The organism is Nonomuraea sp. NPDC052634, from assembly GCF_040678535.1.
GTDB classification, from domain to species: Bacteria; Actinomycetota; Actinomycetes; order Streptosporangiales; family Streptosporangiaceae; genus Nonomuraea; species Nonomuraea fastidiosa.
Genome location: NZ_JBFATY010000002.1, coordinates 307018 through 363165, shown reverse-complemented (window position 1 = coordinate 363165; position 56148 = coordinate 307018). Strand labels below are relative to the sequence as shown.

50 protein-coding genes, 1 tRNA gene, 2 pseudogenes and 1 riboswitch (2 of these 54 cut by a window edge) are annotated in these 56148 nt (G+C 71.6%); of the genes and pseudogenes, 20 read left to right on the top strand and 33 right to left on the bottom strand.

What is annotated here, in order from left to right; all coding sequences use genetic code 11:
• Window positions 1-414, bottom strand: the 5' portion of a protein-coding gene (locus AB0K67_RS14275; RefSeq protein ID WP_364058555.1) for an ABC transporter permease. Its footprint begins 444 nt before the window's first position; the window shows 414 of its 858 coding nt (coding positions 1-414); it begins with the start codon at window positions 412-414; its stop codon lies off the left edge, out of view.
• Entirely contained in the window at window positions 404-1366 is a 963-nt protein-coding gene (locus tag AB0K67_RS14270) for an ABC transporter ATP-binding protein (RefSeq protein WP_364058552.1), read from the bottom strand. The genes AB0K67_RS14275 and AB0K67_RS14270 overlap by 11 nt, the downstream gene beginning before the upstream one ends.
• Window positions 1367-1571: 205 nt before the next feature.
• Here AB0K67_RS14270 and AB0K67_RS14265 point away from each other — a divergent pair, with 205 nt between their 5' ends.
• Complete coding sequence (locus AB0K67_RS14265; RefSeq protein ID WP_364058549.1) at window positions 1572-2624, top strand: hypothetical protein; 1053 nt, start codon at window positions 1572-1574, stop codon at window positions 2622-2624.
• Window positions 2625-2634: 10 nt separating this feature from the next.
• Here AB0K67_RS14265 and AB0K67_RS14260 read toward each other — a convergent pair whose 3' ends face one another.
• Window positions 2635-3129 (bottom strand): PadR family transcriptional regulator, encoded by a 495-nt coding sequence (locus tag AB0K67_RS14260; protein ID WP_364058546.1) that lies wholly within the window; start codon window positions 3127-3129, stop codon window positions 2635-2637.
• Window positions 3130-3185: 56 nt separating this feature from the next.
• Here AB0K67_RS14260 and AB0K67_RS14255 point away from each other — a divergent pair, with 56 nt between their 5' ends.
• The 4 genes and pseudogenes from AB0K67_RS14255 to AB0K67_RS14240 all read left to right on the top strand — a co-directional run bounded on the left by AB0K67_RS14255 (window position 3186) and on the right by AB0K67_RS14240 (window position 7079).
• On the top strand, window positions 3186-4643 hold the full coding sequence (locus AB0K67_RS14255) for an MDR family MFS transporter (RefSeq protein ID WP_364058543.1): 1458 nt from the start codon (window positions 3186-3188) through the stop codon (window positions 4641-4643).
• A 36-nt stretch (window positions 4644-4679) separates the two neighbouring features.
• On the top strand, window positions 4680-4892 hold the full coding sequence (locus AB0K67_RS14250; protein WP_364058540.1) for a DUF5302 domain-containing protein: 213 nt from the start codon (window positions 4680-4682) through the stop codon (window positions 4890-4892).
• Window positions 4893-5060: 168 nt separating this feature from the next.
• Window positions 5061-5202: riboswitch (cyclic di-AMP (ydaO/yuaA leader) on the top strand.
• Between the two features lie 253 nt (window positions 5203-5455).
• Window positions 5456-5872 (top strand): annotated as a pseudogene (locus AB0K67_RS14245) (hypothetical protein); the annotation flags it as partial.
• 361 nt (window positions 5873-6233) lie between these two features.
• A complete protein-coding gene (locus AB0K67_RS14240) occupies window positions 6234-7079 on the top strand; it encodes an alpha/beta fold hydrolase (protein WP_364058537.1) in 846 nt (281 codons plus the stop codon).
• A gap of 152 nt (window positions 7080-7231) precedes the next feature.
• On the opposite strand, the gene AB0K67_RS14235 is transcribed toward AB0K67_RS14240, so the two are convergent.
• Window positions 7232-7600 carry a helix-turn-helix domain-containing protein gene (locus AB0K67_RS14235; protein WP_364058534.1) on the bottom strand — a complete coding sequence of 123 codons (369 nt, stop codon included), beginning with the start codon at window positions 7598-7600 and terminating at the stop codon, window positions 7232-7234.
• Window positions 7601-7654: 54 nt separating this feature from the next.
• Between AB0K67_RS14235 and AB0K67_RS14230 the strand changes: the two genes are divergently transcribed.
• Entirely contained in the window at window positions 7655-8272 is a 618-nt protein-coding gene (locus tag AB0K67_RS14230; RefSeq protein WP_364058531.1) for an NAD(P)H-binding protein, read from the top strand.
• 192 nt (window positions 8273-8464) lie between these two features.
• On the opposite strand, the gene AB0K67_RS14225 is transcribed toward AB0K67_RS14230, so the two are convergent.
• On the bottom strand, window positions 8465-9820 hold the full coding sequence (locus tag AB0K67_RS14225; RefSeq protein ID WP_364058528.1) for a DUF4032 domain-containing protein: 1356 nt from the start codon (window positions 9818-9820) through the stop codon (window positions 8465-8467).
• Between the two features lie 22 nt (window positions 9821-9842).
• On the opposite strand from AB0K67_RS14225, the gene AB0K67_RS14220 reads away from it, so the two are divergent.
• Window positions 9843-11411, top strand: coding sequence for a DUF885 domain-containing protein (locus AB0K67_RS14220; RefSeq protein WP_364058525.1), 1569 nt, complete (start codon window positions 9843-9845; stop codon window positions 11409-11411).
• 137 nt (window positions 11412-11548) lie between these two features.
• Here AB0K67_RS14220 and AB0K67_RS14215 read toward each other — a convergent pair whose 3' ends face one another.
• The gene (locus AB0K67_RS14215) at window positions 11549-12181 is read right to left on the bottom strand and encodes a class II aldolase/adducin family protein (RefSeq protein WP_364058522.1); all 633 of its coding nucleotides are present in this window, start codon (window positions 12179-12181) and stop codon (window positions 11549-11551) included.
• Between the two features lie 19 nt (window positions 12182-12200).
• On the bottom strand, window positions 12201-12887 hold the full coding sequence (locus AB0K67_RS14210) for a TetR/AcrR family transcriptional regulator (protein ID WP_364058519.1): 687 nt from the start codon (window positions 12885-12887) through the stop codon (window positions 12201-12203).
• A gap of 46 nt (window positions 12888-12933) precedes the next feature.
• On the opposite strand from AB0K67_RS14210, the gene AB0K67_RS14205 reads away from it, so the two are divergent.
• The 4 genes from AB0K67_RS14205 (at window position 12934) to AB0K67_RS14190 (ending at window position 16083) form a co-directional block, all read left to right on the top strand.
• Entirely contained in the window at window positions 12934-13866 is a 933-nt protein-coding gene (locus AB0K67_RS14205) for a carbohydrate kinase family protein (protein ID WP_364058516.1), read from the top strand.
• A gap of 29 nt (window positions 13867-13895) precedes the next feature.
• A complete protein-coding gene (locus AB0K67_RS14200; protein WP_364058513.1) occupies window positions 13896-15110 on the top strand; it encodes an aminotransferase class III-fold pyridoxal phosphate-dependent enzyme in 1215 nt (404 codons plus the stop codon).
• A 51-nt stretch (window positions 15111-15161) separates the two neighbouring features.
• A complete protein-coding gene (locus AB0K67_RS14195) occupies window positions 15162-15446 on the top strand; it encodes a 4a-hydroxytetrahydrobiopterin dehydratase (RefSeq protein WP_364058510.1) in 285 nt (94 codons plus the stop codon).
• Window positions 15447-15519: 73 nt separating this feature from the next.
• On the top strand, window positions 15520-16083 hold the full coding sequence (locus tag AB0K67_RS14190; protein ID WP_364058507.1) for a hypothetical protein: 564 nt from the start codon (window positions 15520-15522) through the stop codon (window positions 16081-16083).
• A 142-nt stretch (window positions 16084-16225) separates the two neighbouring features.
• Here the strand turns inward: AB0K67_RS14190 and AB0K67_RS14185 are convergent, their stop codons facing one another.
• Window positions 16226-17569, bottom strand: a complete 1344-nt coding sequence (locus AB0K67_RS14185) for a serine hydrolase (RefSeq protein ID WP_364058504.1) — start codon at window positions 17567-17569, stop codon at window positions 16226-16228.
• A 164-nt stretch (window positions 17570-17733) separates the two neighbouring features.
• On the opposite strand from AB0K67_RS14185, the gene AB0K67_RS14180 reads away from it, so the two are divergent.
• Together AB0K67_RS14180 and AB0K67_RS14175 are read left to right on the top strand one after the other, a co-directional pair.
• Window positions 17734-19485, top strand: coding sequence for a sensor histidine kinase (locus AB0K67_RS14180; protein ID WP_364058501.1), 1752 nt, complete (start codon window positions 17734-17736; stop codon window positions 19483-19485).
• On the top strand, window positions 19478-20158 hold the full coding sequence (locus AB0K67_RS14175) for a response regulator transcription factor (RefSeq protein ID WP_364058498.1): 681 nt from the start codon (window positions 19478-19480) through the stop codon (window positions 20156-20158). Before AB0K67_RS14180 ends, AB0K67_RS14175 begins: the two co-directional genes overlap by 8 nt.
• A 10-nt stretch (window positions 20159-20168) precedes the next feature.
• Here AB0K67_RS14175 and AB0K67_RS14170 read toward each other — a convergent pair whose 3' ends face one another.
• From AB0K67_RS14170 to AB0K67_RS14145, 6 genes are all read right to left on the bottom strand, one after another.
• Window positions 20169-21329: a DUF418 domain-containing protein gene (locus tag AB0K67_RS14170; RefSeq protein WP_364058495.1), complete on the bottom strand. Its 1161-nt coding sequence runs from the start codon at window positions 21327-21329 to the stop codon at window positions 20169-20171.
• 35 nt (window positions 21330-21364) lie between these two features.
• Complete coding sequence (locus AB0K67_RS14165) at window positions 21365-22015, bottom strand: GPP34 family phosphoprotein (protein WP_364058492.1); 651 nt, start codon at window positions 22013-22015, stop codon at window positions 21365-21367.
• Window positions 21993-22241, bottom strand: coding sequence for a hypothetical protein (locus AB0K67_RS14160; RefSeq protein WP_364058489.1), 249 nt, complete (start codon window positions 22239-22241; stop codon window positions 21993-21995). Before AB0K67_RS14160 ends, AB0K67_RS14165 begins: the two co-directional genes overlap by 23 nt.
• 3 nt (window positions 22242-22244) lie before the next feature.
• The gene (locus AB0K67_RS14155) at window positions 22245-23195 is read right to left on the bottom strand and encodes an SPFH domain-containing protein (RefSeq protein WP_364058486.1); all 951 of its coding nucleotides are present in this window, start codon (window positions 23193-23195) and stop codon (window positions 22245-22247) included.
• 298 nt (window positions 23196-23493) lie between these two features.
• Window positions 23494-24045, bottom strand: coding sequence for a hypothetical protein (locus AB0K67_RS14150; RefSeq protein WP_364058483.1), 552 nt, complete (start codon window positions 24043-24045; stop codon window positions 23494-23496).
• 89 nt (window positions 24046-24134) lie between these two features.
• A complete protein-coding gene (locus AB0K67_RS14145; RefSeq protein ID WP_364058481.1) occupies window positions 24135-24980 on the bottom strand; it encodes a fused MFS/spermidine synthase in 846 nt (281 codons plus the stop codon).
• Window positions 24981-25006: 26 nt separating this feature from the next.
• On the opposite strand from AB0K67_RS14145, the gene AB0K67_RS14140 reads away from it, so the two are divergent.
• The 3 genes from AB0K67_RS14140 (at window position 25007) to AB0K67_RS14130 (ending at window position 28636) form a co-directional block, all read left to right on the top strand.
• Complete coding sequence (locus AB0K67_RS14140; protein ID WP_364058479.1) at window positions 25007-26539, top strand: penicillin-binding transpeptidase domain-containing protein; 1533 nt, start codon at window positions 25007-25009, stop codon at window positions 26537-26539.
• Between the two features lie 111 nt (window positions 26540-26650).
• The gene (locus AB0K67_RS14135) at window positions 26651-27298 is read left to right on the top strand and encodes a hemolysin III family protein (RefSeq protein WP_364058477.1); all 648 of its coding nucleotides are present in this window, start codon (window positions 26651-26653) and stop codon (window positions 27296-27298) included.
• A 117-nt stretch (window positions 27299-27415) separates the two neighbouring features.
• Window positions 27416-28636: an NAD(P)/FAD-dependent oxidoreductase gene (locus tag AB0K67_RS14130; protein ID WP_364058475.1), complete on the top strand. Its 1221-nt coding sequence runs from the start codon at window positions 27416-27418 to the stop codon at window positions 28634-28636.
• A gap of 128 nt (window positions 28637-28764) precedes the next feature.
• Here AB0K67_RS14130 and lat read toward each other — a convergent pair whose 3' ends face one another.
• The 10 genes and pseudogenes from lat to AB0K67_RS14080 all read right to left on the bottom strand — a co-directional run bounded on the left by lat (window position 28765) and on the right by AB0K67_RS14080 (window position 40400).
• Window positions 28765-30033 (bottom strand): L-lysine 6-transaminase, encoded by a 1269-nt coding sequence (lat, locus tag AB0K67_RS14125; protein ID WP_364058473.1) that lies wholly within the window; start codon window positions 30031-30033, stop codon window positions 28765-28767.
• A 58-nt stretch (window positions 30034-30091) separates the two neighbouring features.
• Window positions 30092-30634, bottom strand: coding sequence for an HdeD family acid-resistance protein (locus tag AB0K67_RS14120; RefSeq protein WP_364058470.1), 543 nt, complete (start codon window positions 30632-30634; stop codon window positions 30092-30094).
• Window positions 30635-31194: 560 nt separating this feature from the next.
• Window positions 31195-31377, bottom strand: a pseudogene (locus AB0K67_RS14115) (LuxR C-terminal-related transcriptional regulator); the annotation flags it as partial.
• 347 nt (window positions 31378-31724) lie between these two features.
• Window positions 31725-31800 (bottom strand) — tRNA-His (locus tag AB0K67_RS14110).
• A gap of 68 nt (window positions 31801-31868) precedes the next feature.
• Complete coding sequence (gene orn / locus AB0K67_RS14105; RefSeq protein WP_364058467.1) at window positions 31869-32462, bottom strand: oligoribonuclease; 594 nt, start codon at window positions 32460-32462, stop codon at window positions 31869-31871.
• A gap of 69 nt (window positions 32463-32531) precedes the next feature.
• Window positions 32532-33626 (bottom strand): DUF2510 domain-containing protein, encoded by a 1095-nt coding sequence (locus AB0K67_RS14100; protein ID WP_364058464.1) that lies wholly within the window; start codon window positions 33624-33626, stop codon window positions 32532-32534.
• Between the two features lie 19 nt (window positions 33627-33645).
• Window positions 33646-35142, bottom strand: a complete 1497-nt coding sequence (locus AB0K67_RS14095) for a hypothetical protein (protein WP_364058461.1) — start codon at window positions 35140-35142, stop codon at window positions 33646-33648.
• Between the two features lie 110 nt (window positions 35143-35252).
• Window positions 35253-36902 (bottom strand): protein kinase, encoded by a 1650-nt coding sequence (locus tag AB0K67_RS14090; protein ID WP_364058458.1) that lies wholly within the window; start codon window positions 36900-36902, stop codon window positions 35253-35255.
• Window positions 36903-37098: 196 nt separating this feature from the next.
• Window positions 37099-39675, bottom strand: coding sequence for a protein kinase (locus AB0K67_RS14085; RefSeq protein ID WP_364058455.1), 2577 nt, complete (start codon window positions 39673-39675; stop codon window positions 37099-37101).
• 86 nt (window positions 39676-39761) lie between these two features.
• Window positions 39762-40400: a pyridoxamine 5'-phosphate oxidase family protein gene (locus AB0K67_RS14080; RefSeq protein WP_364058452.1), complete on the bottom strand. Its 639-nt coding sequence runs from the start codon at window positions 40398-40400 to the stop codon at window positions 39762-39764.
• A gap of 71 nt (window positions 40401-40471) precedes the next feature.
• Between AB0K67_RS14080 and AB0K67_RS14075 the strand changes: the two genes are divergently transcribed.
• A complete protein-coding gene (locus AB0K67_RS14075) occupies window positions 40472-41869 on the top strand; it encodes a PLP-dependent aminotransferase family protein (RefSeq protein WP_364058449.1) in 1398 nt (465 codons plus the stop codon).
• 65 nt (window positions 41870-41934) lie between these two features.
• On the opposite strand, the gene AB0K67_RS14070 is transcribed toward AB0K67_RS14075, so the two are convergent.
• The gene (locus tag AB0K67_RS14070; RefSeq protein ID WP_364058446.1) at window positions 41935-43059 is read right to left on the bottom strand and encodes a DegT/DnrJ/EryC1/StrS family aminotransferase; all 1125 of its coding nucleotides are present in this window, start codon (window positions 43057-43059) and stop codon (window positions 41935-41937) included.
• Window positions 43056-43997: a GNAT family N-acetyltransferase gene (locus AB0K67_RS14065; RefSeq protein ID WP_364058443.1), complete on the bottom strand. Its 942-nt coding sequence runs from the start codon at window positions 43995-43997 to the stop codon at window positions 43056-43058. The genes AB0K67_RS14070 and AB0K67_RS14065 overlap by 4 nt, the downstream gene beginning before the upstream one ends.
• Window positions 43998-44295: 298 nt before the next feature.
• Between AB0K67_RS14065 and AB0K67_RS14060 the strand changes: the two genes are divergently transcribed.
• The 3 genes from AB0K67_RS14060 to AB0K67_RS14050 all read left to right on the top strand — a co-directional run bounded on the left by AB0K67_RS14060 (window position 44296) and on the right by AB0K67_RS14050 (window position 47634).
• A complete protein-coding gene (locus tag AB0K67_RS14060) occupies window positions 44296-45333 on the top strand; it encodes a phosphotransferase family protein (protein WP_364058440.1) in 1038 nt (345 codons plus the stop codon).
• A gap of 27 nt (window positions 45334-45360) precedes the next feature.
• Window positions 45361-46113 carry an SDR family oxidoreductase gene (locus AB0K67_RS14055; RefSeq protein ID WP_364058437.1) on the top strand — a complete coding sequence of 251 codons (753 nt, stop codon included), beginning with the start codon at window positions 45361-45363 and terminating at the stop codon, window positions 46111-46113.
• A 132-nt stretch (window positions 46114-46245) separates the two neighbouring features.
• Window positions 46246-47634 carry a xylan 1,4-beta-xylosidase gene (locus AB0K67_RS14050; protein ID WP_364058434.1) on the top strand — a complete coding sequence of 463 codons (1389 nt, stop codon included), beginning with the start codon at window positions 46246-46248 and terminating at the stop codon, window positions 47632-47634.
• A gap of 4 nt (window positions 47635-47638) precedes the next feature.
• On the opposite strand, the gene AB0K67_RS14045 is transcribed toward AB0K67_RS14050, so the two are convergent.
• The 7 genes from AB0K67_RS14045 to AB0K67_RS14015 form a co-directional block, all read right to left on the bottom strand.
• Window positions 47639-48790, bottom strand: a complete 1152-nt coding sequence (locus AB0K67_RS14045) for an acyltransferase (RefSeq protein WP_364058431.1) — start codon at window positions 48788-48790, stop codon at window positions 47639-47641.
• Complete coding sequence (locus AB0K67_RS14040) at window positions 48783-49679, bottom strand: alpha/beta hydrolase (protein WP_364058428.1); 897 nt, start codon at window positions 49677-49679, stop codon at window positions 48783-48785. The genes AB0K67_RS14045 and AB0K67_RS14040 overlap by 8 nt, the downstream gene beginning before the upstream one ends.
• A 106-nt stretch (window positions 49680-49785) precedes the next feature.
• A complete protein-coding gene (locus AB0K67_RS14035) occupies window positions 49786-52788 on the bottom strand; it encodes a hypothetical protein (protein ID WP_364058425.1) in 3003 nt (1000 codons plus the stop codon).
• A gap of 8 nt (window positions 52789-52796) precedes the next feature.
• Window positions 52797-54113 (bottom strand): hypothetical protein, encoded by a 1317-nt coding sequence (locus tag AB0K67_RS14030; RefSeq protein WP_364058422.1) that lies wholly within the window; start codon window positions 54111-54113, stop codon window positions 52797-52799.
• Complete coding sequence (locus AB0K67_RS14025; protein ID WP_364058419.1) at window positions 54106-54909, bottom strand: polysaccharide deacetylase family protein; 804 nt, start codon at window positions 54907-54909, stop codon at window positions 54106-54108. The genes AB0K67_RS14030 and AB0K67_RS14025 overlap by 8 nt, the downstream gene beginning before the upstream one ends.
• Window positions 54906-55907 carry a glycosyltransferase family 2 protein gene (locus AB0K67_RS14020; RefSeq protein ID WP_364058416.1) on the bottom strand — a complete coding sequence of 334 codons (1002 nt, stop codon included), beginning with the start codon at window positions 55905-55907 and terminating at the stop codon, window positions 54906-54908. Before AB0K67_RS14020 ends, AB0K67_RS14025 begins: the two co-directional genes overlap by 4 nt.
• Window positions 55908-55916: 9 nt before the next feature.
• Window positions 55917-56148, bottom strand: the 3' end of a protein-coding gene (locus AB0K67_RS14015) for a glycosyltransferase family 2 protein (protein WP_364058413.1). The gene runs 602 nt beyond the window's last position; 232 of the gene's 834 nt are visible here — the last part of the coding sequence; the start codon falls outside the window, past its right edge; its stop codon occupies window positions 55917-55919.

Here is a 56148-nt window from a genome sequence, read left to right as displayed (position 1 = left end):
GAGCACCGCCGTCTGCGCGACGTAGACCAGGGTGGTGGCCAGGCCGCTGCCGGCGAAGATCGCCGCCTCCGACAGGACGCTGCCGCGCATCCGCTTGAGTACGAGCTCCTCGCGCCGGACGGTGAACACGGTCGTCAGGTGCATGAACGTGACGAAGAATCCGGCCAGGGCGAGCATCCCGGTCAGCGTGTACAGGCCGGTCGAGACGCCGGAGACGTACCCGCTGCGCAGCAGCAGCGCCACGCTGCCCAGCAGCAGCGGGAAGGCGATGGCGGTGAAGAACGCCATCCGGTTGCGAAACAGCAGCGTCAGGTCGAGCCTGGCCAGCCGCCAGGTGTGGCTGAGCAGCAGCGACGGCTGCAGGCCGCGCAGGGACGACGACAGGGACAGCGACGGGAACGTGTCAAGCGCCATGAGCCACCTCCAGGAAGACGTCCTCCAGGGAGGCGCTGCGCACCTCGAGCCGGGTCAGGACGAGATGGTGATCGCAGGCCCAGGCCAGCAGGCGGGCCAGGGCTTGCTGGGTGCCGACGGGGTCGGGGCCGAGCCGGTACTCGACCGTGCCGCCCTCCACCTGGGGCCGCACGCCGCCCAGCTCGGGCAGGTGGTGGGCGGCCACCTGGGCGGGGTGCTGGAAGCGGATGCTGTGGCCGTGGGCGGCCACCACCTCGGCGACGGTGCCCGAGAGCTCGATCCGGCCGGCGTGCATGATGGCCAGCCGGTCGGCGAGCTGCTCGGCCTCTTCCAGGTAGTGGGTGGTCAGCAGGACCGTGGTGCCGGAGCCGACCAGGTCCCGGATGACGGCCCAGGTGTTGCGGCGCGCCTCGGGGTCCATGCCGGTGGTGGGCTCGTCCAGGAACAGCACCTCGGGCCGGGCCAGCGTGGCCAGGGCCAGGTCCAGGCGGCGCTTCTGCCCGCCCGAGAGCTGCCGGACCCGCACCTCCGCCTTGTCGGCCAGCTCGACCCGTTCCATGATCTCCAGGGCCGAGTACGGCTTGCGCGGCGAGACGTCCCGCCAGAAGCGGACGGTCTCGGCCACGGTCAGGTCGCCGAAGAACCCGCCCTCCTGCAGCATCAGTCCGGTGCGGGAGCGGACCTCGGCCCGCTCGGCGTACGGGTCGTGGCCCAGCACCCTGACCGAGCCGGCGGTCGGCGGGGAGAACCCCTCCAGGACCTCGATGGTGGTGGTCTTGCCGGCACCGTTGGTGCCCAGCAGCGCGAACAGCTCTCCGGGCTGGACCTGGAAGGAGATGCCGCGTACGGCCTCGAAGTCACCGTAGCTCCGCCGCAGGCCGCTCACCTCGATGGCGGGCGCGCCCCGGACGCCGTGTGAGATCGGCGACGCTGAAACCTCGTGTGTGATCATCGGTCTCCGCCTTACCTGTGGGTGGGGGTTGCTGTCGGCCGACGGGCAGGCGATCGCACACTAGGCCGCGCACCCTCCTGCGGTGGAGGGAGAAGCTGCCGGATGGCAGCAACAGGCACCTCGATCGGCACCTGGATGTCCGTCATGGACGGTGTTACAGTGCCCGCGCTGATCACTGTCGGGCCTGGAGCTCAGCGGGGGACTCGTGACGGACGCGCCACGGACCACAGAGCACGACGACGGCGCCGCGGCCGAGATGGGGGACCTGCTCGGCGGGCTGCTCCCCGAACGGCTCGCCGCCGGCTACGCGGCCTTCCTCAGCCGGGGCGAGTGCCCGGAGGAGGAGGCGGCCGGGCGTGCCGGATCCCGCGCGGTGCTGGACGAGCTGATCGCCCGCGGCCTCGTCCACCGGGTCGTCTACGCGTCCTCGGCCGCCATCCGGCCCACCGACCCCGCCCTGGCCTTCCGCGACATCATCCACGATCTGCAGCGGCGGCTGATCGAATCGAGCGACCGCCTCGCCGCCGCCTACGGCCGGCTCAACGACGTCCAGCGGATCTTCGCCCGGCGGGCCATCGAGCAGGCCCCCGAGGAGGCCATCAGGATCGTGACCGACAAGGAGGAGATCCACTCCCTGTCGCTGTCGATCATCAACTCGGCGCAGTCCGACTTCCTCGGCCTGCACACCTGGCGCTTCGAGAGGCCGCTGCGCAAGGAGAGCTCGGCCCCGCCGCCGCGCGGCGTGATCTCCCGCGACGTCCGCTGCCGGTCGATCTACTCCACGGAGTACTTCGAGAACGAGGTCGGCCACCACGTGATCCAGAGCTCCATCGCCGAGGGCGAGGAGGTGCGGATCATCCGCAGGCTGCCGATGAAGATGAAGCTCGTCGATGAAGAGGTCGCGATGCTCCCGCTGACGCCCACGGGCGCCGACGGGATCGCCCTGGTCAAGGCCCCCGTCATCGTCAAAGCGCTGCGGCAGTACTTCGAGCTGCTGTGGGACAGGGCCACGCCCGTCGCCGCGCCAGGCGGGGCCGGGGCCGTCCCCGTGCCCTCGGCCCGCGGCGGGCCCACCGAGCTGCAGCTCCGCCTGGTCGGGATGATGGCGCTCGGGCTCAAGGACGAGTCGATCGCCAACCGCACCGGCATGAGCCTGCGCACCGTACGCCGCCACATCTCCACGATCATGGAGATGCTCTCGGCGGAGACCCGCTTCGCCGCCGGCGTCATGGCCGCCAAGCGCGGCTGGATCAAGTGAGCGGGCCGGGTCAGGTTTTCCCGAGGTCGGTGAGGGTGTCGTCGGCCCATTGGAGGCCGGCGCGGGCCAGGGCGAGGCCCAAAGCGTGGGCGTGGCGGCCGAACCGGCCGGGCCGCAGGGCCTCCAGCTTCTCCAGCTGCGCCTGGTAGCGGGCCCTGATGCGCTCGACGACGGCGATCGCCTGATCGCGCTCCATCAGGTGGAGGAGGAACGCCTGGAGCGCGATCTCGCTGCGTGCGGGCAGCACGGGGTGGTGCTCCTCCATCCACGTGCGCAGCTCGCGCTCACCTTCGGGCGTGATCGCGTAGATCTTGCGCCCTCTCGCGCCCTCCGCCTCGACGGTCACGAGCCCGTCGGCGGCCATCTTCACCAGCTCGGGATAGATCTGCGTGTGCCCCGCCTGCCAGACGTGGTTGAGCGAGCCGTCGAACGTCTTGGCCAGGTCGTAGCCGCTGGCGGGGCCGACGGTCGAGAGCAGTCCGAGCAGCGCGATCCGTAGGGACATGGCCGCCAGCATATCGAAGGCTTGACATGTAAAGACTTACATATCACTCTTCACATGTGAGCAATGACAAAAAGGGTGACGGCATCCTCCTGTTCGCCGTCCTCGGCGGCATGTTCCTGGCGATGCTGGACCAGACGATCGTGGGTACGGCGCTGCCGCGCATCGTGGCCGAGCTGGGCGGCGGCACGCTCTACACGTGGGCGGTGACCGCCTACCTGCTGACCTCCACGGTCACCGTGCCGCTGTACGGCAGGCTGTCGGACCAGCACGGCAGGAAGCCGCTGCTGCTGACCGGCATGGTGGTGTTCCTGATCGGTTCGGCGCTGTGCGGGGCCGCGCAGGACATGACGCAGCTCATCGTCTTCCGCGCGCTCCAGGGGCTCGGCGCGGGAGCGCTGATGCCGCTGTCCCTGGCGCTGGTGATGGAGATGTTCCCGCCCGCGTCCGGCGGCGCCCGCGTCCAGGGGGCCATCGGCGCCGTGATGGGGCTGACGTACCTGGCGGGGCCGTTCCTCGGCGGGATCTTCACCGACCAGGCGAGCTGGCGCTGGGCCTTCTACGTGAACGTGCCGATCGGCGTCGTGCTGGTGGCGATCATCGTGCTGCGGCTGCCGTACCGGCCGGGCACCGGCGGCGGCCGGCCCGACTACGCCGGCATCGCGGTCTTCACCCTGGCGGTCACCTCGCTGCTGCTGGGCCTGACCGAGAAGGGGCTGGACGGCCACACCTGGACCGACGCCGCGGTGGCCGGGCCGATCCTGCTGGCGCTCGCGCTGCTGGCCGTCTTCGTGGCGGTCGAGCGGCGGGCGGCGAGCCCCATCATGCCGCTGGAGCTGTTCGCCAACCGCTCGTACACGCTGGTCAACCTCACCTCGTTCGTCACGGCCTTCTCCATGTACGCGGGCGTCGTCTTCCTGCCCCGTTACTTCCAGGAGGCGCTAGGCGCCAGCGCCACCGCCTCGGGCCTGCGCATCTACCCGCTGACGCTGGGCATGGCCGCGGGCAGCGTGCTCATGGGCGCGCTGATGTCGAAGAGCGGCCGGTACAAGCCGTGGCTGCTGGTCTCGCCGTTCCTGCTGGCCGCGGGCGCGCTGCTGTGCCTCAACCTCTCCGTGGACAGCGCGGGCGTGGCGGTCGCCCTGTGGATGCTGCCTCTGGGGCTCGGCATGGGGCCGATGCTGTCCGGGCTGACGGTGGCCGCGCAGCAGTCGGTGGAGCCGCGGCACCTCGGTACCGCCTCGGCGAACCTGACCTTCTTCCGGCAGATCGGCGGCTCGGTGGCGCTGGCCATCGGCGGCACGCTGTATTCGGCGGAGTTCGCCGCGAGCGTACCCGTGGCGGGCGAGGCCGCCGCGCACGCCTCCGCCGCCGCACTGGTCGTGCCGTCACTCGGCGTGACGGGCGCGGTGATCGCACTGGTCGCGCTGGCCGCCCTGCCGGACCGGCGGCTCACCCGCCCGGGAGCGCCTGCCCGGCCGCAGGAGAGCGCGGTGGAGGCCGGTTTCGCGTCATGAACGGCACCATGCGAAGCTGTCAGTATCCCCAACACCATGGAGGTCCTCATGGCGGATACACCGGAGCCGGAAGTCAGCGAGACTCCCGAGGACGAGATGAAGCGCAAGTTCCGCGAGGCGCTCGAACGCAAGCGCAATCAGCAGGCGGGCTCAGGCGCGGGTGGCAGGGGCTTCGATCCATCGAAGATTCACGGGACGCACGGTCCGGCCGCCAGCAAGAGATCGTTCAGGCGTAAGAGCGGCGGCTGAGAAAGCGAAATCCCAAGGGGCACGGCATGCCGTGCCCCTTTCGCATTTCATTCCCGCCGAAGGTAGATCTTTTGTCCGATTCGTGGTGAAACGTTTGCGGGTGTCCGATCCCGTCGTTAGAGTGTTCGCCATTACCAGCCGGTGACCTAGTCCTTACCCAAGACGGACGACCGGCTGGCGCCGAATCCCGAACCTTTCGGGAACCGGGGAACCACCCTCCCCTTGGGGTGAATCCGGCCCCCGTGGCCGGTAGGGCAACTCCACCGCCCGAACCCGTCAGCTAACCCGGTAGGCGTGATGGAGAGGATTGCGTATCACATGTGTCACCAGCGTGTCGTACTCGCGGACCGCTTCGTGTTGACGGCCGCCTGCTGAGCGGCCCCCTTCCCCAGGCTCATCATTTGCGCCGCGCGTAGCGCGCGGGTGCTCTGCCCCGCTGCGCCCATTTCCCCCGAGAGCCCGGCGTAACTCCCCCTGTCCCCTCGTGAAGGGTTAGCTGCTTCATGTCTGCCCGTTTTGGCCTGCGTTCCCTCGCCTCGCTGACCGCCTGCTGCGCGGTCGGCATGACCATCGCCGGCACGGCGGCCCATGCCGACACCAAAGACGAAAAGATCCTGCTCAAGGGCTCGACCACGGCGTCCTACTTCTGGGACGACGGCTCCGGCCGGGCCGGTGACACGGGGCTGCCGGCCAGCGGCAAGCCCATGCAGAAGGGTCTTGCGGCCAGCCCGAGCTGGCCGCTGATGACCGAGGGATACGTGGTCTACAAGGGCAAGAAGGCGCCCTTCTTCGTCGGCGACCGTGGTCCCGGCGAGCCCTCCAATCGCGGCATCATGCTCGACCTCGACGCCAAGACGTTCGCCGAGCTGACCGGCGGCACGTTCAACCCGAACACGCTGCACGTCGACGGCATCGGCGGCCAGGGCCACATCAAGGTCGAGTACGTCATCACCAAGTGGGGCCCCGGCGTGGGCAAGAAGAACCACCCGGTGCCGTTCTCGACCGGCGCCTGGTCCAGGCGCGACAGGAACCCCGCGCCCCCGCCCGAACAGGACGAGCAGGACCAGCAGGCCGGCGGCCGCTCGGTACCCGCCGCGCGCTGACCCGGCGTCCACGCCGTCCGCTGACGCGCACGTCCCCGTCCCCGTGCGGCGTCGCGGATGTGCGCGATCGCCGCGCCGGCGTGCCTTCCCCCTCCGCGCGCCGGCGCGGCGATTCGCGGCAACGGATCTGGCGCGGGCCTGTCATGGCGGCTCGCCGGCGTGCTGCGCGCGTTTCGCGCGCTATTGGCGGACGAATGCCCGCTTTACGGACCGCAACCAGAATGACATTCTGATCGGCGTGACGACCCGTGTAGCCGCAAACGGCATTGAGATCGCCTATGACAGCTTCGGCTCACCCACAGGGCGGCCGCTCCTCCTGATCATGGGGCTCGGCGCCCAGCTCATCCAGTGGGACGAAGGGCTCTGCCGGCTCCTCGCGGAGCAGGGACACCACGTCGTACGGTTCGACAACCGCGACGTGGGCCTGTCCACGCACTTCCACGACGCGGGCGTGCCCCGGCCGGGGGAGCCCGCGCCGTACCGGCTGGAGGACATGGCCGACGACACCGCCGCGCTCATGGACGCCATCGGCTGGCCGTCCGCGCACGTCGTGGGCGCCTCGATGGGCGGCATGATCGCCCAGACGCTGGCGATCAGGCACCCCGAGCGGGTGCGGACGCTCACCTCGATCATGTCCACGCCGGGACCCGACGTCGCCCCGCCCACCCCCGAGGCGATCACGGCGCTGATCACCCCGCCGCCGAAGGACCGCGCCGGGGTGATCGACCAGTCGGTGGCGACCTGGTCGACGATCGGCTCGCCGGGCTACGAGATGGACGAAGAGGCCGTCAGGGAGCGGGCCGGGCTGACCTACGACCGCTGCTTCGACCCCGCGGGCACGGCCCGGCAGTTCGCGGCGATCAGGGCGTCGGGCGACCGTACGGAGGCGCTGGCGAACGTCCGCGTCCCCACGCTGGTGATCCACGGCGAGGCCGACCCGCTGATCCCGGTGGCCGGCGGCCGCGCCACGGCGGAGGCGGTGCCGGGGGCGCGGCTGGTGACGTACCCGGGGATGGGGCACGACCTGCCGAAGGCCCTCTGGCCCGGCATCGTCGCCGAGATCACCAAGCTGACCTCGGCCTGACCACCGGCCGGCGGCCCGCAACCCTGCGCCCCGGGCCGCCGGCCGCTCCCCGCCTGCCCGCGCCGCCCGCCGCTCCCCGCCCGGCCGTGCCGCCGTTTCAAGCTCACCCGCGTCACTCGCCGCTCCACGCCTGCCCGCGTCGCCCTGAGGCTTCACTTGCCGGTGCTCGACGCGTACTTCTCGCGGCAGCGCATGATCTCGTTGACGTTGCGCTCCGCCCAATCCGCCACCACCGAGATCGGCCCGTGCAGCGAGCGCCCGAGGTCGGTCAGCGTGTACTCCACGCGCGGCGGCACCTCCGCGAACACCTGGCGGGTCAGCAGCCCGTCCTGCTCCATCGCACGCAACGTCTGCGTCAGCACCTTGGGCGTGACACCGCCGATCCGCTCCCTGAGCTGCGTGAACCGCATCGGCCCCGAGACGAGACAGAGCAGCACCAAGGCCGACCACTTGTCGCCGATCCGGTCGAGAACCACCCTGGTCGGGCAGTTCGGGTCGAAGACGTCGCCTTTAGTATCCACGAGGTACTTATAGCACGATGAAGTAACCAGTATCTGATGCATACTCTTGGCGGCATGAAGATCCTGGTCTTTGGCTCGACCGGCATGATCGGTCAGCGCATCGCCGCCGAGCTCCGCAACCGTGGCCACGAGGTGACCGGTGTCAGCCGCCGCGGCGGCACCGCCGAGGGTGACATCAAGGGCGACATCCACGACGCCGCGAGCCTGGCTCCCGGCCACGACGCCGTGGTCACCGCCATCGCGCCGCCGCGCGACGGCACCGAGCCCGAGGGGCCGTTCCTGGAGGCCAACAAGGCGCTCATCGAGGGCCTGCGCACCGCGGGGGTGCGCAGGCTGATCGTCGTGGGCGGCGCGGGCAGCCTCCAGGTCGCTCCGGGCCAGGACCTGGTGGACACGCCCGAGTTCCCCGAGATCTACAAGAAGGAGGCGCTGGCCGGGCGCGCCCTGCTGCGCCTCTACCGTGGGATCGACGACCTTGACTGGACGTTCGTCTCCCCGGCCGCGGAGATCGCGCCGGGGGAGCGCACCGGGGTGTTCAGGGTCGGCGGCGACACGCTGCTCAGCGACGAGCAGGGCCGCAGCTTCATCAGCGCCGAGGACTACGCGGTCGCGGTGGCCGACGAGCTGGAGAAGAACGAGAACGTGCGCAAGCGCATCGGCGTCGCCTACTGACCCCGCCCCACGCGCCCACGCCCGCGCCACCGGCCGGACCGCGGCGCGCCCTGCGCCCGTGCCGCCGATCGGACCGCGGCGCGCCCTGCGCCCGTGCCGCCGGCCGGACCGCGGCGCGCCCTGCGCCCGCGCCGCCGGTCAGTGCGGACCTCGCATGCGCGCCGGTCGGCCGGTCGGCGGCGGGGCTCGTGGTTACTTGCCGGCCGATGCGTCGGGTGCTTCTGCCGTGTCGGGCGCATCGGCGGTGTGAGGCGTGTCGGCCGCGTCCGGCGCATCGGTGGCGTCGGGCGTGTCGGGCGCATCGGTGGCGTCGAGGGGGTCGAGCGCTCCGGTCGCACCGGGCGCTCCGGCGTCGTCCGGCAGCAGCGCCTGCTCGTCGGGCTTGTGCACGAGGACGTTCTCCACGTACGACTCCACCGCCTTGGCGAGCCCGACGTCGGCGCCCTCCTGCTCCGACAGGTACCACCGGTGGTCGAGGATCTCGTGGAAGATCTGCGCGGGCTCCAGCTTGCCGCGCAGCTCCACCGGGATGGCTTCGACCGTCGGCTGGAACACCTCGGCCAGCCACCGGTGCGCCACGATGGCCTCGTCCTCGTGGCGCAGCCCCTTGGCGACGCGGAAGCCGTCGAGGTCGTTGAGCAGCCGCCTGGCCTGGTTCTCCTCGACGTCGAGCCCGGTCAGCCTGAGCAGCCGCCGCTGGTGGTGTCCGGCGTCCACGACCTTGGGACGGACGATGAGCCGTCCGGTGCCGACCTTGCGCCGCACCATCATCTCGGCGACGTCGAAGCCCAGCAGGTTGAGCCGCCGGATGCGCTGCTCGACGCGGTGCCAGTCGACCTCCTCGATGATCTCGCTCTCGTTGAGCTCGTTCCAGAGGCGGTGGTAGCGGGTGACGATGTCGTCGGCGGTCTCCATGGGGTCGATCGACGGGTGCAGCAGCCCGCCGGCCTCCAGGTCGAGCATCTCGCCGAAGATGTTCGTGTGCGCGGTGTCGATGTCGCCGAGCCGCTGCCCCTCGCTGATCATCGGGTGCATCTCGCCGGTCTCGGCGTCCACCAGGTACGCCGCGAACGCGCCCGCGTCCCTCCTGAAGAGGGTGTTCGACAGCGAGCAGTCGCCCCAGTAGAAGCCGTTGAGATGCAGCCGCACCAGCAGCACGACCAGCGCGTCGAGCAGGCGGGTGAGCGTGTCGGGGCGCAGGGTGCCCGACATGACGGCGCGGTAGGGCAGCGAGAACTGCAGGTGCCGGGTGATGAGCGCGGCGTCGAGGCCGTTCTCGCGGCCGGTGACGTACGCGACGGGCTCGACGGCGGGCGCGTCCAGCCTGGCGAGGTCCCATAGGAGCTGGTATTCGCGCTTGGCGTACCGCTCGCTGATCTCCTTGATCGCGTACACCTTGCCGGAGAGCCGCGCGAAGCGGACCACGTGCCGCGAGATGCCGCGCGGCAGATCGACCAGGTGGTGCTGCGGCCAGTCCTGCAGCGGAAGTTCCCAGGGGAGGCGGATCAGGTCAGGGTCACCTAGCGCGCCAGTGATCTGGAGGGGCATTTCCTCAGGATATTGTGCGTCGGTGGACGAGTTTCTCAAGTGGTACTTTTCCGACCGTCCGGTCATCGCCGCCATGCTGGGGGCCGATGGCTACGATCACACGCTCGGCGACTTCACCGCGGAGGCCTGGCAGAACCGCGAGCGCGAGCAGGTCCGCTGGCTGGAGCGGCTGTCGAAGGCCGAAGCGCCCACGCTGGACGACGCGATCGACAGAGATCTCGTCGTATCGCAGCTAAGAGGCAACATCGCCATGGCGTCCTGGCCGGTGTGGCGCCGCGACCCGAGCGTCTACCTCGGCTCGATCTTCACGGCCATGTACAACCCCTTCCAGAACCGGCTCAAGCCCGAGCCGGAGCTGGTGAGCGCCGCGATATCCCGTCTGGCCGAGGTGCCCGGCGTGCTGGCCGCCTGCCGCGCCAACCTGGACCCGGACCTGGCCGCCCCGCTGCTGGTCAAGCGCGGGCTCGGCCAGGCGCGTACGGGACGCAACTTCCTCACCCGCACCATCCCGTCGATGGTCGAGGACCCTGAGCTGCGCGCCAAGCTGGCCGAGGCCGCCGAGCCCGCCGCGCAGGCCTTCGACGACATCGTCACCTTCCTCGAGGGCTTCGAGTGCGGCGGCACCTGGCGGATGGGGGAGCGGCTCTACTCCACGCTGCTGCGCGAGCGCGAGATGCTCGGCTACGGCGCCGCCGAGCTGCACGAGAAGGGCAAGGCCGCCTGGGCCGAGCTGGACGCCCGCATGCAGGAGGTGGCGGTCAAGGTCAACGGCTCGCGTGACTGGCGGGCCGCCATGGAAGTCGTCATGGACGACCACGCGCCTACCCTCGACGACATGCGCGCCGAGTACGAGGCCGAGACGCGCCGTGCCAGGGAGTTCGTCCGCGAGCACGACCTGGTCACCTTCGCCGAGGGCGAGGAGTGCCTGGTGCTGCCGTCGGCCGAGTACAACCGCCCGGTGCTGGCCGTGGCACACTACCTGGCCCCGCCGCCGCTCAGCGCCTCCCGCCGTGGCGTCTTCTTCGTCCCCTACACCCCGGACGACTTCACCCCCGAGCAGGTACGCCAGCGCCTGCGCACCAACGCGCGGGCCCAGATGCCGTCGATCGCGGTGCACGAGGCCTACCCGGGCCACCACTGGCACCTGTCGTACATCGCGGAGAACCCGCGTACGGTCAGGAAGGTCTTCAGGACGCCGTACTTCGTCGAGGGCTGGGCGCTCTACGTCGAGAAGCTGCTGCACGAGCACGGCTACTTCGACACCCCGGCCACCGAGCTCGCGCACCTCGACTTCCGGATCTTCCGCGCCGCCCGCATCATCGTCGACACCGCGCTGCACTGCGAGGACATGTCGATCGAGGAGGCGGAGACGTTCATGTCGACCAAGGCGTCGCTGTCGCCCGGCACCGCGCAGGGCGAGGTCAACCGCTACTGCGCCTGGCCGACGCAGGCCCCCTCCTACCTGACGGGCGCCATCGAGATCGACCGCATCCGCGAGTCGTTCACCGGCGGGCTGAAGGAGTTCCACGACCGCATCGCGGGCTCCGGCGGCCTGCCGCTCGGCCTGGCCGAGAAGGTCGCGCTGGCCTAGCGACGGCGCCCGCCCGGCCTGGCCACAGGCGGTGCTCCGGCCGGGGGAGTCCTCCTGCCGGGTCGGTCTGAGGCCGCGCGGAGCCATCCGGCCGGGTCGGTCTGACGCCGCGCGGAGTCCTCCTGCCGAGCCCGGCCTCACGCCCGGGGGAACTCCGGTGGGTTGAGCGTGCGCTCGACCACGGCGGCGAGCTGCGCGTCGGTCAGCACGGTGGGCTTGCCGATGCCGGCCGCGCGCACGTACACCTCGCACAGCCACTCCAGCACCCGGGTGGCCTCGAACGCCTCCTCCAGCGTCGCCCCGATGGTCACCCCGCCGTGGTTGGCCATCAGGGCGGCCCGCCTGCCCTCCAGGGCGGCGCGCACGTTCTCGGCCAGCTCGGGCGTGCCGTACGTGGCGTAGGGCGCCACCCTGACCACTCCGCCGAGCAGCAGCGTGTTGTAGTGCACGGGCGGCAGCTCGGTCATCGTCGTGGCCACGACCGTGCCGAAGACCGAGTGCGTGTGCACCACGGCCTGCGCGTCCGTGCTCTCGTAGACGGCCAGGTGCATGGGCGTCTCGCTGGACGGCCGCAGGTCGCCTTCGACGAGCCGGCCCGCCATGTCGACGATCGGGCACATCTCGGGGGTCAGCTTGTCGAGCGCGACGCCCGAGGGGGTCACCGCGATGCGGTCGCCGTCGCGCACGCTGAGGTTGCCCGACGTGCCGATGACCAGGCCCAGCTCGACCGCGCGGCGGCCGTACTCGCACAATTGCTCGCGAAAGGTCATAAGCCGGGAATGTAGTGCATCACAGGCGCTCGACGGCGGCGAGCATGATCCGCCTGGCCCGCTCCCGGCTCAGCCGGTCCGGGTAGAGCAGCAGGTGCAGGCTCAGCCCGTCGACCAGCGCCAGCAGCTCCTCAGCGAGATCGTCGAGATCCTCAAGATCGCCGTCGCCGCGCGGCTCGCCGACCGTGCCGGGGCCCTCTCGCGTCTCGCCGGCCTCGCGGGCGTCTCCGGGCGTCTCGCCGGTCGGGCGGCCGCGCCCGCGCAGCTCGCCGGCCTCGCGGGCGCGGCCGAGCAGTTCGCGTACGGCGGCCCGCAGCTCGCCCGCCTCCGCCCGCTGCACCTCGGCCAGCCGCTCGGCGGCCAGGCTGCGGCTCCAGAAGCTGACCTCCAGGCGGGTCTCCTGGGCGCGGTCGGCGTCCAGCGGCAGGTTGTCCAGCAGCAGCTCGCGCAGCGCGGCCAGCGCCGTCGGCGCGCTCTCGACCTTGGCCGTGAGCCGGGCGCGGATCCGTTCGTGCGACTGCCGCAGCGCGGAGAGCAGGATCTCGTCCTTATCGGCGAAGTAGTGCGCGAGCACCCCGTTCGAGTAGCCCGCCTCCTTGGCGATGGCGCGGGTGGTCGCGGCGTCGATGCCGTCCCTGACGATCACCCGGCGCGCCGCCGACATGACCTCACGCCTGCGCTCGTCGTGATCGACGATCTTCGGCATCGGCCCCTCCGTTGACTTTTTATTCGGACGTCTGTCTATTTAGACTATGACCGTCGTCACAGTCGGCGTCCATATCGTCGACATTCTCGCCAGGCCCGTCGATCACATCCCCGAGGGCCAGGACACCGTGCTGGTCGACCAGATCCGCATCACCGCCGCGGGCGCGGCGGCGGGCACCGCGGTCGATCTGGTCAAGCTGGGCAACGACGTGGTCACCATGGGCGCGGTCGGCGACGACGAATTAGCCGACTTCCTGCTCATGGTGCTGGCCAAGCGCGGGGTGGACACCTCCGCCCTGGTACGCAGGGCAGGAGAGCGCACCGCGGCCTCGATCCTGCCGATCAGGCCGGACGGCGGCCGTCCCAGCTTCCACGTGCCCGGCGCCAACCTCACCGTCACCTACGCCGACCTCGACGTGGCCGTGCTGCGCCGCGCCAGGGCCGTCCACCTGGGCGGCATGGACGTCACGTTCGGGCTCGGCGACCCCGCCTTCTTCGCCCTCCTCGACGAGCTGCGCGCGGCCGGCACCATCGTCACGATGGACCTGCTGTCCGAGATGGCCGACCTGCTGAAGACGGCCAGGGCGTTCCTGCCGCATGTGGACTACGTGCTGCCCAACGAGTCGCAGGCGCTGCTCATGACCGGCGAGGCCGACGCCGCCTCCGCCGCGCGGGCGCTGCTCGCGGACGGCCCCCGCGGCGTGCTCGTCACGCAGGGGGAGGCGGGCAGTCTCGTCGTCACCGCCGACGGCGAGGAGCGAGTGCCCGCGCTCAAGACGGAGGTGGCCGACACCACCGGATGCGGTGACGCGTACTGCGCCGGGTTCCTGACCGGCCTGCTCCATGACCGCGACGTGCCGACCGCCGCCCGCTGGGGCGCCGCGGCGGCCGCCCGCGTCGCCACCGGCCTCGGCTCCGACGCCGGGCTGACCGACCTCGACTCGACACTCGCCCTGCTGCAAGACCCGGCCCGCTCATAGATCTCCCATCCCCCTCAAGGACCTCTCCCATGACCGACGCAGAGCTTCGTCAGCGCGCACTCAAGGTCGTCCCGGGCGGCATGTACGGCCACCTCAACGCGGCCCTGTTCGCACCCGGCTTCCCGCAGTTCTTCGAGCGCGGCCAGGGCTGCCGCCAGTGGGACGTGGACGGCCGCGAGTACATCGACTTCATGTGCAGCTGGGGGCCGGTCGTGCTGGGCCACCACCACCCGCGCGTCGAGGAGGCCGCCGCCCGGCAGGCCAGGCTCGGCGACTGCCTCAACGGCCCCGGCGCGATCATGGTGGAGCTGGCCGAGCTGCTGGTGGACACCGTCCCCAGCGCCGACTGGGCGATGTTCTCCAAGAACGGCACCGACGCCACCACCCAGGCCCTCATGGTCGCCAGGGCCGCGACCGGCAGGACGAAGGTGCTGATGGCGCACGGCGCGTACCACGGCGCCGACCCCTGGTGCACGCCGTCGCCCGCCGGCACCACCCCCAACGAGCGGGCCGACCTCGTCGAGTTCACCTACAACTCGCTGGAGTCGCTGGAGGCCGCGGCGGCCACCGTGGAGGGCGACGTGGCCGCGATCATCGTCACGCCGTTCAAGCACGACTCGTTCGAGGACCAGGAGCTGGTCGAGCCCGAGTTCGCGCGCGGCGCGCGGGCCCTGGCCGACCGGCTCGGCGCGGCGCTGGTGATCGACGACGTGCGCGCCGGGTTCCGCATCGACCTGCGCGGTTCGTGGGAGCCGTACGGCGTGCGTCCCGACCTGACCGCCTGGTCGAAGGCGATGGCCAACGGCTACCCGATCGCCGCCGTCACCGGCACCGACGCGCTGCGCGGCGCCGCGCAGCAGCTCTACTCGACCGGCTCGTTCTGGTTCTCGGCGGTGGCGATGGCCGCGGCCAAGGCCACGATCGAGACCCTGCGCGACACCGACGGCATCGCCGCCATGGAGCGGGCCGGCACCCAGCTCAGGGAGGGCCTGTACGCCCAGGCCAAGTCCTACGGGTTCACCATCAACCAGACCGGCCCGGTCACGATCCCGTGGCTGAGCTTCGACGGCGACGCCGACCTGTCGGTGGCCATGTACTGGACCGACGCCTGCCTGCGGCACGGCGTCTACCTCCACCCCTGGCACAACTGGTTCATGTCGGCCGCCCACACCGAGGAGGACGTGGCGAAGGCGCTCGAAGGCATCGACCAGGCGTTCGCGGAGACCAAGGCCCACTTCGGCTGAGACCGGCGGCGCTTCCCGACCGGCCCGGGGGCGTCGCCGTACGGTGGTGCCATGGACATCGACGGCAAGCTCGCCTCCGTGCCGGCCTGGCGGCGCGAGGGCGAGGTGATCAAGCGCTCTGTCACCGCGCCCGACTTCCCGGCCGCGATCCGCATCGTGGACGAGATCGCGGTCAAGGCCGAGGAGCTCGACCACCACCCCGACATCGACATCCGCTGGCGCACGCTGCACTTCGCGCTCACCACCCACTCCGCGGGCCGCCTGACCGGCAAGGACGTCACGCTCGCTGCTGTGATTGACGAGATCGTGGCAAAACATGGCGCGGTGGACCAATAACCCAGCGTGACGGGTCCGTCACTCGTTAGAGTGGGTGCCCTCTCGGAGCCCGTATGCCGGAAGGGCTCGGATCATGGGGGGTCTCATGCGCGTGCCCGCGTTCCTGCTCATCCTGGCGGCCTCGGCGACGGCCTGCGCGGGGCCGTCCGCGCCGGTCCAGAACGCCAAGACCGCGCCCGACGACACGATCAACCTGAGCGCGGCGGGCGAGTTCACCACCGACGACACCGCGGCCATCGCCTACGACCGCAAGCTCGCACCCGAGGGGGCGCAGGCCAGCGTCACCGTCGAGTCGTCCGGCGGCGAGACCCGCACCTCGCTCACGGTCGAGGGCCTGCTGCCCGACCGCGCGTACGGCGCCCACCTGCACACCAAGCCGTGCGGCACGAAGCCCGACGACTCCGGCCCGCACTACCAGCACCAGCCCGGGAAGATCGACCCGGTGAGCGAGGTCTGGCTCGACTTCACCACCGACAGCGAGGGCAAGGGCACCTCCAGCTCGCGCAACGCGTGGAACCTCGATGCCGCCAAGCTGCCCGGCTCGCTGGTCATCCACTCCAAGGCCACCGTGAAGTCGGGCCCCAAGGTCGGCACCGCCGGTGACCGCGTGGCCTGCCTCACGCTCGAACAGGACTGACGCCGCAGCAGGTGGGGCGCGCCTGCTCCGGCGCGCCCGCGTTCCCGGTCACGAGCCGTCCGCGTTCGCGGTCACGAGCCGTCCGCGCTCGCGGTCACGAGCCGCCCGCGCAGGTGAAGGCGGTGCGGGCCGGCGCGACCTGTCACGAGCCGTCCGCGAGGGTGAAGGCGCTGCGGGCCAGCGCGACCTGCTCCAGCGTTGCCACGTTGCCGAGCGGGGTCTTGTGGTCCACGGCCATCGCGGTCACCACGTACGTCCTGCCACCTGCCGTACGCGCGAGATAGCCCACGTCCGACAGGCCGGGCTCCGAGCCGCCCTTGAACCACACCGTCGGCCATTTCGCCCTGTCCAGCCCGATACCGCCGTCGTTGATCGACAGAACCTGCCCGATGTGCCCGTCGTCCAGCTTGAGCAGCTCGGTGTAGGCGCGGCAGATGTCGCGCGGCGTGGCGAACCACTCCAGCGTGTCCAGCTCGCGGGGCTCGGTGTAGAGCTTGAAGTCCGCCGGCGTCTGCCCGGCCACCACCTTCTTCAGGTAGGCGCGCTGGGCGCGGTCGCTCAGCGAGAGGTACTTCTTCGCCAGGCGCGGATACTTCACGCCCTTGAGCACGAACAGGTCCCGCGTCGTCAGCAGCGGCACGTTGCGCTTGTCGTGCACGCCCCAGGCGCGCATCGTCCGCTCGACCGCTTCGCGGCCCGCTTTGTGGATCAGCAGGTCGGTGGCCGTGTTGTCGCTGATCGAGATCATCAGCTTGGCGGCTTCGAGCACGGTGACCTTGCTGCCGTCCGGGCGGTCGTACAGCTCGCCGCCGGGCAGGCTCTTCAGCTCGTCCTCGATCGTCAGCTCGGTGTCCCAGCCGTACGCGCCGCTCTTGATCTGCCGGTGGATCGTGCCGAGCACGTACAGCTTGATCATGGAACCGAGCGGGCGGCGCTTGCCCGCGGCGATCGCGCGCACGGGGCGGCACTCGCCTCCGGCGGTCAGCTCGGCGGCCAGGAAGCTCGTCTGCGGCGCGATCGCGCGCAGCCGTTCGTCCACCTCGCGCCAGCTCCGCGCCTCAGGCGCGCGGAACAGCAGCCCGTCGATCAAGCCGGCGCCGTCCACGGCGACGATCAGCTCGATCGGGGTACGGCCGAGCAGCACGCGGGCCACGAGCTGCCGCTCCTGGGAGACCGTCACCCGTTCGAGCGTGATGCCCTTGTACTCGGCGAAGGCCTGGTTGATGGACGCGGGCGGGAAGTCTCCGAGGAACCCGGCGGCGAAGTGCGCGCGCAGCTCCCGCTCGGGAAGCGGCGCGCGGGACACCGCCTGCAGGACCCAGCCGAGCTGCCGCCCCGCCGGCGTGTCCGGGATCTCCGGAGCGGCCACGGCGGTGACGCCGGATCGGATGGTCTCGGCGTGCACGGGCACTCCGGCCGCAACCCCGGCCGTCACCGCGATCGTCGCGGCGGCCAGGAACCGGGCGGGCTTCGATGGGGTGATCATGGTCGAGGCTCCTCACAGGATCGACTGCGTGGCCTCCAGTCGATCGCGCGCACGCTGCCTGGGGCCACCGTGTGAGCCGCCGTTCTCGCAGGTGCGGACGGCCGTACGAAATATGCGGATAACCTCATAGACGCCCGACCGCACGCTCGTCACGATGGGGGCCTATGAGTTCCAGGCCGCTGGCCGGGCCGGTGGCGTTGACCGCGGCCGCGAGCGCCACCGCGGGCGCTCTCCTGGAGAGCGGGCTGCCCGCCCCGGCGACGCAGTGGGCGTTCGTCGTGCTCTCCCTGCCCACGCCCGCGCTGGGCTGGCTGCTGACCGTACGCAGGCCCGAGCTGCGCTACGGCCCGCTGCTGCTGGCCGCCGCGCTGACGTTCGGTCTCGGCACGCTCGGCGTCGGGCTGTCCGCGCGCGGCGCCCCCGAGCCGATCGTCGTCCCGCTGTCGGTCCTCTTCGCTCCCTTCTACGGCCTGACCTGGATCTTCGTGCCGCTGCTGTTCCCCGACGGGCGGCTGCCGTCGCCCCGCTGGCGGCCGGTGGCGTGGATCGCCGCCGTCGCGCTCGCCCTGCACACCATCGGCTCCCTGCTGATGTGGGTGACCCCCTACCGGCCGTTCACCGGCCCGATGGGGGTGCGCGGGCTCATCGGCGCGCTCGCCTCGGGGATCGGGCAGCTCGTCGTGATGGTCACGGCGGTGGTCGTGTTCTGCGGGCTCGTAGTGCGCTGGCGGCGCAGCGGACGGGACGAGCGCGGCCAGTACGCGTGCATGGTCGCCGGTACCGCCGCCACCTTGACCGGCGCGGCGGTGATGACGGTGATCCTGGGCGGCTCCTACGCCGGTCGCGAGCCGGACTGGGGCATCCTCATGTTCGGGATGCTGCTGGTGCTCGGGGCGCTGCCCGCCGCGATCACCGTGGCGATCGTCCGGCACCGGCTGCTCGACGTCCGTATCGGCATCAGGGGCTCGCGCCTGCACCTCGTGTTCGACCTGCGGCCGACCGTGGACGAGGTGCTGTCCGACCTCGGCACCGCGCTCGCCGGCACCTCCGAGCCCGCCGAGCAGCTCGACCGGCTCGCCGCCGCCATCCGCGCCGGGCTCGACCTGCGCTGGGCCGCCGTCACGCTCTCCGACGGCACCCGCGTGGTCGCCGGCGACGAGGACCGACCGCCCGCGCTGGAGCTGCCCGTGCCCGGCGACCTCGGCCGCATCAGCGCCGGCCCCAGGGACGGCGGCCCGCTCACCCGCACCGACCGCCGCCTGCTCGAAGCGCTGGCCGTGCCCGCCGGCCTCGCCATCCAGAACGCCCGCCTGGTCGCCCGCCTGGTCAACGCCCAGGAGGCCGAGCGCCGCCGCATCGAGCGCAACATCCACGACGGCGTGCAGCAGCAGCTCGTCGCCCTCATCGCCGGGCTCGAACTCGCCAGGGCCACGGGCGCGGGTCCCGACATGCTGGCCCACCTGCGCGAGCAGGCCCGCCAGACCCTCGACGACCTGCGCGAGCTGGCCGCCGGCATCCACCCGTCCACGCTCAGCCAGGGCGGCCTGGTGGAGGCCGTGGAGGAGCGCTGCTCGCGTCTGCCCGTCAAGACGACGGTGAGCGCGCCCGCGCCGCTGCGCACCCGGCGCTTCGCCGACGAGATCGAGGGCGCCATGTACTTCACGGTCAGCGAGGCCGTGACGAACGCGCTCAAACACGCCGCGCCCGGCCACATCGACGTGCGGCTGTCGCAGGACGGCGGCCGTCTGCGCGCCACCGTGACCGACGACGGCACGGGCTTCGACCCGCGTACGGCGGCCCGCAGAGGGCTCGCCACGCTCGCCGACCGCCTCGGCGCGCTCGGCGGCGGCCTGACCGTGGACAGCGAACCGGGAAAGGGGACTCGGATGGACGCATGGGTGCCGGTCGATGACTGAGCATGGGCGGATCCGTACGGTGGTGGCCGACGACCACTACCTCGTACGCGAGGGCACCAGGCGGCTGCTCGAACTGTCGGGTGAGGTGAGCGTCGTCGGCGCGGTCGGCAACGCCGACGAGCTGCTCGACGCCGTACGCAGGCTCGCCCCCGACGTCGTCGTCACCGACATCAGGATGCCGGGAGGGGAGTGGCGGCAGGGCTTCGAGGGCATCGACGCCGCCCACCGCATCCGCGCCGCGCACCCCCACGTGGGCGTGGTGGTGCTGTCGCAGTTCTCGGACGCGCTGTTCGCCTTCGAGCTGTTCAAGCACGGCACCGAGGGGTACGCGTACCTGCTCAAGGATCGCGTCGGCGACCTGGACGAGCTGCTCGGCGCGATCAGGGCGGTGGCCGCCGGCGGCTCGGTCATCGACCCCAAGGTGGTGGAGGGCCTGCTGGCCAGGCGCGACGTGCGCGGCCAGCAGGAGGCGCTGACCGCGCGGGAACGCGACGTGCTGCGCGAGATGGCGCACGGCCGGACGAACGCCGCCATCGCCCGCGCCCTGCACCTGTCGATCTCGTCGGTGGAGAAGAACGTCAACTCGATCTTCACCAAGCTCGGCCTGGAGAACAGCGGCGACGTCCACAGGAGGGTGGCCGCGGTCCTGGCCTACCTCGGACCGCAGCCGTGACGGGCGCCGCTCAGCGGTAGGCCAGGCGGCGCAGCAGGTTCTCGAACGGGCCACGGTACCGGGCCCGCCGCATGAGGTCGGCGAGCACCAGCGACAGCACCCAGGTGAGCGCCGCGATCACCGTGGCGCCCGCCAGGCCGAAGTCGTCCTGCAGGCCCAGCCCGAACGGGGCGAAGATCAGGATGAACGCGACCGACTGGAAGAGGTAGAAGGTCATCGACCGCTGGCCGAGCGCCTCGACCATCGTGGTGAGCCGGCCGCGCCGCTGGGCCGCCGCCGTGGTGGCCACCAGGGCGACGATCGCCGCCATGCCGATGCCGCCGGCGTAGCCGGTGAGCGGCTGGAGCAGCACCGCGATCCACAGAACCCCCGCGGGCGCGCCGGTCCACACGCCGGCGTGCATGAGCGCGGCGGGCAGCGAGCCGACGATCGACACGATCGTGGTGAGCACGGCCACGCGCACCAGGAACGGGCGGTGCGCCTCCGGCTGGTCGAGGAAGCGGCGGCGGGCCGCCCACATGCCGAACAGCACGCCGGGGATCACGATCAGCAGCTCGACGACCAGGGCGAACGGCCAGGAGCCGGCCCGTTCGGCGAGCCCGGTCAGGTAGGAGGCGCCCTGCCCGGTGACCACGCTGCCCGCCTCGTACGTGCGCCGCCCCTGCGACATCGGCAGCCACAGGCCGATCGTGGACATCACCGTGGCGGGCACCATCGCCAGGCCCGCCGCCCACAGCACGGCCTTGTCGGAGCGGCGCAGCAAGGGGACGAAGATGAGGGCGGTCACGCCGTAACCGGCCAGGATGTCGATGGGGACGAGCAGCACCGTGTGCGCCAGCCCGAACACCACCAGCCACCAGCCGCGGCGGCGCAGCAGCTTGCGGACGCTCACCCAGTCGGAGCCCCGCGCGAGCCGCCGATCGAGGAGCTGGACCAGCGAGTAGCCGAACAGGAACGCGAACAGCGGCCTGGCGTGGTTGTTGACGAAGAGGAACAGGAAGACGTCGGTGAGCGCACCTGCCCAGGCCGGGCTCTTGGCGACGTCGGCGACGAACAGCGGCGCGTGCGCGAAGGCGATGGCCAGCAGCATCGCGCCCCTGGCCAGGTCGGGGGCCAGAGCCCGCGGGGCGGTGCCCGCAGGCGTGGCCGCTGCCTGCTGAGACGTGGTCATGGGTCCCCCTGGGTTGGTCGTCGTGTCGGTGGTCGCTAGCCCTCGCCCGACGGGCCCGATTTCTTGACCGCGTCGATGGCCTTGCGCAGGGCGGTGACGATCGGTTCGACGGGCTGCCCGAGCTGATCGAGGCGGTCGCGTGCGGCCCGATCCCTGCGACCGGCGACCGCCTTCAATCTGGCCGCCACCGCCAGCGCGGCCAGCACCCGGATGTCCGGCTCCACGCGCCCGACCGGCCGGCCGCCCTGCACGGCCCTGCCGGCCCGCTCGGCGAGCCGCCGGGAGAGATACGGCTTGCGCGGCACGATCCGCTCCACCGGGAACAGCAGCACCCGGCGCCGCTCGACGCGGATCAGGCGCTCGGCGGCCAGCTCGTCGCGGACCACCTCGACGGCCTTGGCGTGATCCTTGCGGATCCAGCGCCGCCAGGAGCGCGGCGGCGACGCCGAGATCTGTTCCCAGACGATCGCCGGCAGCGAGCCGGAGCCGGCGCCCTCGGGCGGGTGCACGGCCTTGGCCTTGCCGTCCTCGTCGGTCAGGCAGCCCTGGAGCAGCAGCTCCGCCAGCGCCGCCGCCCGCAGCAGGTGACCCAGCTCCATGCGCTGCACCAGGCGGTCCTTGCGCAGGTCGAAGGCCAGCAGGAAGGCCGAGCGGGTGAGCGGTTCACGGTGCCGCACCGTCTGCATCGGGTGGTTCCTCCTCGTCGCGGCTGTCGCCTTCCGGTGTCTTGCGCGGCCGGCCGCGCGGGCGCATCCGCCCCACCCCCTCCGGCAGGCGCCCGGCCTCGGCCAGCGCCCTGCGCAACAGGAACTCGATCTGGGAGTTCGTGCTGCGCAGCTCGTCGGCGGCCCACTTGGCGAGCGCGTCGTGCACCACCGGGTCGAGCCGGAGCAGGATCTTCTTGCGTTCCACGGGTTACTGGTAGAGCGTGCCGGTGTTGACGACGGGCTGGGTGTCGCGGTCGCCGACCAGCACCACGAGCAGGTTGCTCACCATCGCCGCCTTGCGCTCCTCGTCGAGCTCCACCACCTCGTGCTCGGCCAGCTTGGCCAGCGCCATCTCGACCATGCCGACCGCGCCGTCCACGATGCGCTGCCGGGCCGCCACGATCGCGCCCGCCTGCTGGCGGCGGAGCATCGCGCTGGCGATCTCGGGCGCGTAGGCCAGGTGGATGATGCGCGACTCGATGATCTTCACGCCGGCCGGGGCCACCCGCACCGCGATCTCCGCCGAGAGCCGCTCGTTGATCTCGTCGGCGTTGTCGCGCAGCGACAGTCGCGGCTCGCCGTGCGAGTCGTACGGGTAGGTGCTCGCGATGTGGCGCACCGCCGTCTCGGCCTGGATGGCCACGAACTCCACGAAGTCGTCCACCTCGAACACCGCCTGCGCGGTGTCCTCCACCTGCCACACCACCACGGTCGCGATCTGGATCGGGTTGCCGTCGGCGTCGTTGACCTTCGTCACGTCCGTCTCGTGGTTGCGGATCCTCGTGGACACCCGGCGGCGGGCGGTGATCGGGTTGACCCACTGGAAGCCGGGGGTGCGCAGCGTGCCGACGTACCGGCCGAGGAGCTGCACCACCCGGGCCTCGCCCGGCGCCACGGGGGTGAGCCCGAAGTACATCACGAACCCGATCAGCGCCGCCAGGCCGCCGCCGATCAGCAGCAACAGCCCGCCCTGCCCGGCCCCGGAGGCGAGCAGGCCGATCCCCACCACGAGCAGCGCCAGCCCGGCCAGGAGCAGCAGCGTCGCCACCGCCAGCATCACGAACCCGTTGGCCGCCTTGACCGGGCGCTCCTTCGTGCGCGGGGCCGGCATCTCCACGACGGTGCCCTCAAGCGCGGCCCCGCCCGACGTCTCCGCCATCCTCTCCTCCTTCCAAGTGACTTCATCTTGCTAGCAATGTGATATCACTTTTTTGGCGAACGGGAAACCCCCTGGTTCGGCAGGGAATCGCGGCGGCCGGGTGGTGAGGCCGCTCAGGGGCAGGTCGGCCAGGGGCGAAGCGGCCGGATGCGAGCCCATCCGAGGCCGGGTTGCCCAGGGTCGGGTCGGCCGGGGTCGGGTTGCCCGGCATCGGGTCGTCCGGGGCCGGGTTGCCCGGCATCGGCGGGATCGGGTTGCCCGGCATCGGGTCGGCAGAGGCCGGGGCGTCAGGGAGGGATCAGGTCGTTGAGGCGGCGGTGTCCTGGAGCCAGCCGGTCGCCGCCACCACCTCGGTGGCGACCTCGGTCACGGTGCGGCCGTCCGTCGGCACGCGCACCACCCAGTCGCCCGACTCCCGCTCAAGCACCCGGGCGCCGCGGGCGCTGCGCCGCAGCTCCTCCTCGAAACCGGAGCCGCGCTCGCGCCCCGCCAGCCGCCGCCGTACGGTGTCGTCGCCCGCCGTCAGCAGCACGCCGATGACAGGGATCGGCCCGCCGCCCATCGCCCGCATCACGAGGTCGCGCTCCAGCACGCTCACGGTGTTGGTGTACATGAGCCGCCGGTAGCCGAGCCCACGGTAGTTGGCCCGCAGCGCGGCCAGGTTGGCCTCGGTCATCGCGGTCCCGTGCGGGTCGTCCGCGGGCATGGGATGGGCCTCGCAGAGGTTGTCGCCCTCGATGAGGCAGTGGGCCACGCCCGCCGCGCGCAGCAGCCGGGACACCTCGTAGCCGGCGGTGCTCTTGCCGGAAGCGGCCCGGCCGCCGATGAGCAGCACTTCCTGAGTCGTCATGGCGGCCAGTCCGGGTCCGGCCGCCGTACGTGCGATAGCGGTTTTCCCGGGGCGGCCGGTCCAGGCCCGCCCGCGGTGCGCCGGTGGCGTCAGCCGAAGACGGCGGGCGGGGGCACCGGGGCGAGCACGGGGTCGCCGTCCTTGATGACGGCGGCGCCGGCGATGAAGTTCGTCAGCGCCTCGCCGTACACGCAGCGCGCCTGCGTCAGGCCGCCCGCCGCGCGCCGGGTGAGCAGGTCGGTCGGCAGCTCGGTACGCGAGGCGGCCACGATGAGGTTCCCGAACCGCCGCCCGCGCATCACGCCGGGCTCGGCCAGCAGCGCCACATGCGGGAACGTGCCGGACACGGTGGCGAGCAGCCGCTTGGCGAAGGCGAGCCCCTTGCCGTCGGCCATGTTGATCAGCAGCGTGCCGCCGGGCCGCATGATGCGCGCGATGTCGCCCATGTACTCCACGGTGGCCAGCTCGACGGGCATCGTCGCCCCGCTGAACGCGTCGAGCACCACCAGGTCGGCCGTGGTGTCCCACACCTTGCCCGTGCCCTCACGCCCACCCGCCACGATCACCTTCAGCTTCGGCACGGATCGCAGGTTGAGCTGCTCGCGTACGAGGTTGACCAGCAGGCCGTCGGGCTCGATCACGATGTGGCGAGAGCCCGGCCGGGTGGCGGAGACGTAGCGGGGGATCGTGCAGGCGCCGCCGCCGACGTGGACGCAGCTCAGCGGCCCGTCCGCCAGAAGGTCGATCACATCCGCCATCAGCCGTACATACTCGAATTCGAGGAATGTCGGGTCTTGTAGATCCACATACGACTGCGGTACGCCATCCTTGGACAGCACCCAGCCGTCCTGCCGGTCCAGATCTCGGAGAAGCTCGATCTCCCCGAACGTCACCGGGTACCGGCCGGGCGTCGGTTCCCGCTGTCCACGTGCCACGTCTCATCGCCTCCTGGGAGCACCGTATGCGACGACGAAGGCTGATTGTGCTCGTTATCGCCGTTGTCGCGGTAGTTGGGGCCGGCGCCTTCGCCGTCATCGCGTCGAACCGGATCAAGGGAAGCGCTGATGAGACGGCCGCCGCGTACTTCGCGGCGTGGCGCGAAGGCGACCTCGCGGCCATGGCGCGGCTGGTCTACAAGCCTCCCGAGGACTTCGCCGTACGGCATCGGCAGCTCAGCGAGGAGTTACATGTCGAGTCGCTCCAGCTCACCCCGGGCACGCTGCGCGGCACGGGGGAAGAGAGCGCCGAGGTGCCGTTCACGGGGGTGCGGCAGCTTGCGGAGCTGGGCGCGTGGCCGTTCGACGGGGTCTTACACCTGGCCGTACGCGACCGCGCGTGGAAGGTCTTATGGACCCCCGAGACCCTGCACCCCATGCTCAAGGACGGCGTCACGCTGGAGCTGACCGAGATCGACCCCACCCCGGCCGAGCTGGTCACCAGCGAGGGCGACAAGATCCCCGTCGACAGCTACGCCGAGGCGTACCTCGAACCGCTCAGACCCGAGTTCGAGCAGGTCAACCACGGGTGGGCGCTGGTCGCCAAGACTCCAGGACGCCCCGACGTGCGGCTGCTGACCCGCGCGCCCAAGGCCGAGGTCGAACGCACCACGCTCTCCCGTCCCGTGCAGGCGGCGGCCGCGCGGGCGCTGGACGGCGTGGACGACTCCACCATGATCGTGATCCGGCCCAGCACCGGTGAGATCCTGGCGCTGGCCGACCGGCTGGAGGACGACTACAGCGCCGTGCGCGACGTCTTCCCGCCCGGCTCGGTGTTCAAGACCATCACCGCGGCGGCCCTGCTCAAGAGCGGGCTCGACCCGGCCGCCCAGGTGCCCTGCCCCGGCACGTACCAGATCCCCTTCCACAGCTCCTTCCGCAACGACGGCGCGGTGGACCGCGGCGTCGTCACCTTCACCGACGCGTTCGCGTACTCCTGCAACACCACGTTCGTCGAGCAGACCACGACCCGGCTGAAGAGCGCCGACCTGCGCGCGACGGCCGAGGAGTGGGGCTTCGGCCGCTCCATCGCCACCGGCATCGGCGGAAGCTGCGGCGCGGTGCCCGAGACCGGCGACCTCGACATGCTGGCCGCCGACGCCATCGGCCAGGGCGAGGTCGTCACCACCCCGCTCTGCATGGCCGCGCTCGCCGCCGCCGTCGAGAGCGGCACCTGGCGCTCGCCGCGCCTGCTGTCGAAGGAGCAGGTACGCCGCATCGACGGCATCCCGCACGGCGACGTCGTGATGGACCCCCGCGTGGTGGCGGCGCTGCGCGACATGATGGCCGCCGTCGTGGACCACGGGACGGCCAGCGGCATGGGACTCCCCGCGGACGTCTCGGGCAAGACCGGCACCGCCGAGGTGCCCGACGGGCCCTCGCACGCCTGGTTCATCGGGTTCCGCGATGACCTGGCCTTCTGCGTCTTCGTACGGCACGGCGGCTCGGGCAGGAACGCCGCCGTCCCCATCGCGGCCCGCTTCTTCAAGGGCCTCTAGCGTTCGCCGGGGCAGGAGCGTTCACCGGCCCGTGGCGCGAGATCGACATCACGCCCGATTCACCGGGTTCGGGGATGTTTCTGACCAGTAACCTACGCTACCGTAGGTTTCATGACGACCATCACCGCCAAGCCCAGGCTGCGAGGCTGGTTGCACACCGGAGCGCTGCCCGTGACGCTGGTCGCCGGGTTCGTGCTCGTGGCGCTCGGCCCGACACTCCAGGCCAGGCTGGCCTCCGCCATCTACGCGATCACCTCGGCGTTGCTGTTCGGCATCTCCGCCACCTACCACCGCGGCACGCTCGGCCCCCGCCTGGCCGAGTTCCTGCGCCGCGTGGACCACGCGAACATCTACCTGATCATCGCCGGTACCTACACCCCGTTCGCGCTGCTCGCACTCGAAGGCACGCCCCAGGTGGCCGTGCTGTCGGTGATCTGGGGCGGCGCGCTGGCCGGCGTGCTGTTCCGGATCCTGTGGATGAACGCGCCCCGCTGGCTCTACACGCTCCTCTACCTGGCGCTCGGCTGGACGGCCGTGTTCGTCATGCCCCAGCTTCTCGACGGCGCGGGCGTGGCCGCCGTCGTGCTGGTCGCCATCGGCGGCGTCTTCTACTCCGCCGGCGCCATCGTGTACGGCCTGCGCCGCCCCGACCCCTCGCCCCGCTGGTTCGGCTTCCACGAGGTCTTCCACGCGTTCACGATCGCGGCGTACCTCGTGCAGTACATCGCGGTGTCGATCGTGGTCTACTCGCACGCCTAGCCTTCCGGTTTCCCCGCCCTGATCTGTGCTTTGTCCGTCCTGCCGCGTTCGCGCGGTTTAAGAGAAGCTGGCGCGCCCATAGGCATCCATGACACTTCTCAGGGGGAAGGACCTGTCATGGGCAAGAGAGCACGGGTCGTCGTCGTGGGCGCGGGCTTCGCCGGGCTGGCCGCGACACGCGAGCTGGCCAAGAGCGGCGCGCTGGTGACGCTCGTCGACCGCAACCCGTACGCGACCTTCCAGCCGCTGCTCTACCAGGTGGCCACCGCCGGGATGAGCACGTCGGATGTGTCCTACCCGACCCGCACGTACGCCGCCCGCTGGCCGAACGTGCGGGCCAGGCGCGCCTCGCTCAGCAAGATCCTGGCCGACGAGCGGCGGGTCGAGTTCGAGGACGGCACCTCGCTCGACTACGACTTCCTGGTGCTGGCCACCGGCGTGACCACCAACTGGCTCGGCGTGCCCGGCGCCAAGGAGAACGCGCTGCCGATCTACTCGCTCGGCGACGCGGCCGTGCTGCGCCGCAGGCTCCAGCACCAGCTTGAGGACACCGCCACGGGCCGCCGCGAGAGCATGCACGTCGTGGTGGTGGGCGCGGGCGCGACCGGCGTCGAGATGGCCGGCACGCTCGCCGAGCTGCGCCGCCACACGATCCCGCTGACCCATCCCGAGGTGCGGGCCGACCAGACCAGCGTGACGCTGGTCGAGCGGTTCGAGTACGTGCTCGCGCCGTACAAGCCGCGCCTGCGCGACGCGGCGGCCGAGGCGCTGCGCAGGCGCGGCGTGCGTCTGCGGCTCGGTGCCACCGTGGCCTCCGTCGAGCCCGACGCGGTGGTGCTGGCCGACGGCACCCGCCTGCCCAGCGACGTCACCGTCTGGGCGCTCGGCGTCACCGCGCCGCCCGAGGTCGGCTCGTGGGGGCTGCCGCAGGGCAAGGGCGGGCGGGTCACGCTCACCGAGGCGCTCAACCTGCCCGACCACCCGGAGATCTTCGTGGCCGGCGACCTGGCCGCGCCGCCCGACGCGCTTCCCCAGCTCGCCCAGCCCGCCATTCAGATGGGCAAGCACGTCGGCAAGCAGATCGCGGCGGCCTGGCGGGGACGGCCCCTGCGGCCGTTCTCCTACCGCGACCCGGGCATCATGGCGACCGTCGGCAAGGCGGAGGCCGTGCTCCAGCTCACCAACGGGTTCACCATGCGCGGCCTGCCCGCCTGGCTGGTGTGGATCTTCGTGCACGTGGCGTACCTGCTGGGCGACCGCAACCGCGCCGCCGTGCTGCTCAACTTCTTCTGGCGGTACGCCGGGCCGCACCGCAGCAGGGCCAGCGTCACCCAATAGCACCAGCGTCACCCAATAGCAGCGGCCTCCGCTCGCGCTCGGGAGACGCGCGTGGAGGCCGCTCGCAGGACCTGTGGGCCCTTGGGTGCCGCTAGAGGAGTGACGAGGGCACAGGGCGTGAAGAGGGCTTACAGGGCCTCGGAGAGCGCGGCGAGACCGAAGTCCACATCGGACTCGGGGATGTTGAGCGCCGGACGCAGGCGTACGGACCTGGGCCCGCACGGCAGCACCAGCACGCCGTGCTCCTCCCTGAGCCGCGTCACCAGATCGTCGCGGGCCGCCGCGTCGGGCAGGTCGAAGGCGAGCATGAGACCGCGGCCCCGGACGTTCGAGACGGTCTCAGGGTGCTCGGCCTCCAGCTTCGTGAGGCGTTCGAGGATGGTGGCGCCCAAAGTCCCGGCGCGCTCGATCAGGTTGTCCCGCTCGATGATCTCCAGCAGGCCGCGGCTGCGCACCATGTCCACGAGCCCGCCGCCCCAGGTGGAGTTGATGCGGCCGCTCACCTGGAACACGTTGTCGGGCACCTCGTCCACCCTGCGGCCCGCCATGATGCCGCCGACCTGCACCTTCTTGGCGAAGGCCACGATGTCGGGCTCAAGGCCGAGCTGCTGGTAGGCCCACGGCGTACCGGTGGTGCCGCCGCCGGTCTGCACCTCGTCCAGGATGAACAGCGCGTCGTACTGGTGGCACAGGTCCTGCATCGCGCGCAGGAACTCCGGCCGCATGTGGTTGTCTCCGCCTTCGCCCTGAATGGGCTCGGCTATGAAACACGCGATGTCGTGGGGGTGGCGCTCGAACGCCTCCCGCGCCTGCGCCAGCGCCCGCTCCTCGGCGGCCTCGACGTCGCCGAAGTGGATGGCGGGCACGTCGATGCGCGGCCAGTCGAACGTGGGGAAGCGGTCGGTCTTGCCGGGCTCGGTGTTGGTCAGGCTCAGCGTGTAGCCGCTGCGGCCGTGGAACGCCTTGGTCAGGTGCATGACCTTGGTGCCGAGGTCGCGAGAGCGCCCTGCGGCCTCGTTGCGGCGGCTCTTCCAGTCGAAGGCCGTCTTGAGCGCGTTCTCCACGGCGAGTGCGCCGCCCTCGACGAAGAACAGGTGCGGCAGCGCGGGGTCGCCCAGCACGCGGGTGAAGGTGTCGACGAAGTCGGCCAGGTGCTCGGTGTAGATGTCGGGGTTCGCCGGCTTGTTCCGCGCGACCTGGCCGAGGAGCTGCGCGAAGTCGGGGTCGAACGGGGGGTTCACGCCCAGCGGGGCCGAGGCGAAGAACGTGTAGAAGTCCAGATATCGGCGTCCGTCGCGGGCGTCTACCAGCCAGGAACCGCGGCTGAGCTCCAGGTCGAGCACGAGACGGTAGCCGTCGACGAGCAGGTGGCGGGCAAGGCGGGTGTGTACGTCCATGGCGCCTCCACAGCGGGTCTGACATTCCTCTTGAGGAACGCCGCTACGTAAACAAAATTTACGGCACTCGGGCGCCAGAAGTGAAGTTCTTCACGCGGAATGAGAGGGCGATCATGGCGATGCCGTACAGGATGGCGAAGGCGCCGATCAGCCACGCCAGGCTCAGCAGACCCGGACCCGGGCGGGCGAGCAGCAGCACGCCGAAGATCACGGACAGGGCGCCGCCGATGATGAGCAGCCACTCGTTGTCGATCTGCTTGCGCAGGTGGATGCCGGCCACGATCTCGGAGATGCCGGACACGATCGCCCAGACGCCGATGATGAGCAGCAGGGCGAGCGAGGTGATGCCGGGCCAGACCAGCGCGATGATGCCCGCCAGGATGCTGAGGATCCCGGAGATGATCAGCCACGCCCGTGACTGCGCGCCGTGGCGGAACCCGGCGAACAGCTCGGAGATGCCGCCGACGAGGGCGTACGCGCCGAAGAAGATGACCAGGACGAGCAGCGTGAGGCCGGGCCAGGCGAGCGCCAGGATGCCGAACACGACGGCCGCGAGCCCCCGCACCAGAATCAGCCACCACGACCGCGCGATATCCACCATGCTGGTCTGCTATCCGCCATACGCCCGCAAACAGACCAGTGACCGGTCAAAACTCACTGACCCACCCAGTTCGCCCGCCGAGGGCGCCTTTCCCCGCACGCGCGGCCGTGCGCCCGTCCTCCTTCTGCGGCCCCCGATGAGCGCCCGGCGGGAGGCGCGGCACGCGGCTCGCCCCGTTCCGGCAGGGGACGGCGCGTGTCCCGGCGCCTCTGGCCGCAGGTGACCCACGCCCCGCTGCGGGAGGGGCGCGCCGCACCTGAGCGGGCGCCTGGTCGCTCACCCCGGAAACGGACGGGCGCGCCTGTGCGTTCGCCACTCCGCAAGCAGAGAGGCGCGTGTGCGCTCACCCTGGCCGGGGCGAGGTGCGTGCGCCCCTCCCACAGCGGGGCGTGGTCGTCTGTTTCGGGGCGTAGAGGGCACGGGGGCCGGTTCCGGGCGGTCGTATCCCGCCTGTCCCTGCTTCAGGGCGTGCGGGAGCGGCCGTCCTGGGTTCCGGGCGCGACCCCTTGGAGTCGCGCCCGCCTGCCCGGGGCAGGGCGGGGGAGGGGTGAGGTCCGGCGTTACTTCTTGCGGGACAGCCACAACCCGATGGCCGACACCCTTGAGTCGACGCCGAGTTTGGCGTAGATGCGGTTGACGTGGTTCTTGACCGTTTTCTCGCTGAGGAACAGCCTCTGGGCGATCTCCCCGTTGGACTGCCCCGTCGCGATCAGGTCCATGACCTCGGCCTCGCGTTTGCTCAGGGACGTGAACACGCTTTCAAACGCTGCGTCGTCGACTCTCATCCGGCCTCCGAGGGCGCGCGCGGACGGTAGATCGCCGATAACCCCCGTGCTCACGGCGTTGGCAGTAGACAGCGAGCATAACCCGCATTGTCACGATTTGGGGGTGTTGCCGGAAAAATCGGCCGGGCTCTTCACGTCCTGGCGCGAAGCGGCGAAGGTGAGACGCGGATCACAGCGACCGAACCGCCGGATGCGGACCTCATCGAGGGGCCGGGGAAGCCGGAAGCCTGGAAAAGAAGAAGGGCGAGGCCCGTACGCCAACCCGAGGCGCTGCCTCAGGCCGCGTGGTCGGAACCTCGCCCGCCTGGGGTGAGTGAAGGGACTTGAACCCTCGACATCCAGGACCACAACCTGGCGCTCTGCCAACTGAGCTACACCCACCACGGCCGCTCCCGGTGAAGCGGCACAGGAAAAGTGTAGCGGTGTTCGGGAGTCTTTACGCCACTCCTTTAGCCCGTGACACGCTCGGCGAGTGCTCTGGCGGTCGCCGAGTCGGGTCCCGGCTGGCCGACGAACACCGCCGCGCGGTAGTAGCGCAGCTCCCTGATGCTCTCCGTGATGTCCGCCAGAGCACGGTGTCCGCCCTGCTTTTCGGGCGCGGCGAAGTAGACCCGGGGGTACCACCGGCGCACCAGTTCCTTGATGGAGGAGACGTCCACCATCCGGTAGTGCAAATACGCATCGACCCCGGGCATGTCGCGGGCGATGAACGTACGGTCGGTGCCGATCGAGTTGCCGCACAGCGGAGCCTTCTTCGGCTCGGGCACGTGGCGGCGGATGTAGTCGAGCACCAGCGACTCCGCCTCGGACAACGTCACGCCGCCCGCCAGCTCGGGCAGCAGGCCCGAGGCCGTGTGCATCTCGCGTACGACGTCCGACATCTGCTCCAGTGACTCCGGCGGCGGCTTGATGACCACGTCGACGCCCTCGTCCAGTTGGTTCAGCTCGCTGTCGGTGATGACGCACGCCACCTCGACGAGCGCGTCGCGGCTCAGGTCGAGCCCGGTCATCTCGCAGTCGATCCAGACCAGCAAGTCACTCATTCGTTCTCCTCGCCCAGCGGCTCGGAGCAATCCGCCCGCTTGTTACAAGCACCAGCCTAGTGCCACCGGTCATGCGGGCCTGAGCGAGTCGAGAACCTCGTCGACCACGTCGGTGCCGAGATTGTCGGGGACGGAGACGTAGATGAGGGCCGGGCTCTGGCCCGTACCCCGGTCCATCAGCACGATCGCGCCGTTCTCCTTCTTCCACTTGTAGCCGTTGTCCTCGGCGACCTTCGTGAAGTCGAGCTGGAACTTCAGCACCCACGCCTGCTTGTCGCCGATCTTCATGGCCTTGTCGGAGACGACCTTGCTCTCGTGGGCGGGCGAGTAGTACTGGGTCGTGAAGTGGACGAAGACGGCCTTGGCGGTGTCGCTCATGCCGGAGACGCCGCTGTAGGGGTAGAGCTGGTTGAGCACGCCCGTGTAGACGTTGCCCACCCAGTCGGACCCGCCCTGGTAGTTCTCCTGTGAGGTCTTCTGTACCGCCGCGGAGAACTGCTGCTCCGTCGGGTTGCCGCTGTTGACGTGATTCCACTGCGGCACCGTCCAGCCGTCGGGCACCTCGAACGAGACGCCGGCGCGCGCGTCGATGATGCGCCCGTCGGACGGCTGCGGGAACTCGGCCTGCCCTGGCGGCTCCTGCGTGGGCGGTTCCTGGGTCGGAGGCTCCTCGGTCGGCCGCGAGTCGGTCGTCGGCCTCGGTGTCGGCGCGGCGGTCTGTGTGGAGGGGTCGCGGTTGATGAGGAAGACGGCGGCGACCACGATCAGCGCGAGCACCACCACGGCGGCGAGCCCGCCGAAGATCCACGGCATCGGATTGCGCTGCTTGGGCGGCGGCCCGTAGCCGGGGCCCGGCAGCGGCGCGCCGCCCCACGGCGCGGTGCCCGGCGGCTGCTGCTGCCCCGGCGCGCCGTAGGCGGACTGCCCGTACGTGGGCTGGCCGAACCGCATCGTCGGATTGGCCGGCGTCACCGTCCACCCGGGGCCGGTCTGGGACTGTCCCTGCGTCGGAGGCTGCGCGGGCGACTGGGGGCCGGAGGGCTGCTGGGCCGGACCGGGCTCGTGGGCGTGCGTGGCGTCCGTCCATTGGGTGCCGTCCCACCAGCGAAGCTGCGGCTCTCCGTAGGGGTCCGGGTACCAGCCCGCGGGGGTCTGCGTGGTCATGGTCGTCAGATTAGTGAGATCAGCACTTGTACGTGAAGCTGGCCTTGTCGCTGCGAACCGGGCCGGGGCTGAGGATGCGCAGCGTGGCCGTGGCCTTGACGTTGCTCTTACCCTGCAGCGTCCACCGCAGCGGCAGCTCGTACGAGGTCCTGTCCGACTCGGTGCGCAGCGTGCCCGTGACGACCTCTTCGTCCAGGTTCTTGAGCCACTCGTACGTGATCTCGCCCGGCGCCCCGTTGGTGACGACCGTGCCCGTGATGAGCACGGAGCTGTCGCAGCCCTGCGTCTTCTTCGGCGCCGTCACGTCCACGGACTTGACGGCCAGGTCGGGTACGTTGCCCAGCCGGAGCCAGGCCAGCACCGCCCCCGACATGATGATCGCGAAGACCGCGCCGGCCGCCATCGTGCGCCACCGCCTGGCCCGCGCGGCCCGCCCCCGGCGCTGGGTGCGCACGGTGGACGCCTCGTCGCGGCCCGACCGCCAGATGCGCTCCACCGGCGTCTCAGGCCGCTGCGCCCGCGTGCCCACACCAGAGCCCGCACCGGAACCCGCGCCAGAGCCCGCACCGGAACCCGTACCGGAGGCCAGGCCGGAACCCATACCGGGACCGGCGCCGGCACCGGCAGCCACAGCCTGGCCGCCGCTCCCCGGAGCCTGCGCGGCCCCGATCCCGGGGCCGAAGTGGACGGGCGGCTGCGGAGACCGTCCCGGCACGTGCAGCAGCGTGACGATGTCGCCCTCGTCACGAGGCGCCGGTACGGGCGCGCCCGCCTGCGGCGACGCCTGCGCGAACGCCGACCGCCCGCGCGCCGCCCGCGCCAGCCCGTCCCTGCTGATCCGCCCGCCGGGCAGCGTGCGCCGCTCGTTGACCAGCAGGTCCCTGGCGGGTCCGATGCCCAGTGTGGTCGCGGTGGCAGCGGCCCGTTCGAACAGCTCGGCAGGTCCCGGCGCGCCGGGACCGAGGGAGGCCGCGAGTCCGCGGGCGAGCGACGCCCACCCGGCCGCGTCCCGCTCGGGCGGGGAGATCCGGGCGCGGATCGCGTCGGACAGCCCGCGCTCCGACAACAGCGACACGCCCTCGGCGGTGATCACCACCGTGCCGGGGTGCACGGAGCCGTGCGTGACCCCGGCCGCGTGCAGCGCCTGCAGTGTCTGCGCGGTCTCGATCAGCAGGGACGCGGCCCCGTTCGGGTCGATGGGCCCGGCGGCGAGCAGGTCGGCCAGCGTGGGGCTGACCGCCTGCGCGGTGAGCAGCCACACCTGTTCGCCCGCGGCCACCACGTCGGCCACGGGGATGAGCCCGTTCACCCCGGCCATCACGAGCCGCTGGTCGGTCATGACGGCCTGCACCACGCGGTCGCGCACCCCGGGCAGGCCGATGATCTTCGGGTCGAACAGCAGCGCCCCCGCCCTGCGGCCGTCGGGTGAGATGGCGTCGATCCAGTTGCCGAGCTCGGTCACCCACGTGTGCTCGGTGAATCGGAACCCGGCGATACCGTTCCCAGGGTTGTTCATCGCCGTTCGTGCCCCCCGGTGCCGTTCCACGCATCCGTCCCGCCCTGCGGCCCTTCACCGCAAGTGTGACGGTTGACGCGCGCGCCGTCACGGGGGAAGCCCGATCTGCGTCAGCGCGGGGTGCCGCTCCTGGCCGGCGTTTCGGCGGGAGGCGGCGATTCAGGGGACGTCCCGGCGGTCGGCGGCGATTCGGGGGACGTCCCGCCGGTCGGCGGCGACTCGGGAGACGTCCCGCCGGTCGGCGTCGGCCGCTCGGTGGGCGGGTCGGGCTCGCGCGGCGGGGTGAACGTCGGCGCGGGCTGGGTCGGCCGCGTGGGCGTCGGGTCGGGCTTGTCGGCCCTGGGCGGGTCGACGTCGCCGGTGATCTCCGGATCCGGCTCCTCGTCCTGCGTGCGGGTCGCGGTGGGGCTGTGGACCGGCGTCCTGGTCCTGATCGGCCGCCGCTGCCGCGTCCTTGTCGGGGTCGCCGTCGGCGTCCTGGCCGGCCGTACGGTGGGCCGCACCGGCCGCCTCGTCACCGCCGGGGTGGGCGTCGGCGTCGGCGTCTCCGAGACCGTGGGGGACTCCTCCTCGACCGGCTCGTCCGTCTCCTCCGGCAGGTCCGTCTCCTCCGGTACGGACTCCACCGGGTCGGGCGTGCCGGGCTCCGCCGAGGTCGGCGTGACCTCGGTGGTCTGGGCCTGGAGCACGGCCTCGGGCTGGCTGCTGATCATGAACACCACGGCGCTCACCAGCACGGCCACCAGCGCGGCACCCGCGATCGCGAACTTGACGGGCAGCTTGCCGAGCAGGCGCTTCTGCGGCTTCTGCTGCTGGGGCCGCTGCTCGGGGTAGTGCGTCTGCGCGAACGAGACGGTCGACTCGACGTCCGGATCCTCCTGGGGCGCGGCGGCGTAGACCGGCGCATGGGCGTCGGCCAGCGCGGCCAGGCGGTGCCGCCCGCGCTCCTCCCAGTCGGGCCCGTACGAGACCGCCGCGATCTCCTCCAGCGCCGCGAGGTACGCCTGCGCCGACGGCGGCCGGTCGGCCGCGTGCTTGGCCAGGCCGCGCTCGACGAGGCCGCGCAGCGGCTGGGGCACCTGCTCGAGCGGCGGTGCAGTGCTCTGGTGCTGGCGGACCAGGGGGGCGATGTCCTGGGCCATGAAGGGCCGGTGCCCGGTCAGGCACTCGTAGAAGGCGACGGTCGCGGCGTACATGTCGGTCGCGGGCCCGGCCGGCGCGCCCGACCACAGCTCGGGCGCCATGTACGGCGGTGTCCCCGCGGCGTTCGCCTCCTCGCCGACCCTGACCGCGATGCCGAAGTCGACGAGCTTGCTGGTGCCGTCGCGCAGCACCATGACGTTCTCGGGCTTGAGGTCGCGGTGCACGACGCCGATCGAGTGCGCGGCCGCCAGGCCGCGCAGCGAGCTCTTGAGCACGGCCAGCGCCGCCTCGGGCCCGGTCGGGCCCTCGGCCCTGATCAGCTCGCGCAGCGAGACGCCGTCGATCAGCTCCATGACGATCGCCGCGCCCTGGCCGGTCTCGACGTAGTCGTACAGCCTGGCGTGGTACGCGCTCTGCACCGTCGCGAGCAGCCGCGCCTCATGCCGGAACCTGGCGACGAACGAGACATCCGACCTCAGCTCGTCGCTGAGGTACTTGATCGCCACGTCGACGCCGTCGTAATCGCGCCTGGCGAGGACCACCCGGCCGCCGGCGCCCGAGCCGAGCTCGCGCACCTCGGTGTATCCAGGGACCCCCCAAGGCCCATCGCCGTACATTCGCGGTCTCCTCTGGAGTCTCTGGGCCCCCACCTGCATCAACAGGTCCGTAGCTTAACCAGATGCGAGCACTGTTCCGCTACCGAAATCACGACATGTGACGAAAATTCATAGGGATTGTGCTGCGGTTATCGCCGTGCGTGCCGTCGCGCACGCAGCGGGCGACGGCGCCGCGCGCCGCCGCCCATATGCCCGTTCACCTGGGACGAGGCGCCTCGGAAGCGGTCTGCTCCGCGGGGGTCTTCGCCACCGGAGGCGGCTCCTCGGACGGGGTCTTCACGATCGGAGGATTTTTCGCCGGCGTGCCGGGGGAGGGGGAGCCCTGAGGATCGGGCTCGTCGTCCCGCGGGCAGGCCGGGGTGGTGCCCGTACGGGTGTCGGCGCCGCCCGCCGCGGCCGGGTCGGTGAGAGCGGTGATCGACCACCTGGTGCCGCAGGGCATCCTGGCCGGGAAGCGGAAGGCCCGGCTGTAGGAGGTGCCGCCCGATAGGGTGACCGTCCGCGAGTCGCGGCTTGCCCCGGCGGCGAACCTGACCGTCAGCCGCACCGGCTGCGTGCTCGCCGTGGTCACGCGGACCTGCGCCTGCACGCCGCCGTACACGCCCGCCTCCACGATGGCGACCCGCCGCACCTGCGCGGGGCAGGGCACCGAGGCGCGTGCGGTGGCCGTCCTGCCGCCCGCGGTCACCTGCACCGACAGCGTGGAGCCGCACGGGCGCGAGCGCAGCGCGAGGGTGAAGGCCCGGCTGTAGGAGGTACGCCCGGACAACTGGGCGGTACGCGTGCCGGCCGGCTCGCCGTCCACCGCGAACCCGGCCCGCACCGGGATCGCCCCCCTGCCGCTCGCCGTGACCTTGATCCGGGCCGTGGCGGTGCGGGCGGGCGCGGCGGGCAGGCCGAGCGAGACGTTCAGCGCGGTCACCCGGGCAGGGCAGGGCGGCACGGAAACCCTGGCCGTCCTCGGGCCGCCGAAGGCGGCGGGCGAGGTGGTGACGGCCAGCGAGACGGTCGTGCCGCACGGCTGCTCGCCCATCCGCCAGGCCAGCGTGCGGGCGTAGAACCTGGCGCCGCTGAGGCGCACGCGCTCGGTCCGGCCGTCCGCGCCCGAGGCCGACCAGACGGCGGTGGCGGTGACGGGGCCCGTGCCGCTCGTCCGGAGGGTGAGCGTGCTGCGGGCCACCCCGTCGGAGCCCACCGTGATGCGGCCGAGCGTCAGGCCGAGCACGGAGGTGGCGGGCGGCGCGGGATCACCGGTGGCCGTGGGCCGGTCGGTGGGAGCGTCCGGTGTCCTGTCGCCGCCGGGTGCCGGGGTGGTGGTGCGCGGCTCGGCGGGGCGCAAGGTGGCCGGGCCTGGGCCGGTGGCGCTCTCCTCGGGGCGCGGCCGCTGCGACGGGCGCGTGCCCGGCGGGGTCTGCGGCTCGGCCTGCGGCGTGCCCTCCGGCTCCCCGCCGGACGGCTCGGGGCGTGCGGGCTCCGGCACGGCGGATTCGGTGGCGGACTCGGGCACGGTGGATGGGGTGCCGGACTCGGGCACGGTGGATGGGGTGCCGGACTCGGGCACGGTGGATGGGGTGCCGGACTCGGGCTCGGGCGCGGTGGAGCGCGTGCCGGGCTCGGGCACGGTGATGTCGGAGCCGGACGGCTCGGGCTCGTCGGGCTCGGGGCTCGACGCGGCCTCAGGCGTCTCCCCGGCCCCGGAGGGTACGGCGGGCGGCGCCGCGATCTCGCTCGGCGGTGCGGCCACCGCCGCCGCCTCCTCGACCGGCGTCGGCCGGTTGATCAGCACGACCACCGCCACGGCCGCCGCGGCGGCGACCGCCCCGCCCATCGCCAGCTTGCGCGCGTTCGCCCGCATGCCGCGGAAGACGGTCCTGGCCAGCGACGTGGTCACCTCGGCGCCGGGCGTCTGCGGCTTGGGCAGCAGCAGCGCGAGCAGGGCGACGAGCGCGGCCAGCCGCCGCCTGCCGCGTTCCTCCCAGTCCTCCCCGTACGCCGCCCGCGCCGTGGCCTCGAGCTCGGCCACGAACTCCAGCGCGCTCGCCGGCCGCAGCGCCGGGTCCTTGGCCAGGCCGGCTCTGATCAGCCCGCGCACCGGCTCGGGGGCGTCCTGGACCGGCACGGGGGCGTGGAGGTGCTGGTAGCCCAGGACGACCGGCTCGGTCGAGCGGTAGGGCCGGTGCCCGGTCAGGCATTCGAAGAAGACGGCGGTGGCGGCGTACACGTCGGTGGCGGGCGAGGAGGGCCGCCCCTCCCACAGCTCCGGCGCCATGTACGGCGGCGTCCCCTCAGGACGGGAGGCGCTGCCCTGCCGGACCGCGATGCCGAAGTCGACGAGCTTGCTGAGCCCGTCGTCGCGGACGATCACGTTCTCCGGCTTGTAGTCGCGGTGCACGAGCCCCATCGCGTGCGCCCTGGCCAGCCCGAGCAGCGAGCCCTTCAGCACGACGAGCGCGGCCTCAGGCCCGGTGGTGCCGTTCTCGCGCAGCAGGGCGCGCAGGGAGACGCCGTTGACCAGCTCCATCACGATGGCGGCGCCGCGGGCGTCCTGGATGTACTCCAGCATCGTGGCGATGTGCGGGTCGCGCAGCGTGGTGAGCAGCCGCGCCTCCGACTGGAACCTGGCCAGCGCGGCCGGTTCGCGCAGCAGCTTGCCGGACAGGTATTTGATCGCGACCTCGACCCCGGTGGCGTCGTGCACCGCCAGCGCGACGCGCCCGCTCGCACCCGCCCCGAGCTGCCTGATCTCCGTGTAACCCGGAGCGCTCCACTCCATATGCCTCTCCCATCAGGAGCCGGCCCACCTGATGAGACGCGTGATCAAGGAGTCGGGTTTTCCAGGTGGTTCCGGAATTTATGGAACTACTCCCGGTGGAGGATGTGAACAGGCGTGGCGATACCTTCTGGGAGCAGCGGATCCGGCTCGGGCTCGCCCCACGACGTGACCAGCGGCAGCACCCCGGCCCAGACCGGCAGCTCGTAGTCCTCCTCCTCGTCCTTCGGCCCGCCGCTGCGCATCTTCACCGACGCCTCCTCCAGCGACAGCGCCAGCACGGCCGTGGCGGCCAGCTCCTTGCGCGAGGGGCGGCGGGCGTAGTCCCACTGGCCGGGGGCCAGCCGCTCCGACAGCACGCGCAGGCCCTCCATGCGCTCGTCGTGATCCGCCACCAGCCGCGCCCGCCCGTAGATGATCGCTGAGCGGTAGTTGACGGAGTGGTTGAAGATCGAGCGCGCCAGCACGATGCCGTCGAGGTGGGTGACGGTGACGCACACCTCGTTGCCGTCGGCCGCGCGCAGCGAGGTCGCCCCGGTGGAGCCGTGCAGGTAGAGGGTCTCACCGGCGCGCCCGTAGCCGGTGGGGATCACCATCGGATGTCCGTTCACGATCACGCCGAGATGGCAGATCATGCCGGTGTCGAGTACCTCGTACAGGTCGTTCCTGTCGGTGCTGCCGCGCTCCTTCGAGCGTCCGAGCGTGGTACGCGCTGTGGTGGAGAGCATGATTCGACCGTAACGACGAAGTGGACCTACGCTGTAGGGCCACTATCGACCCCTTCGCAGAGACCACTTTCATGCGCACGCCCGTTGACCTGCCACTCTCCCTCTCCCGCGAGTCGGCCGAGCCGCTCACCGCCCAGCTCGCCGGGCGGCTGCGCCGCGCCATGCTCGACGGCGCGCTGGCCCCGGGGGAGCGGCTGCCGTCCACCCGGGCGCTGGCCGCGCAGCTCGGGGTGAGCAGGACGGTGGTGACGGAGGCGTACCAGCAGCTCTACGCCGAAGGCTGGCTGGAGGGCAGGCACGGCTCCGGCACCTTCGTGGCCGACCTCACCCCCGGCGGCGCGAGCGCGCGGCAGGAACCGAAGCGGGAGCGCCCCCGCGCGCCCGCCCCGCCGCAGCCGCCACCCGGCGCGATCGACCTCAGGGCGGGCGAGCCCTGGGTGCGCGACTACGACCACGCGGCATGGAAGCGCGCCTGGCGCAGGGCCGCCGACCTGCCGCCCGGCGCGTCGCCGGACCCGTACGGCCTGCCGCGCCTGCGCGAGCTGCTCGCCGAGCACCTCAGGCGGGCCAGGGGCGTGGTCGCCGGTCCGGAGAACGTCCTGGTCACCAGGGGCACCGGCAACGGGCTCGACCTGGTCGCCCGCGCCCTGCTCGGCCCCGGCACGAAGGCGGGAGTCGAGGACCCCGGCTACCCGACCGCGCGGACGATCTTCGCCTCCCGGGGCGCGGAGGTGGTGCCGTGCCGGGTGGACGAGGACGGCGTGATCGTCGACGGCCTGCCCGGCGACCTGCGCCTGCTCTACACCACACCGGCGCACCAGTACCCGCTCGGCGGCCGGCTGCCGATCCCGCGCAGGGAACGGCTGCTCGCCTGGGCACGGAGCACGGGCGCGACGATCGTGGAGGACGACTACGACGCCGAGTTCCGCTACGACGTGGCCCCGCTGCCCGCGCTCTACGGCCTCGACCCGGCCCGCGTGGTGCTGCTCGGCACGCTGTCGAAGACGCTCGCGCCCGACGTCGGCGTCGGCTGGCTGGTCGGCACGCCGGAGCTGCTCGCCGAGGTCGCCGCACTGCGCGAGGCGGTGGCCGACCGCACCAGCGGCCCCGTGCAGCAGGCCGTGGCGACCCTGATCGAGCGCGGTGACCTCGACCGCCACCTGCGCAGGATGCGCCTGGAGTACGCGCGCCGCCGCGCCGCCGTGGTCGAGCTGCTCGGCCCGGTCTGCCGGCTGCGCGGCGACACGGCCGGCCTGCACGTGGTCGCCGAGCTGCCGCCCGGCCTGGTGCCCGAGGTGATCGAGCGGGCGGCGCGGCGCGGGGTGCTGCTCGACTCCACCGCCCGGCACCACCACGGCGAGCCGCGCGTGCACGGCCTGGTCATCGGGTACGGCTCGGCGTCGCTGGCCGACGTGCGGCGCGGCTGCCGCATCCTGGCCGGCCTGATCCGCGAGGGTCTCGGCGGCTGAGCGGGTCAGTCGTGCGGGCCGCGCGCGGCCGGCCTGATCTGCGAGTGTCCGGGTGGCTGAGCGGGTCAGTCGTGCGGGCCGCGCGCGGGCGGCCGCAACCGGCGCAGGACGGGCAGGGAGCGGTGCGCGTACAGCGGGTCCACGGGCAGTACGTGGCGGGCCCACCAGCGCGCCGGGCCCGGGTCGGGCGAGGGATCGACGAAGCCGGGGGCGTAGTCGTCGTACGGCGGGTCGTACAGGTAGCCGGTCGGCACGCCGTGCCGCTCCAGCTCGGCGATCGCCGCGTCACGATCCTCCACCAGCAGCGGCACCCGGAACAGCGGCCTGGACAGGTCGTCGAGCACGGCGGGCGCGACCGTGGGCAGCTCGGCCAGGCGTGCGACGCCCGCCACCCGGCGCGCACGCTCACGGCGTACCTTCTCCAGCCGCCTGGCCTGGTACCAGCGCACCACGGGGCCGCGGCGCATCCGGTAGGCGTGCTGGTCGGCGCGGACCCACGGGTCGAAGGGCGGCAGCAGCGGCACCTGCTCGAGCGCCTGTTTCAGCTCGGCGGCGGCCAGCGGGATGCGGTATCCCTCGCGTGGCTCCTCCATGCCGAGGCGGCGGGCGAGCATGAGCGCGGGGCGTACGAGATCGAGCCTGAGCGCCGCCTGGCGGGCCATGGAGGTGGCCACGCTCATCAGGTCGGCGCGCAGGGAGCCGCGGGTGAGCAGCGCGTCGCGGGCGCGGGTGAGCGCCTTGAGATCGGACTCGTGCTCGACGGCCAGCACGCCGCCCGAGCCCGCGCCCGGGTGCTTCGACAGGCTGAAGACCGCGGCCTGCCCGAACGTGCCGACCGGGCGGCCCCCGACGTCGGTCTCCATGGCGTGAGCGACGTCCTCGATGAGGATCTTCCCGGCGAGGGCGGGCGCGTCGTCGGGCAGGCCGTACAGGTTGGTCGTCAGTACGGCGTCCACCGAGGCGAGGTCGGCCCGCGAGGCGTCGATGTTGCCGTCACGGGGCGACAGCGGCGCGATCACCGGGCGCAGGCCGGCCGCGAGCACGAGGAACAGGATCTCGTCCGCCGAGATGGGTGACATCAGCAGCCGCTGGCCGGGCGCGCACCAATGGCGGAGTGCGAGATAAAGCCCCAGCCGGTTGGACGGAAGCGACAGACAGTAACGGTCTGTACGCTCTGCGATGCGTTTCACCCTTGTAGGACAGTACGCAGTCTCCCGTACGTTTTCAACGCTTTGTCGGCGGTTTTGAGCAGTATCGGGTTGGCCAGCACGGTCGCCCGGGTCTTGCGCACCGGCACCCGCATCAGCCAGTGGACGCCCGCCGCCACACCGGCCTTGGCCACCCGGCCCTCGGCGACCTCCAGCTCGCCGTTCTTGAGCTTGTCCTTGTACTCCTTCTGGCCCCTGCCCATGTCGATGATCTGGATGCCGTCGGCGGCGGCCCGCTCGGCCATCGCCAGGTGGTGGATGAGGCCGGGCGAGAACTTCGCGAACGCCGGGTCGTAGGCGGGGAACCAGCCGGCCAGCGTCGTACGCGTGCGCACCCCGAAATGCCCGGCCATCGGCCGGTCGTCGACGTAGACCATGTCGAGCACCCCGGCGAAGCTCTCGGTCTGCGTGGCCAGCAGCCGCTCGACCAGCTCCACGATCCACTTGTGCGCGAACCTGTCGGTGCGCCCGGTGCGGCGGTACTGGTCGGTCTTCCAGCCGAGCAGCGTGCGCAGCGGCGCCAGGTCGGTGGTGGCGTACTCATGGCGCAGCGGCCCCACCTCGCGCTGCAGCTTGCGCGACTTGGCCAAAGTCGACTTGTACGTCTTGCCGGAGTTCTTGCGCAGCGTCTCCGTGTACGGCTCCCAGCCGTCGCGCAGATCGATGATCGGCGAGGGATGCCGCTCGGCCCGCGCGTTGACCAGCGGCTGGCTGGAGACCAGGTGGTCGAACTCGTAGACGGAAAGGCCGCACTCCCTGATCAGGCGCAGCGGGTCGATCTCGACGTCCTTGGCGTACACGAGGCCCTGGGCGTCGGTCAGGCCCGCCGCCACCGGTTTGCCGATGCCGAGCGGATGTCGTTCGAACGGGAAGAACCCCACGATCTCCTGGCCGTCGTAGATGACGGCGACACGGACCACATCCCGAAGCTCACCCACAGTGAGCGTGAATTCGGGGGAGAGGAACGGGTTGTCGAAGGCGGCGTCCGCTTCCTGCAGAGCACGCCATCGGCTCACTTCCGGCTGACCCAGTTCACGAGGCAGAGCAAGGGTGACGCGCATGGGCTCCTACTGTCGGACATGCACTCGCTATCCAGCTTGTGGCCAGGGGTGTATACCCAGAGTAAAGGATCTCGCCACCCCGACATCGCCGCAGGTCCGGAACGTTACAAGATTCCCAGCTAGCGCTCAGGACCGAATGACGTTCTAATGTGGGGTCATGACCGAATCTGGGAGCGTGCCCGGCATCGACCACCCCCGTCTGGTCGCCTGGATGGGCCGACACGTGCCCGACGCCGGTGAGCCCGGCGCCGTCTCGCTGATCTCGGGTGGGAAGTCCAACCTCACCTACCTGGTCGAGGCCGAGGGCCGCCGGCTGGTGCTGCGCAGGCCACCGCTCGGTCACGTGCTTCCGACCGCTCACGACATGCGCCGCGAGTGGCGGGTCATCTCGGCGCTCGCGCCGACGCCCGTCCCGGTGCCGGAGCCGGTCGCGTTCTGCGCCGACGAGGACGTCATCGGCGCGCCGTTCTACCTCATGGGGTACGTCGAGGGCGCCGCCGTACGCACCCGCGAGGAGCTCGGCGACCCGTCGCCCGAGCGCGCGCGGCGGCTGTCGGAGCGGCTGGCCGAGGTGCTCGCCGCCATCCACGCCGTGGACTACCGCGAGGTGGGGCTCGGCGACTTCGGCCGGCCGGAGGGCTACCTCGCCAGGCAGCTCGACCGCTGGTGCCAGCAGTGGGAGCGCTCGAAGACCGCCGACCTGCCCGACTACTACCGCCTGGTCGAGCGGCTGCGCGAACGGCTGCCCGCCGAGGCGCCCGGCACGCTCGTGCACGGCGACTACCGGCTGGACAACACCCTGCTGCGGCTCGACGACCTGCGGATCGCGGCGGTGGTCGACTGGGAGATGTCCACGCTCGGCGACCCGCTGGCCGACCTGGGGCTCACGCTGACGTACTGGTACGACAGGGACGACGAGGAGCGGGCGCGCATCCCGGTGGCCGGAGACGTGACGGCCGCGCCGGGTTTCCTGAGCGCGGCCGAGTTCGCCGCGCACTACGCCAAGGTGTCCGGACGCGAGATCTCCGACCTCGGCTTCTACGTGGCGTTCGGCAACTTCAAGCTCGCCGTGATCGTGGAGGGTATCCACGCCCGCTTCCGCCAGGGTAAGACCGTGGGTGAGGGATTCGACCGCATCGGTGCGGCCGTGCCCACGCTGATCGCCCGCGCGCACCGCATGCTCGACCAGCACTGACCGCCTCGAAGTCCGGCAAGGAGCGTCATGAGCACTGTTGCACTGATCACCGGAGCGGCGAGCGGCATCGGAGCCGCGGTCGCGCGGCGCCTGGCGTCGGGCGGCGTCCGATGCGTCCTCGTCGACGTCGACGCCCAGGGCGTGGAGCGCGTGGCCAAGGAGGTGGACGGCGCCTGGCTGGCCGCCGACGTCAGCCGGGAGGAGGCGTCGCGTGAGGCCGTCGCGCTGGCCGAGCGCCGCTTCGGCCGGCTCGACCTCGTGCACCTCAACGCCGGCATCACCGGCCGGGTGGACTTCGCGGACTTCGACGCCGCGCGCTACCGCAAGGTGGTCGGGGTCAACGTGGACGGCGTGGCGTTCGGCGTGGCGGCCAGCGTGCCGCTGCTGCGCCGCTCCGGCGGCGGCGCCATCGTGGCCACCGCGTCGCTCGCCGGGCTCGTCGGCTACTCCGCCGACCCCGTCTACACGATGACCAAGCACGCCGTGGTGGGCCTGGTGCGGGCGCTGGCCGAGCCGCTCGCGGCACAGAACATCCGCATCGCCGCCGTCTGCCCCGGCTTCACCGACACGCCGCTCGTGGCCGAGGCGCGCAAGGTGTTCGCCGACGCCGGCTTCCCGCTGCTCACCGCCGACGACGTGGCCGCCGCCGTCGAGAGCGCCTTCTACACCGACACCCCGGGCACGCTCCTCGTCGTGCAGCCGGGCCGGCAGCCCGTGCCGTACCGGTACGCGGGCGTGCCGGGCCCCGCGAGCGGCCAGCGGCCGCCGAATGTCGGGTGATGACCTGATCCGCACGGGTCGGCGCACTACTTTGAGAGGGCCGGGTATCGCTACCCGGCCCTCGTCGGTCTTCAGACCTTGTAGGTTCAGGATTCTCCCGCTTTACAACCTTGCGAGGATGAGGAGCGTTCAGTGATTCCGACCGACGGCCGGCACGCGCGCAGACGATCGCCGTGGCCGCTCGCGCTCGGGGCGGGCGTGCTCGCGGTGGTGCTGGTGGCAGGCATCATGATCTACGCCTCCATCCGCACCAAGGCCCGCGGCGAGTTCAGTGGCGGCGAGGTCGCCACCGCCATGCCCACCCAGCCGGCTCCCACGCTCGAGCCGCCGCCCGCGCTCGACAACTGGCCGCGCTGGGGCGTCACCCACACCCAGTTCAGCGCGGACAACGAGCCCGAACACGTCGCCGACCAGGCCAGGGGCATGCTCGGCCGGGTGCCGATGCTGCAGAACCAGCACATCATGGGCTGGGGCGTGGGCAACCCCGAGCCCAGCCCCGGGCAGTTCAACTTCCGCGACCTCGACCGGCGGCTGACGTTCATGGCGTCCTCGCGAGCGATCCCGGTCATCACGCTCTGCTGCGCCCCCGACTGGATGAAGGGCGGGCAGGCCGGGCGTACCGACTGGAGCAAGAACCACACGGTCGCACCCGAGAAGGAGCACTTCGACGACTTCGCCAAGCTGGCCGCGCGGGTGGCCGAGCAGTACCCGACGGTCAAGCACTACATGGTGTGGAACGAGTTCAAAGGCTTCTGGAACGCCGACACCAACCGGTGGGACGCCGAGGGCTACACCGAGATGTACAACAAGGTCTACGACGCCCTGAAGCGGGTGGATCCGGAGATCAAGGTCGGCGGCCCCTACATGTCGATCGGGACCACCGCGGCGGGCGGCGCGTCGGAGCTGAGCGGGCCCTGGGGCACCGTCGACCAGCGGGCGCTGGACGCCATCGAATACTGGATCGAGCACAAGAAGGGCGCCGACTTCATCGTGGTGGACGGCGCCACCATGACCACCGACCAGGGCAACGTGCCCGACGACTTCGGCGCGCTCGGCAAGTTCAGCGCGATCACCAACTGGCTGCGGCAGAAGAGCGGCGACATGCCCGTGTGGTGGGCCGAGTGGTACGTCGAGCCGGAGAACTCCGGCTGGAGCGAGGAGAAGCGCACGGCCGTGCAGGCGGCCGCCCTGATGGAGTTCGTCAAGAGCGGCGTCACCACCGCCCTCTACTGGAACCCGCAGCAGGACGGCGAAGGCGAGTGCCCCGGCTGTCTGTGGCGGCCCAAGGTCGGCGGCGAGATGCCGATGGCGGGGCTGCTGAGCGGCTTCACCCGATGGTTCCCCGCCGGGGTGCGCGTCGAGGAGGTCGGCAGCTCCGACCCGAGGATCAGGGCGATCGGGCAGGAGCAGCAGCTCGTCATGGTCAACACCAGCGACCAGGACGTCACGGCCACCGTGGACGGGCGGCAGGTCACGCTCCGGCCGTACGAGATCAAGTGGTCGGGACGCGGCGGCGCCTGATCCTTCAGCCCCCGGCTCTCCCGGGTCTCGTGACACCGGCGAGTGCGCAGCACGCCACCAGTGCCGCCCCGAACACCGGCAGCCAGGCCAGCCGGGCCGCCACCCACGCCGCCGAGTCAGGGGCGGTGTGCAGGCCCGGCAGGATGCCGCCGGTCAGCAGGCCGAGGGCGGTCACGGCGATCATCGCGGTCTGGTGCCAGAGGAAGATCGTGATCGCGTGGACGTTCACCACGGCCACGGCGGCCCAGGCCAGAGGGCGGCGCAGGGCCCGGCGCAAGGGGCCGGCCAGCAGCCGCGCCGCCCCGCACTGCGCCAGGCCGAAAGTGACGGCGGCCAGCGTGGGAGGGTCGAGGTTCGAGACCGCCGCGCCCGGCACGCCCACCATCGAGGCCGGGTAACCGGCCCACAGCACCAGCACGGCCGTGGCGGCGGCGCCGCCCAGCAGCAGCGCCCACCCCGTACGCCGGCTCGGCAGGCCGCCCGCCCACGAGGCTCCGAGGCAGTACGGCACCAGCCACCCCGCGATCACGTTCACCCAGCCGAGCCAGCCGGGACCGCCGAGCCAGAAGCGCACCAGATCGACCAGCGCCACCACCGCCACCGGCCACGCGGGGCCGATCCTCGCCGCCACCGGGGTCAGCGCCGTCAGCGCCCCGAACACCAGCAGGAACCACAGCGGCGACCACACCAGCGCGGCCAGCGCGAGCACGGTGTCCACCGCCACCCCGCGCGCCAGCATGGTCACCGCGATCACCGACCACACCGCGGCCACGGCCATGACCGGCGCGAACAGCCGGGCCAGCCGCCTGCGCAGCCACGCCCGGAACCCCTGCTCGGCGCGGGCCCGCCCGCGTGCCGCGACCAGCCCGCCCACCAGGAAGAACACCGCCAGCGTCTGGAACAGCCAGGACGCCGGGGTGAACGCCGGGAGCTCGCGCAACGGGCTGGCCCCGCGCAGGGTGCCGCTGTCGGCGACCAGCGCCGTCACCAGCCAGTGACCGAGCACCACGCCGGCGATGGCCAGGGCGCGCAGCCCGTCGATGGCGCGGTCACGGCCTGCGGGGGTGGCCCGCTCGACCCGTTCGAGCAGCTCGCGCAGCGCCGAAGGTCCGCCCGCCGCCGGCCTGGCCCTCGCCGTCTGAACGCGGTCACGCATCGCCGGAGACGATCCGCGCGATGGTGTGCAGCGCCGGGGCGCCGGGCCGCAGATAGTCGCTGTGGCCGCCGTCCCCGGCCGGGAAGACGCGCGCGCCCGCCTCGGGGGCGACCGGGTCCAGGCCGAGGCCCAGCGTGACGAACGGCAGGCCGAACTGGGCGTGCGGCACCAGGGAGATCCAGTCGCCCGCGGTCCTCGCCGCCCACACCCGGGCCTGGGTGCGCAGCGGGGCGGCGGTGCCGGTGCCGGGGGCGCCGAACAGGACGATGTTCGCCACCTCCGGCAGCACGGGCGCGGCCCGGCCGCAGACGACGGCGCCGTACGAGTGGCACAGCAGCGTCACCCTGGCCTGCCCCAGCTCGTCCACGAAGGCCCGCAGTGCCGGGACCGCCGCGTCGGCCCGGTCAGGGGTCAGCAGCGCGGCGTCGTACGTGGTGGGCGTCCGGTAGCCGAGCCAGGCCACCACCGCCGCCCGCTCGCCAAGTTCCGCCTGTAAGGCCAGCGCGCCGGACAGCAGCTTGTCGTAGCGTTCGAGGCTCGTGTCCGAGCCGGGCACCAGCACCGCGACCCGCTCGGCCGTGGCGAGGTCGCCGAAGACCTCCGCCGACCGGCCGCCGTCGCGGCCGTCGAAGAACAGGAAGCGGCGCGCCGGGTCCGCCATCGCCCGCAGCGCCTCGGCGCGGCGCCGGTGGCCGTGCTCGGCCGCCATCCGCTCCGCCGCCACGATGCCCTGCCGTACGGCGGCGTAGCGGGCCTCTGACAGCCCCGGAGGCGGCTTGACGGGCGCGGGGGCCGGGATCTCCGTGCCCGACAGCGGAGCCGCCACGAGAGCCGCCGTGGAGGCCGCCACGATCAGGTTCAGCAGGCTGCGAGGTAAGGGGAGACGCATGCCTGCGACGCTACGGAGCGGCCTGCGTCATCGTCGTCACGCCGGGGAGGGGATCGGCCGCGTACCCCTGAAGTACTACGCCGATCACCCTCCCCGGTGACGCGCGTCAGTTGTTCGCCGCGATGTAGATGAACCGCTCGATGATCACGCCGAACGCGATCACGAACGACGGTATCGCCAGGAAGAGCAGCCGCTTGCGGGCGCGCGGCGCCCGGTTCGGGCCGTTCAGCCGGATGATCTCGTAGCTGAACAGCGCCACCCACGTCACGGCCAGCGCGGCGATGCCCACCGGCGTCCACGGGGAGGTCGGGTCGCCCCGGCCCTCGTACGGCAGCGGTTCGGGGATCTCCGTGCCGCGCACGAACTTCTTCCAGGTGTACAGCGCCGCGTCCTCGTTGGCGAACACCCGCTTGATGTCCGGCGACTTGTCCAGCGCGGCGCGGAACCGCTCGCCCCAGTCGTCCGGGAAGCCCTCGTTGAGCTGCAGGTAGCTGACCTGGGCGCGGCTCACCATCAAGTACGAGTTGCGCGGCTGGCTCTTCAGCTTCGCGACCGCCTTGTCGATCCGCGTCGGGTCCTTGAACACCAGCGCCTGCTCGGCGAAGCTCACCCGCTCGATGTCCCGCTCACCCCACGGCATCGACGGCGTGACCTCGGGGCCCTCCTTCGGCACCAGGTAGATCACGCGGGCGCTCGGCTTGTCGTGCTCGTAGACGTAGTGCAGGGCCGCCACCTCGCCGGTGGTGACCCGTTCGAACTTCTCGTTGCCGTACCTCGCCACCAGGAACGCCATCGCGAACATCACCGCGAAGCAGGCCGCGAGCACCAGCGAGATCTTCCTGGTGAGCTGCGGGTTGAAGCGCACGTTGCGCTTGCGCAGCGGCACCGTCTCGTCGCGCACGTCGGCGCTGTCGGCCGGCAGGTTCGGGAAGAACGCGTACGCGGCCAGCAGGCACGCGCCCGGCAGCGCGAACATGTAGATGCGCAGCCCGATCTCGCCGCCGTAGCTCTGCAGCGCCAGCGCCAGCACCGGTACGCACAGCAGGATCAGCGCCGAGCGGTCGAACACCCCGCGCCGCAGCCGGCGGAACAACCCCGCCGCCGCGCAGCCCAGGATGACCGCGAGGATGCCCAGCCGGGCCTGCAGCACGATCGCGTGCGCCGGGTCCGTGCCCTCGATCCTGTCGCCGGTGTTGCTGCGCAGGTTCTGCACGATGTTGCCCAGGCCGCCGAAGATCGTGTCGATCTGGCTGGCCCAGAAGCCCACCGTCATGTAGCTGATCCAGGCCAGCACCATCAGGCCGAGGAAGAACGGCAGCGCCCACGTCAGCGTCGTCCGCTTGAACAGCAGGAACGCCGTCAGCACGCCCAGCATCATGAACGGCGTGATCTGATGCGAGGCCACCGACGCCAGGAACAGCGCGATGAGCATCAGCAGCATCAGCAGCTTGTCGGCGCGGAACGTGCCGGTGTTGGCCAGCTCGCCCGGCGTCATCGCGTCCAGCTTGCCGATCCACTTGCGCAGGCCCTTCGGCGGGATCGGCTTCGTGCGCGGCTCCACCCGGCCGAACCAGCGCAGCAGGATCGCCACGAACGCCAGATACAGCGCGAACGTGAAGCCCTGCGGCGAGAAGTAGTCCTGGCCGATCCACTGCACCAGGATGAACAGCAGCGCCGCGAACCACCGGGCCCGCGTCGTCGCCACCACCTGGCGCAGGATGAGCACGAACGGCAGCAAGTAGAGCAGGTTCGACAGCAGCGGCGTCCACTGCAGGATCGGCGTCATGTCGCTGATGCCCGCCGCCTTCGTGACGAACGCGAACAACGCGAAGAAGCCCGGCCAGCCCATGCGGGCGTCGATGTTGATCGCCGTATCGCCGGTCCTGCCGATGAACTCCACGAAACCGGCATGGATGTAAGCCGTCGGGAAGCGCGGCTGCTCCGCCACCAGCGCGCCCGCCCCGTGCAGGGCGAACGTGATCGCGGCGATCTGGAACAGCAGCAGGAACTTGCGGTCCGTGCTCTGGGAGACCGTGACGAAGAACGACACGATCATGATCAGGATGGCGATGAACGCCGTCGCCGGAAGGGCCGAGATCAGGCCGAGGCCGTCGATGTCGGCCGGGTCCACGCCGCGCATCGGGCCCGGGGGGACCTTGAGCGCCAGGATGTACATGACCAGGCCCTCAAGGACCAGCACCACGGGGAGCCACTTGGGCGCACTGGCGATCAGCGCACCGATCCTGGCCTTGAGCCCGCTCGGCTTTCGCTGCCCTTGCTGTGCGGGGGCGGCCTGCTGCTGGAAGGGCCGGCCCGGCTGACCCATGGGCGGGCTCATCGGCGGACTCTGCACCGCCACCCCACCCGGCGCCTGCCCGGGAGCGGTCATCGGCTGCACGAGCTCCGCCAGACTCCGCGCCCCACCGGCTCCGGCCGCACTCCCGGGGCCACCTCCGGCTCCGGTCGGCCCGGCTTGGGCGGGGCTCGCACCACCGGCGCTGGTGGCGTGGCCCGCGCCGCCCGAGGCAGCCGGACTCGCGGCGGCTGCGTCAGGGGCGGCGGTGCCCGGAGCGGTCGTGCTCGCGGTGGCTGCGCTGGGGGCGGCGGTGCCCGGAGCGGTCGTGCTCGCGGTGGCTGCGCCGGGGGCGGCGCTGCCCGGAGCGGTCGCGCTTGCGGCGGCCCCGCCGCCGGCCGGTGCCTGGCCGGTGGGTGCCTTCTGCGTCTTGGCGTCTGCCGTCTCGGGCGCGTCGGCGATCTTCGGCGCCGCGGCGATCTTCATGGGTTGCGTGCCCGCAACCTCCTCGTCCGCGCTGGAGGCACCGGAGGCGGCGGCCTTCCCGTCCTCGGCACCTGGCTCGGCATCGGACGTGAGGGGAATCGGCAGGCGGATGGCCGTGGTCTCTTCCGCGTCGGCCGCGCCCTCGTCGCCGCTCTTCGGGGGTTCCCCGGCCGCCTTCGAGCCCTCCTCGGCAGAAGGCTCGAACGTCAGCTTCGGGATGACCCCGGTAGCGTCCGGATCGAAGGGCACGTCCGACTCCTCCTTGTCACCACGAACGTCCGGGGAGTCGTTGGTCCCCGTGGTCTTGCCATCGCCGTCCCGTTGCCTCACGTTGACCATCATGCGGCCCCGGACGACCCCTGGGTGACAGGCGACCGACCAGTTTCGTCCACTCTGAGGATTTTGCGAAGATTTCCGAAGATCACAACTGCGACGAGCAGCTCACTGAAGAGCAGACCATACCCGACCGCATTGACCCCGAAGTACGGGAAGAGCGCCATCGTGGAGACGAGCACCAGCACGGCGAGCCCGATCTGCACGGCCGCCAGCGCCCGCGCCTTGCTCTGCGCTCGCAAAGCGCTCAAATAGACCTCGATCAGCACCCTGGGCAGCACCGCCACCGCCATCAGCCGCAGCAGCAGCGTGCCCTCCTCGGCGAACTCCGACCCGAAGATGCGCAGGATCAGCGGCGCTCCGAGCACCGCCACCGCGATGATCGGAACCACGATCATGAACGCCCGCCGCAGCGCCCGGCGGCAGTTCTCGGCCAGCGCGGCCCGGTCGAAGGAGCCCTCGACGGTCAGCGACACCGCCATGTTCATGGCCAGCAATTCGATCATGCTGGCCAGGGTGTGCGCCATCGAGAAGCGGCCGAACGTGGCCTCGCCGACCTGAGTGGCGATCACCACCGGCACCAGGTAGACGATGGCCAGGATCGACAGCGTGCCGGGGAAGTCGCCGGCCAGGAAGCGGCCGACGTCACGCAGCCTGGGCGGCTCCCGCACCGGGTCGGACTCGCGCACGTGCCGGCGTACGACGACGCCGAAGATCAGCCACTGCACCGGGATGAGCGCGAGCGCGGTCGGGATGACCCACGAGACGAAGATGCCGCCGCTGGGCAGCGCCCCGGCCAGCGCCACCAGCAGGCCCATCTTGACCAGGCCGAAGATCAGGTTGTTCAGCGGCACGAACGGCGCGCGGCGCAGCCCGGTCAGCACGACGTCCTGGAGCGTGAAGACCGCCCACACCACCACGGACGCCAGGAAGAACAGGCCGGGCCCGAACCCGGCGAGCACGGAGTACGTCTTGCCCCACAGCGGCAGCGTCAGCAGGAAGCCGAGCGCGGCCACCCCGCCGGTGGCGGCGGCCAGGCCGTACCCGCGCAGGATCAGCTCGGCGGTGCGGCGGCCGGCGATCGGCAGGAAGCGCGCGAGCGCCCCCACGAAACCCAGCGCCGTCAGCGAGGCGAACAGCCGCATCGCCGTGATGACGGCCTGCCCGCGGCCGAACTCCTCCGGCGTGTAGTAATGGGCCGCGAGCAGCCAGTAGCCCATGCCGAGCACGCCCGTGATGACCGTGTTGGCCATCAGCGCGTAGCCCTGGCGGAACAGCGGGTTGCGCAGGTCGGTGACGACTCTCGCCCAGACCCTAGACATTTCCGCGCACCCGCTGCAGCCCGTACCGCGTCCTGCGGACGACCGCGTACCCCTTGGTGAGGATGCGTTCGCGCAGGTAGATGAGAGGTACGGCGGTGCCTTCGACGGCGCGCTTGAACATGTTGATGGTCGTGTGCTTGCCGACCGTCAACCGGGGGATGGCGAGCATGTCGTGACGATCTGCGGCGATCGTGTTGCTCACGGCGCAAGCGGCGAAGTATCCGGCTTTACGCACTTCACGGCGCACGCGGGCGCTGGAGTACCCGTACGGGTAGGCCATGGTGGCGACAGGGGTGCCGATCTTCTCCTCCAGCAGGCCCTTGTTCTTGCGCAGCTCCTGACGCAGGTCCTCCATGCGGAGCTGGTCGAGCTGCGGATGGCTGTGGCTGTGACCGCCGATCTCGATGCCGGTCTGCGCGGCCTCGCGGGCCTGGCCCCAGGACAGCATCCTGTCCAGGGGCCGGCCAGCGGCGTCCTTGCCGGCGTCGGCGACCCAGCCGCTGGTCAGGAAGACCGTGGCCGGGAAGTTGTAGCGTTCGAGCAGCGGCAGCGCGTGGCTGTGGAAGTCGGCGTACCCGTCGTCGAACGTCACCACGATCGGCTTGTCGGGCAACGAGCGGCCGTTGTTCTTGTTCAGCGCGGCCACCAGGTCGCCCAGGGTGAGCGGGGTGAAGCCGCTCTCCTTCAGGTACGCCAGCTGCTCTTCCAGGTCCGACGGCCGCACCGCGTGCGGTCTGGTGTCGGCGTTGGGCGTGTCGGTGACCGAGTGGTACATCAGGATCGGTACGCGGGTCATGACCGTGCCCCCTCCTGCGCCCCCTCCTGTGCCCCCTTCTGCGTCCCTTTCTGCGCCCCCTTCTGGGCCACCTTCAACCGTACGGAGCCGACGACGTAACCCCAGGTCGTCCAGGCCAGCCCGATGACGATGGCGGCGGCCCGGCCGAGCCCGCTCAGGTCGCCCCGCAGGGCGTCACCGACCCCGCGGAGCGCGCCGAGCGGCAGGGTCTTCATGGCGTGGGCCCGCTCGCTCGACAGCCCGTCCTGGGTGCCGACCTCGCGCGTCACCAGCGCCTTGGACAGCCCTTCCGCGTAACACCTGGACCTGAAGTACGAGAACCGCTCGCGCTGCTCGGACACCTTGTGCCCGATCACCGCGCGCGGCTCGTACAGCATGATCGAGCCCGGCTTGCGCTGCGAGAGCCTGATGCAGAACTCGGTCTCCTCGCAGCCCAGCGGGCGGGACTTGCGTCCCTGCACGCTGCGGCCGATGCCGCTGTGGAAGCCGCCCACCTCGGTGACCGCGTCGCGCAGGAAGGCGGCGTTGCCGCCCATGACGTTGCGGATCGGCGCCCTGACCGTGGGCATGCCGCGGTAGGTGCAGCCGACCGTCCAGTCGAACTCGTGCGGGAACCACGAGGGCCGCCGCCCCGACGCCCACAGGGGGTCGGTGCGGCCGCCCACGCCCACGACACCAGGTTCCTGGAAGCCCTCCTCCAAAGCCTCCAGCCACCCGGGGTCGGCTACGGCGTCATCGTCGAGGAACGCGACGATCTCTCCGTTGGCCGTGGCCACTCCGGTGTTCTTGCCGCCGGACAACCCCTTCTCGTGCGTGTTCTCGACCACGATCGCCTGCGGGTACTCGCGCTTGAGCTTGAGATGCAGGTCGGGGTTGTGATCGACCACCAGGATCAGCTCGTGTGCCGGGCGCGTCTGGTTCTCGACCGACTCGACTGCCTGCCTGATGTCCTCCCACCGCTCCTCGGTGTAGACGCAGATGACAACAGACGTGTTCACAGAGATCCTTTACGCGACGCCTCGGTCGGCGGTCGGGGTGGTGGCGGGCTCGGGTCGGGGCGGAGTGGGCTGGCGGCGCCACTCCTTCAGGATGGTCTTGAGCACGCGGAAGCCGTCCCGGATGACGTGCAGGTTGCTCTCGCCGTGAATGCGGTTGCGCTCGTGGCTCGGCACCTCCTGCACCTTCAGCCCCGCCTTGGCGGCACGCACGTTCATCAGGGTCTCCACCTCGAAGCCGTCG

Excerpts from the sequence above, each read along its gene's own strand:
- AB0K67_RS14045 (WP_364058431.1), bottom strand. The coding sequence starts at position 48,790 with ATGCGTGACCGCGTTCAGACGGCGAGGGCCAGGCCGGCGGCGGGCGGA.
- AB0K67_RS14205 (WP_364058516.1), top strand. The coding sequence starts at position 12,934 with ATGACCGTCGTCACAGTCGGCGTCCATATCGTCGACATTCTCGCCAGG.
- AB0K67_RS14180 (WP_364058501.1), top strand. The coding sequence starts at position 17,734 with ATGAGTTCCAGGCCGCTGGCCGGGCCGGTGGCGTTGACCGCGGCCGCG.
- AB0K67_RS14270 (WP_364058552.1), bottom strand. The coding sequence starts at position 1,366 with ATGATCACACACGAGGTTTCAGCGTCGCCGATCTCACACGGCGTCCGG.
- AB0K67_RS14075 (WP_364058449.1), top strand. The coding sequence starts at position 40,472 with ATGCGCACGCCCGTTGACCTGCCACTCTCCCTCTCCCGCGAGTCGGCC.
- AB0K67_RS14260 (WP_364058546.1), bottom strand. The coding sequence starts at position 3,129 with ATGTCCCTACGGATCGCGCTGCTCGGACTGCTCTCGACCGTCGGCCCC.
- AB0K67_RS14165 (WP_364058492.1), bottom strand. The coding sequence starts at position 22,015 with ATGCAGACGGTGCGGCACCGTGAACCGCTCACCCGCTCGGCCTTCCTG.
- orn (WP_364058467.1), bottom strand. The coding sequence starts at position 32,462 with ATGAGTGACTTGCTGGTCTGGATCGACTGCGAGATGACCGGGCTCGAC.
- AB0K67_RS14060 (WP_364058440.1), top strand. The coding sequence starts at position 44,296 with ATGACCGAATCTGGGAGCGTGCCCGGCATCGACCACCCCCGTCTGGTC.
- AB0K67_RS14080 (WP_364058452.1), bottom strand. The coding sequence starts at position 40,400 with ATGCTCTCCACCACAGCGCGTACCACGCTCGGACGCTCGAAGGAGCGC.
- AB0K67_RS14150 (WP_364058483.1), bottom strand. The coding sequence starts at position 24,045 with ATGACGACTCAGGAAGTGCTGCTCATCGGCGGCCGGGCCGCTTCCGGC.
- AB0K67_RS14250 (WP_364058540.1), top strand. The coding sequence starts at position 4,680 with ATGGAGGTCCTCATGGCGGATACACCGGAGCCGGAAGTCAGCGAGACT.
- AB0K67_RS14025 (WP_364058419.1), bottom strand. The coding sequence starts at position 54,909 with ATGACCCGCGTACCGATCCTGATGTACCACTCGGTCACCGACACGCCC.
- AB0K67_RS14085 (WP_364058455.1), bottom strand. The coding sequence starts at position 39,675 with ATGGAGTGGAGCGCTCCGGGTTACACGGAGATCAGGCAGCTCGGGGCG.
- AB0K67_RS14225 (WP_364058528.1), bottom strand. The coding sequence starts at position 9,820 with ATGCCCCTCCAGATCACTGGCGCGCTAGGTGACCCTGACCTGATCCGC.
- AB0K67_RS14135 (WP_364058477.1), top strand. The coding sequence starts at position 26,651 with ATGACGACCATCACCGCCAAGCCCAGGCTGCGAGGCTGGTTGCACACC.
- AB0K67_RS14140 (WP_364058479.1), top strand. The coding sequence starts at position 25,007 with ATGCGACGACGAAGGCTGATTGTGCTCGTTATCGCCGTTGTCGCGGTA.
- AB0K67_RS14195 (WP_364058510.1), top strand. The coding sequence starts at position 15,162 with ATGGACATCGACGGCAAGCTCGCCTCCGTGCCGGCCTGGCGGCGCGAG.
- AB0K67_RS14155 (WP_364058486.1), bottom strand. The coding sequence starts at position 23,195 with ATGGCGGAGACGTCGGGCGGGGCCGCGCTTGAGGGCACCGTCGTGGAG.
- AB0K67_RS14170 (WP_364058495.1), bottom strand. The coding sequence starts at position 21,329 with ATGACCACGTCTCAGCAGGCAGCGGCCACGCCTGCGGGCACCGCCCCG.
- AB0K67_RS14185 (WP_364058504.1), bottom strand. The coding sequence starts at position 17,569 with ATGATCACCCCATCGAAGCCCGCCCGGTTCCTGGCCGCCGCGACGATC.
- AB0K67_RS14090 (WP_364058458.1), bottom strand. The coding sequence starts at position 36,902 with ATGTACGGCGATGGGCCTTGGGGGGTCCCTGGATACACCGAGGTGCGC.
- AB0K67_RS14040 (WP_364058428.1), bottom strand. The coding sequence starts at position 49,679 with ATGCGTCTCCCCTTACCTCGCAGCCTGCTGAACCTGATCGTGGCGGCC.
- AB0K67_RS14055 (WP_364058437.1), top strand. The coding sequence starts at position 45,361 with ATGAGCACTGTTGCACTGATCACCGGAGCGGCGAGCGGCATCGGAGCC.
- lat (WP_364058473.1), bottom strand. The coding sequence starts at position 30,033 with ATGGACGTACACACCCGCCTTGCCCGCCACCTGCTCGTCGACGGCTAC.
- AB0K67_RS14175 (WP_364058498.1), top strand. The coding sequence starts at position 19,478 with ATGACTGAGCATGGGCGGATCCGTACGGTGGTGGCCGACGACCACTAC.
- AB0K67_RS14210 (WP_364058519.1), bottom strand. The coding sequence starts at position 12,887 with ATGCCGAAGATCGTCGATCACGACGAGCGCAGGCGTGAGGTCATGTCG.
- AB0K67_RS14095 (WP_364058461.1), bottom strand. The coding sequence starts at position 35,142 with ATGAACAACCCTGGGAACGGTATCGCCGGGTTCCGATTCACCGAGCAC.
- AB0K67_RS14100 (WP_364058464.1), bottom strand. The coding sequence starts at position 33,626 with ATGACCACGCAGACCCCCGCGGGCTGGTACCCGGACCCCTACGGAGAG.
- AB0K67_RS14230 (WP_364058531.1), top strand. The coding sequence starts at position 7,655 with ATGAAGATCCTGGTCTTTGGCTCGACCGGCATGATCGGTCAGCGCATC.
- AB0K67_RS14030 (WP_364058422.1), bottom strand. The coding sequence starts at position 54,113 with ATGTCTAGGGTCTGGGCGAGAGTCGTCACCGACCTGCGCAACCCGCTG.
- AB0K67_RS14215 (WP_364058522.1), bottom strand. The coding sequence starts at position 12,181 with ATGACCTTTCGCGAGCAATTGTGCGAGTACGGCCGCCGCGCGGTCGAG.
- AB0K67_RS14130 (WP_364058475.1), top strand. The coding sequence starts at position 27,416 with ATGGGCAAGAGAGCACGGGTCGTCGTCGTGGGCGCGGGCTTCGCCGGG.
- AB0K67_RS14190 (WP_364058507.1), top strand. The coding sequence starts at position 15,520 with ATGGGGGGTCTCATGCGCGTGCCCGCGTTCCTGCTCATCCTGGCGGCC.
- AB0K67_RS14120 (WP_364058470.1), bottom strand. The coding sequence starts at position 30,634 with ATGGTGGATATCGCGCGGTCGTGGTGGCTGATTCTGGTGCGGGGGCTC.
- AB0K67_RS14200 (WP_364058513.1), top strand. The coding sequence starts at position 13,896 with ATGACCGACGCAGAGCTTCGTCAGCGCGCACTCAAGGTCGTCCCGGGC.